The 57,671-nt window shown below is 50.1% G+C and carries 47 protein-coding genes, 6 tRNA genes, 1 rRNA gene and 1 pseudogene (2 of these 55 cut by a window edge); 37 read left to right on the top strand and 18 right to left on the bottom strand.

Features of this window, described 5'->3' with window-relative positions:
• From tuf to rpoC, 10 genes are all read left to right on the top strand, one after another.
• Nucleotides 1–699, top strand: partial view of an elongation factor Tu gene (tuf, locus tag ACIS_RS04325; RefSeq protein ID WP_012880528.1) — the 3' portion only. Its footprint begins 483 nt before the window's first position; 699 of the gene's 1,182 nt are visible here — the last part of the coding sequence; the start codon falls outside the window, past its left edge; the stop codon is at nucleotides 697–699.
• Between the two features lie 14 nt (nucleotides 700–713).
• Nucleotides 714–787: transfer RNA gene (locus ACIS_RS04320), tRNA-Trp, on the top strand.
• A 23-nt stretch (nucleotides 788–810) separates the two neighbouring features.
• Nucleotides 811–1,011 (top strand): preprotein translocase subunit SecE, encoded by a 201-nt coding sequence (gene secE, locus ACIS_RS04315; protein WP_041651601.1) that lies wholly within the window; start codon nucleotides 811–813, stop codon nucleotides 1,009–1,011.
• The gene (nusG, locus tag ACIS_RS04310; RefSeq protein ID WP_012880959.1) at nucleotides 1,001–1,561 is read left to right on the top strand and encodes a transcription termination/antitermination protein NusG; all 561 of its coding nucleotides are present in this window, start codon (nucleotides 1,001–1,003) and stop codon (nucleotides 1,559–1,561) included. The genes secE and nusG overlap by 11 nt, the downstream gene beginning before the upstream one ends.
• Nucleotides 1,562–1,564: 3 nt before the next feature.
• A complete protein-coding gene (gene rplK, locus ACIS_RS04305) occupies nucleotides 1,565–2,008 on the top strand; it encodes a 50S ribosomal protein L11 (RefSeq protein ID WP_012880958.1) in 444 nt (147 codons plus the stop codon).
• 20 nt (nucleotides 2,009–2,028) lie between these two features.
• Nucleotides 2,029–2,679 carry a 50S ribosomal protein L1 gene (gene rplA, locus ACIS_RS04300; protein ID WP_012880957.1) on the top strand — a complete coding sequence of 217 codons (651 nt, stop codon included), beginning with the start codon at nucleotides 2,029–2,031 and terminating at the stop codon, nucleotides 2,677–2,679.
• Between the two features lie 34 nt (nucleotides 2,680–2,713).
• The gene (rplJ, locus tag ACIS_RS04295; RefSeq protein WP_012880956.1) at nucleotides 2,714–3,196 is read left to right on the top strand and encodes a 50S ribosomal protein L10; all 483 of its coding nucleotides are present in this window, start codon (nucleotides 2,714–2,716) and stop codon (nucleotides 3,194–3,196) included.
• Nucleotides 3,197–3,336: 140 nt separating this feature from the next.
• Nucleotides 3,337–3,741, top strand: coding sequence for a 50S ribosomal protein L7/L12 (gene rplL, locus ACIS_RS04290; RefSeq protein WP_012880955.1), 405 nt, complete (start codon nucleotides 3,337–3,339; stop codon nucleotides 3,739–3,741).
• 37 nt (nucleotides 3,742–3,778) lie between these two features.
• Nucleotides 3,779–7,927, top strand: a complete 4,149-nt coding sequence (gene rpoB / locus ACIS_RS04285) for a DNA-directed RNA polymerase subunit beta (protein WP_012880954.1) — start codon at nucleotides 3,779–3,781, stop codon at nucleotides 7,925–7,927.
• Nucleotides 7,928–7,938: 11 nt separating this feature from the next.
• Entirely contained in the window at nucleotides 7,939–12,183 is a 4,245-nt protein-coding gene (rpoC, locus tag ACIS_RS04280; protein WP_012880953.1) for a DNA-directed RNA polymerase subunit beta', read from the top strand.
• 51 nt (nucleotides 12,184–12,234) lie between these two features.
• Here the strand turns inward: rpoC and ACIS_RS04275 are convergent, their stop codons facing one another.
• Nucleotides 12,235–12,906 carry a ribonuclease HII gene (locus tag ACIS_RS04275; protein ID WP_012880952.1) on the bottom strand — a complete coding sequence of 224 codons (672 nt, stop codon included), beginning with the start codon at nucleotides 12,904–12,906 and terminating at the stop codon, nucleotides 12,235–12,237.
• Here ACIS_RS04275 and ACIS_RS04270 point away from each other — a divergent pair, their 5' ends adjacent.
• A complete protein-coding gene (locus ACIS_RS04270) occupies nucleotides 12,907–13,146 on the top strand; it encodes a hypothetical protein (RefSeq protein ID WP_012880951.1) in 240 nt (79 codons plus the stop codon).
• A 316-nt stretch (nucleotides 13,147–13,462) separates the two neighbouring features.
• Nucleotides 13,463–16,918: a hypothetical protein gene (locus tag ACIS_RS04260; protein ID WP_012880950.1), complete on the top strand. Its 3,456-nt coding sequence runs from the start codon at nucleotides 13,463–13,465 to the stop codon at nucleotides 16,916–16,918.
• 609 nt (nucleotides 16,919–17,527) lie between these two features.
• On the opposite strand, the gene ACIS_RS04250 is transcribed toward ACIS_RS04260, so the two are convergent.
• From ACIS_RS04250 to ACIS_RS05495, 3 genes are all read right to left on the bottom strand, one after another.
• Nucleotides 17,528–17,601: transfer RNA gene (locus tag ACIS_RS04250), tRNA-Arg, on the bottom strand.
• 191 nt (nucleotides 17,602–17,792) lie between these two features.
• Nucleotides 17,793–18,935: an aminotransferase class I/II-fold pyridoxal phosphate-dependent enzyme gene (locus ACIS_RS04245; protein ID WP_012880948.1), complete on the bottom strand. Its 1,143-nt coding sequence runs from the start codon at nucleotides 18,933–18,935 to the stop codon at nucleotides 17,793–17,795.
• 155 nt (nucleotides 18,936–19,090) lie between these two features.
• Nucleotides 19,091–19,249: a hypothetical protein gene (locus ACIS_RS05495; protein ID WP_187286241.1), complete on the bottom strand. Its 159-nt coding sequence runs from the start codon at nucleotides 19,247–19,249 to the stop codon at nucleotides 19,091–19,093.
• A 130-nt stretch (nucleotides 19,250–19,379) separates the two neighbouring features.
• Here ACIS_RS05495 and ACIS_RS04235 point away from each other — a divergent pair, with 130 nt between their 5' ends.
• Complete coding sequence (locus ACIS_RS04235; RefSeq protein WP_012880946.1) at nucleotides 19,380–19,895, top strand: Na+/H+ antiporter subunit E; 516 nt, start codon at nucleotides 19,380–19,382, stop codon at nucleotides 19,893–19,895.
• An 84-nt stretch (nucleotides 19,896–19,979) separates the two neighbouring features.
• Here the strand turns inward: ACIS_RS04235 and ACIS_RS04230 are convergent, their stop codons facing one another.
• Both ACIS_RS04230 and ACIS_RS04225 read right to left on the bottom strand, forming a co-directional pair.
• A complete protein-coding gene (locus tag ACIS_RS04230) occupies nucleotides 19,980–20,756 on the bottom strand; it encodes a type III pantothenate kinase (RefSeq protein ID WP_012880945.1) in 777 nt (258 codons plus the stop codon).
• A gap of 6 nt (nucleotides 20,757–20,762) precedes the next feature.
• Entirely contained in the window at nucleotides 20,763–21,824 is a 1,062-nt protein-coding gene (locus ACIS_RS04225; RefSeq protein ID WP_041651594.1) for a quinone-dependent dihydroorotate dehydrogenase, read from the bottom strand.
• 267 nt (nucleotides 21,825–22,091) lie between these two features.
• Between ACIS_RS04225 and ACIS_RS04220 the strand changes: the two genes are divergently transcribed.
• The 4 genes from ACIS_RS04220 (at nucleotide 22,092) to pdxH (ending at nucleotide 25,798) form a co-directional block, all read left to right on the top strand.
• Nucleotides 22,092–22,679: a peptide deformylase gene (locus tag ACIS_RS04220; protein ID WP_012880943.1), complete on the top strand. Its 588-nt coding sequence runs from the start codon at nucleotides 22,092–22,094 to the stop codon at nucleotides 22,677–22,679.
• Between the two features lie 221 nt (nucleotides 22,680–22,900).
• Complete coding sequence (locus tag ACIS_RS04215) at nucleotides 22,901–23,551, top strand: alpha/beta hydrolase (protein WP_012880942.1); 651 nt, start codon at nucleotides 22,901–22,903, stop codon at nucleotides 23,549–23,551.
• A gap of 352 nt (nucleotides 23,552–23,903) precedes the next feature.
• Nucleotides 23,904–24,824, top strand: coding sequence for a patatin-like phospholipase family protein (locus ACIS_RS04210; protein ID WP_012880941.1), 921 nt, complete (start codon nucleotides 23,904–23,906; stop codon nucleotides 24,822–24,824).
• A 395-nt stretch (nucleotides 24,825–25,219) separates the two neighbouring features.
• A complete protein-coding gene (gene pdxH / locus ACIS_RS04200) occupies nucleotides 25,220–25,798 on the top strand; it encodes a pyridoxamine 5'-phosphate oxidase (protein ID WP_041651589.1) in 579 nt (192 codons plus the stop codon).
• Here pdxH and ACIS_RS04195 read toward each other — a convergent pair.
• From ACIS_RS04195 to ACIS_RS04185, 3 genes are all read right to left on the bottom strand, one after another.
• Complete coding sequence (locus ACIS_RS04195) at nucleotides 25,795–27,225, bottom strand: Mur ligase family protein (protein ID WP_041651587.1); 1,431 nt, start codon at nucleotides 27,223–27,225, stop codon at nucleotides 25,795–25,797. The two genes, pdxH and ACIS_RS04195, sit on opposite strands and share 4 nt — an antisense overlap.
• Before the next feature lie 229 nt (nucleotides 27,226–27,454).
• Nucleotides 27,455–28,642 carry a trans-sulfuration enzyme family protein gene (locus ACIS_RS04190; RefSeq protein ID WP_012880938.1) on the bottom strand — a complete coding sequence of 396 codons (1,188 nt, stop codon included), beginning with the start codon at nucleotides 28,640–28,642 and terminating at the stop codon, nucleotides 27,455–27,457.
• Nucleotides 28,639–29,016, bottom strand: a complete 378-nt coding sequence (locus tag ACIS_RS04185; RefSeq protein WP_041651272.1) for a BolA family protein — start codon at nucleotides 29,014–29,016, stop codon at nucleotides 28,639–28,641. The genes ACIS_RS04190 and ACIS_RS04185 overlap by 4 nt, the downstream gene beginning before the upstream one ends.
• Before the next feature lie 433 nt (nucleotides 29,017–29,449).
• Between ACIS_RS04185 and dnaE the strand changes: the two genes are divergently transcribed.
• The 7 genes from dnaE (at nucleotide 29,450) to ACIS_RS04150 (ending at nucleotide 38,823) form a co-directional block, all read left to right on the top strand.
• Nucleotides 29,450–32,833 carry a DNA polymerase III subunit alpha gene (gene dnaE, locus ACIS_RS04180; protein ID WP_012880936.1) on the top strand — a complete coding sequence of 1,128 codons (3,384 nt, stop codon included), beginning with the start codon at nucleotides 29,450–29,452 and terminating at the stop codon, nucleotides 32,831–32,833.
• Nucleotides 32,834–33,078: 245 nt separating this feature from the next.
• On the top strand, nucleotides 33,079–34,446 hold the full coding sequence (locus tag ACIS_RS04175) for a 3-phosphoshikimate 1-carboxyvinyltransferase (RefSeq protein WP_238523267.1): 1,368 nt from the start codon (nucleotides 33,079–33,081) through the stop codon (nucleotides 34,444–34,446).
• Nucleotides 34,447–34,653: 207 nt separating this feature from the next.
• Nucleotides 34,654–36,156 (top strand): 16S ribosomal RNA (locus ACIS_RS04170).
• An 87-nt stretch (nucleotides 36,157–36,243) separates the two neighbouring features.
• Nucleotides 36,244–36,627: a succinate dehydrogenase, cytochrome b556 subunit gene (sdhC, locus tag ACIS_RS04165; RefSeq protein WP_012880934.1), complete on the top strand. Its 384-nt coding sequence runs from the start codon at nucleotides 36,244–36,246 to the stop codon at nucleotides 36,625–36,627.
• Nucleotides 36,628–36,638: 11 nt separating this feature from the next.
• Nucleotides 36,639–36,974, top strand: coding sequence for a succinate dehydrogenase, hydrophobic membrane anchor protein (sdhD, locus tag ACIS_RS04160; RefSeq protein ID WP_041651270.1), 336 nt, complete (start codon nucleotides 36,639–36,641; stop codon nucleotides 36,972–36,974).
• A 165-nt stretch (nucleotides 36,975–37,139) separates the two neighbouring features.
• Entirely contained in the window at nucleotides 37,140–38,507 is a 1,368-nt protein-coding gene (locus ACIS_RS04155) for a hypothetical protein (protein WP_012880932.1), read from the top strand.
• Nucleotides 38,508–38,616: 109 nt separating this feature from the next.
• On the top strand, nucleotides 38,617–38,823 hold the full coding sequence (locus ACIS_RS04150) for a hypothetical protein (protein WP_012880931.1): 207 nt from the start codon (nucleotides 38,617–38,619) through the stop codon (nucleotides 38,821–38,823).
• A 90-nt stretch (nucleotides 38,824–38,913) separates the two neighbouring features.
• Here the strand turns inward: ACIS_RS04150 and thiD are convergent, their stop codons facing one another.
• The 4 genes from thiD to iscX all read right to left on the bottom strand — a co-directional run bounded on the left by thiD (nucleotide 38,914) and on the right by iscX (nucleotide 42,196).
• On the bottom strand, nucleotides 38,914–39,693 hold the full coding sequence (thiD, locus tag ACIS_RS04145) for a bifunctional hydroxymethylpyrimidine kinase/phosphomethylpyrimidine kinase (RefSeq protein ID WP_012880930.1): 780 nt from the start codon (nucleotides 39,691–39,693) through the stop codon (nucleotides 38,914–38,916).
• 7 nt (nucleotides 39,694–39,700) lie between these two features.
• Nucleotides 39,701–40,366 carry an HdaA/DnaA family protein gene (locus tag ACIS_RS04140; RefSeq protein WP_012880929.1) on the bottom strand — a complete coding sequence of 222 codons (666 nt, stop codon included), beginning with the start codon at nucleotides 40,364–40,366 and terminating at the stop codon, nucleotides 39,701–39,703.
• Entirely contained in the window at nucleotides 40,367–41,497 is a 1,131-nt protein-coding gene (locus ACIS_RS04135; protein ID WP_012880928.1) for an AI-2E family transporter, read from the bottom strand. It abuts the gene before it with no gap.
• Nucleotides 41,498–41,998: 501 nt separating this feature from the next.
• Complete coding sequence (gene iscX / locus ACIS_RS04130) at nucleotides 41,999–42,196, bottom strand: Fe-S cluster assembly protein IscX (RefSeq protein ID WP_035017825.1); 198 nt, start codon at nucleotides 42,194–42,196, stop codon at nucleotides 41,999–42,001.
• A 326-nt stretch (nucleotides 42,197–42,522) separates the two neighbouring features.
• Here iscX and rpsD point away from each other — a divergent pair, with 326 nt between their 5' ends.
• On the top strand, nucleotides 42,523–43,137 hold the full coding sequence (gene rpsD / locus ACIS_RS04125; protein ID WP_148207737.1) for a 30S ribosomal protein S4: 615 nt from the start codon (nucleotides 42,523–42,525) through the stop codon (nucleotides 43,135–43,137).
• Between the two features lie 14 nt (nucleotides 43,138–43,151).
• Nucleotides 43,152–43,237, top strand: a tRNA-Leu gene (locus tag ACIS_RS04120).
• A gap of 328 nt (nucleotides 43,238–43,565) precedes the next feature.
• Here ACIS_RS04120 and ACIS_RS04115 read toward each other — a convergent pair.
• The 4 genes from ACIS_RS04115 to ACIS_RS04100 all read right to left on the bottom strand — a co-directional run bounded on the left by ACIS_RS04115 (nucleotide 43,566) and on the right by ACIS_RS04100 (nucleotide 46,362).
• Entirely contained in the window at nucleotides 43,566–44,714 is a 1,149-nt protein-coding gene (locus ACIS_RS04115) for a PAS-domain containing protein (RefSeq protein WP_012880925.1), read from the bottom strand.
• 59 nt (nucleotides 44,715–44,773) lie between these two features.
• Nucleotides 44,774–45,547, bottom strand: a complete 774-nt coding sequence (locus tag ACIS_RS04110; RefSeq protein ID WP_041651267.1) for a GNAT family N-acetyltransferase — start codon at nucleotides 45,545–45,547, stop codon at nucleotides 44,774–44,776.
• A gap of 38 nt (nucleotides 45,548–45,585) precedes the next feature.
• A complete protein-coding gene (locus ACIS_RS04105) occupies nucleotides 45,586–46,038 on the bottom strand; it encodes a phosphatidylglycerophosphatase A family protein (RefSeq protein ID WP_238523266.1) in 453 nt (150 codons plus the stop codon).
• Between the two features lie 144 nt (nucleotides 46,039–46,182).
• Entirely contained in the window at nucleotides 46,183–46,362 is a 180-nt protein-coding gene (locus ACIS_RS04100; protein WP_148207720.1) for a type IV secretion system protein VirB7, read from the bottom strand.
• A 213-nt stretch (nucleotides 46,363–46,575) separates the two neighbouring features.
• Between ACIS_RS04100 and ACIS_RS04095 the strand changes: the two genes are divergently transcribed.
• The 11 genes and pseudogenes from ACIS_RS04095 to thiE all read left to right on the top strand — a co-directional run bounded on the left by ACIS_RS04095 (nucleotide 46,576) and on the right by thiE (nucleotide 57,453).
• Nucleotides 46,576–46,647, top strand: a tRNA-Lys gene (locus tag ACIS_RS04095).
• Nucleotides 46,648–46,782: 135 nt separating this feature from the next.
• A tRNA-Leu gene (locus ACIS_RS04090) sits at nucleotides 46,783–46,868 on the top strand.
• Between the two features lie 32 nt (nucleotides 46,869–46,900).
• Nucleotides 46,901–48,226, top strand: coding sequence for a trigger factor (tig, locus tag ACIS_RS04085; protein ID WP_012880921.1), 1,326 nt, complete (start codon nucleotides 46,901–46,903; stop codon nucleotides 48,224–48,226).
• Between the two features lie 55 nt (nucleotides 48,227–48,281).
• Complete coding sequence (clpP, locus tag ACIS_RS04080; protein WP_010267227.1) at nucleotides 48,282–48,878, top strand: ATP-dependent Clp endopeptidase proteolytic subunit ClpP; 597 nt, start codon at nucleotides 48,282–48,284, stop codon at nucleotides 48,876–48,878.
• A 9-nt stretch (nucleotides 48,879–48,887) separates the two neighbouring features.
• Nucleotides 48,888–50,105 (top strand): ATP-dependent Clp protease ATP-binding subunit ClpX, encoded by a 1,218-nt coding sequence (gene clpX, locus ACIS_RS04075; RefSeq protein ID WP_010267228.1) that lies wholly within the window; start codon nucleotides 48,888–48,890, stop codon nucleotides 50,103–50,105.
• 18 nt (nucleotides 50,106–50,123) lie between these two features.
• Complete coding sequence (gene lon / locus ACIS_RS04070) at nucleotides 50,124–52,550, top strand: endopeptidase La (RefSeq protein ID WP_012880919.1); 2,427 nt, start codon at nucleotides 50,124–50,126, stop codon at nucleotides 52,548–52,550.
• Between the two features lie 357 nt (nucleotides 52,551–52,907).
• Nucleotides 52,908–52,980, top strand: a tRNA-Ile gene (locus tag ACIS_RS04065).
• Between the two features lie 96 nt (nucleotides 52,981–53,076).
• Nucleotides 53,077–53,983, top strand: a pseudogene (gene fmt, locus ACIS_RS04060) (methionyl-tRNA formyltransferase).
• Between the two features lie 173 nt (nucleotides 53,984–54,156).
• The gene (trhO, locus tag ACIS_RS04055; protein WP_012880917.1) at nucleotides 54,157–54,975 is read left to right on the top strand and encodes an oxygen-dependent tRNA uridine(34) hydroxylase TrhO; all 819 of its coding nucleotides are present in this window, start codon (nucleotides 54,157–54,159) and stop codon (nucleotides 54,973–54,975) included.
• A gap of 203 nt (nucleotides 54,976–55,178) precedes the next feature.
• A complete protein-coding gene (locus tag ACIS_RS04050; protein ID WP_012880916.1) occupies nucleotides 55,179–56,018 on the top strand; it encodes a pyruvate, water dikinase regulatory protein in 840 nt (279 codons plus the stop codon).
• Between the two features lie 421 nt (nucleotides 56,019–56,439).
• A complete protein-coding gene (gene thiE / locus ACIS_RS04045) occupies nucleotides 56,440–57,453 on the top strand; it encodes a thiamine phosphate synthase (protein WP_238523265.1) in 1,014 nt (337 codons plus the stop codon).
• A 115-nt stretch (nucleotides 57,454–57,568) separates the two neighbouring features.
• Here thiE and ACIS_RS04040 read toward each other — a convergent pair whose 3' ends face one another.
• A protein-coding gene (locus tag ACIS_RS04040; RefSeq protein WP_012880914.1) for an HlyC/CorC family transporter crosses the window boundary here: on the bottom strand, nucleotides 57,569–57,671 show its final stretch. 1,154 nt of this gene lie beyond the right edge of the window; 103 of the gene's 1,257 nt are visible here — the last part of the coding sequence; the start codon falls outside the window, past its right edge; it ends in the stop codon at nucleotides 57,569–57,571.

The following is a 57,671-nucleotide window of genomic DNA, read 5'->3' as shown; positions in this document are numbered from 1 at the left end:
GACGGTGACAGTGTTGACGTAGTTAGGGGGTCTGCGGTCAAGGCATTGGAGGAAGGTTCTGATGGTCCGTGGAGTGAGAAGATCATGGAGCTAGTTGGGGCACTGGAGAAGATAGAGCTCCCGGTTAGAGAGAAGGACAAGCCATTTTTGATGTCTGTTGAAGACGTATTCTCAATTCCCGGTCGTGGCACAGTAGTTACGGGTAGGATTGAGAGAGGAGTAATAAAGGTAGGAGACAAAGTGGACATTGTGGGTCTGAGGGATCTGCAGAGCACGGTGTGCACTGGGGTTGAGATGTTCCATAAGGCCTTAGAGACTGGTGAAGCTGGGGACAACGCTGGCATACTGCTAAGGGGCATCAAGAAGGAAGATGTGGAGCGGGGTCAGGTATTGAGTGCACCTGGTCAGATGTGCTCATACAAAGCATTCAAAGCGGAGGTATACGTTCTGAAGAAGGAGGAAGGGGGGAGGCACACTCCATTCTTCTCGAACTACCAGCCTCAGTTTTACGTACGTACTACCGACGTTACTGGAAGCATAAAGTTACCCAGTGGGGTTGAGATGGTAATGCCTGGTGATAATCTCAGCATCGAGGTCACTCTGGACAAACCTGTTGCTCTTGATAAGGGGCTGAGGTTTGCAGTTCGGGAAGGTGGAAGAACCGTCGGCTCCGGTATCATAACTGAGATTTTGGAGTAATGCGATGTGTAACTGGGAGTGTAGCTCAACGGTAGAGCATCAGTCTCCAAAACTGAGGATATGGGTTCGATTCCTGTCGCTCCTGCCATAGATTTGTGAGTGTTTTTGGCTATGATAGGCAGCTTTACTAGGTTTTTGTGTGATGTCAGGCAGGAAGTGTTGCAGGTCTCCTGGGCTTCCAAGAGGGAGGTGCTTGTGTTCTTGCTGATAGTTTTGATGACCGTGGTTGTTTCATCCATTCTGTTTAGTTGCGTGGATTTTGTATTCTTGAGGCTTGTTAAAATAGTGCTAGGAGTTGTGTATGCAGCATGATGATAGTGGGCACGAGTGGTACATAGTTCAGGTGTCTTCTGGGAGCGAGGAAAAGGTTGCCCAGATGATTCTTGAGAGGTCGCAGCAGCTTGGTATGTCTGGTGTTTTTAGTGAGGTCTTTATCCCGTACGAGGAGGTTACCAGGATAAAGTACAACAAGAAGGTCGCGATGCGCAGGAAGCTGTCCCCGGGATACGTGTTTTTGCACATGAAGCTCAGTGATGATGCTATAAATTTTGTGCGCAGGGTCCCCAAGGTGTCAAATTTCCTCTTAGACGATGCGGGCGTGCCTAAGGTCATACCGTCATCCGAGATGGAGACGATGCGTAGCAGTATGTGCCAGGCTGTTTCTAGTGGCACTAGCTCGGAAGTCTGCAGTTTCGAGGTGGGTGATGAGGTAGTAATAAATGATGGATTGTTCCAGGACTTTAATGGCAGGGTAGAGTACGTCAATGAGGACAAAAAAGTCGCGGGGATAAGCGTAATGATATTTGGCAGGCTTACCAAGATCGAATTCAAATTGAGCAGTATACAAAAGGTGGAGGAATAGCTTATGAGCAGCGCTGCGTTGCTTTCAAGAATAAATTTGGTAATTGAAGCGGGAAAGGCCACGCCTGGTCCCAAAATCGCTTCCGTGCTCGGTCCGCGCGGTATTCCTATGCCAAAGTTTTGCAAAGAGTTTAATGATGCCACGAGTGCGCAGGGGGTTCCTTACGAGATAGGGGATCTGGTGACTGCCAGGATAAGTGTCTACGCTGACAATAGTTATGGTTTTTCTGTTAGTGATTCGCCTGTGTCGTTTCTGTTGAGGAAAGCTGCTGGGGTTGTTAAGGGGTCTTCCAGCCCAGGTAAGGAAAGCTGTGCGAGTGTTAAGATGTCTGAGGTTGTTAAGATCGCTGAGCGGAAGATGGCTGATATGAACGCTGATAGCGTTGAGTGTGCGGTTAAGATGGTAGTCGGAACCGCGAAATCCATGGGCATTGTTGTTGAGGAGTGATTTGGGAGGGTTACGTCTGTATGTCTGGTGATGGTAGTTCCTACAGTGCCGAGGAGGGGATCCGTGAGCTTTTGCAGTCGGCTAAGGCAAAGTTCCGTGAATCTGTTGATGTTGCTATCAAGTTAAGCGTTGCTGACTCCAAATCTGGAGAATCAGTCCGTGGAGCGGTTGTTCTGCCAAAAGGCCTGGGTCGGGAGGTTAGAGTAGCGGTCTTTGCCAAAGGTGAGCATGCTAAACATGCCTCAGATGCGGGGGCGGATGTTGTAGGAGATGAAGAACTGATTGAGGAGATAAAGAAAGGGCGCAAGCTAGACGTGGACTGGTGTATCGCCACTCCCGATTTTATGCCGCAGATTTCTGCGATCGCGAAGATTCTGGGCCCTAGGGGCTTGATGCCCAATCCCAAGTTCGGTACCGTCACACTTGAACTTGCAAAGATGGTTGGCGTAATAAAGTCCGGGCAGGTGAAGTTTAAATCTGATAGGTACGGAATTGTGCACGTGAAGATTGGGGATGTAAGCTTTACTCCGGAAGATCTGCTGGAAAATTTTAACGCCGTGGTTGTTGCCGTGCAAAACCTGAAACCAGCCACTATTAAGGGGTCTTACGTTAGGGGAGTGTTCGTGAATTCTACCATGGGCAGATCTTTCAGAATAGCCGGCATCGGGTAGGCGGTTTTGTGCGTGAATTAAGTTGAGGTTTAGGGTGAAGCGCGTCAATAAGGAAAGGCATCTAGGTAAGATAGAGGGTGTGTTTACGCAGTTTGGGAGTTTTGTGCTTGCGAATTTCCGCTCCATGACTGCTGGAGATTTTGCCGCTCTTAGGAAGGAGCTGAAGGCTGGGGGATGTGGCATTACTGTTGTGAAGAATAGCATTGCCAAGATTGCGTTAAAGCAGGTTGGAAAGGCGGACGGGCTAGAAGATAAGTTGCGCGAGGCCGTGTTTATAGCTTACTCCGAGGACATAGTCACGGTGTCTAAAATTGTGAACAAGTTTGTCAGGGCGACTGCCGGTAAGATTACCTTCGTGTGTGCGTATGATGGCGGGCAGGTGCTACCTGCGGACAGAGTGATATTTTTTGCTAGCTTACCGTCGTTACGGGAGTTGCAAGTCAGGATAATGGGTCTTATAGGCTATGGGGTTCCTATGAGGTTGGCTAATTGCCTCAGAGCTATCGGTGGGACGTAGCAGTGAGGGTCATTCGTGGTATTTGGCGCTGTCGTATTGTTAAGCGCGGTTGTGCCGACTCCGTTGGTTGGAGGTGGGGTTTTCTGTGTGCCCATTTTCCTTCCTGAGGCTGTCGGGGGTATATTTGTGGGGGTTTTGTTATGAGTAGTGTTGATTTGGATTCTTTAGTTGAGCAGATTTGTGGCCTTGACTTGTGTAGCGCTGCCGCTCTGGTGGAGAAAATAGAGGATAAGCTTGGGTTTCCCAAGGGTGGATTGCTTACCGCCATGCCTGCTGCTGGGGGTGCAGCTCAAGGTGCGGAGGATTCCGGCGGTGCGGAGCAAACAGAGTTTGTTGTGATGTTTGATGGGTATGCACCGGAGAAGAAGATTGCTGTCATAAAAGCTGTGAGGGAGTGCACCACCCTGGGCCTGAAGGAAGCAAAGGACTTTGTTGAGCAAGAGGGCTCAAGAGAGCTGGTTGAGGGCAAGAAGTACAAAAAGGCCGAGGCTGACGAGGTGAAGAAGAAGCTTGAGGATGCTGGGGCAACAGTAAGCGTAAAGTGACCTTGGGTTTGTATTTGGTGGTTTTTTGAGGGAATTAATGTCTTCTGCGGGTGGTTCTTCTGGTCCCGGGTATGTGCTGAATGATTTTGACGCTGTTCCTAGGCTCTCTTACGCGAAATCCATAGACATTCGCGACTCTTTGACGGATCTCATAAGGATACAGAGAGATTCTTATGACGCGTTCATAGGCATAGACAGGGGTGGTAGCAGCGGTATACAGAGCATCTTTCAGGCCATGTTCCCCATACGCGATCTCCTGGGCAGAGCAGTACTCGAGTTTGTGGGTTACAACATAGGTGAGCCGCAGTATGATGAGTACGAGTGTATCAAGCGTGGGATTACCTTCTCCGTTCCCATACGGATTACTCTGCGCTTTGTTGTGTGGAAAGTGCAGGAGGTATCCTTCAAGGAAGTCAAATATGTAGTTGATGAAGGAACCTCGGAGCGCAGCGTCAAATACATGAAGGAGCAGGAGGTCTCCATTGGTGATTTGCCGATGATGACTTCTTATGGGACTTTCATAATAAACGGCATAGAGCGGGTTATAGTTTCACAGATGCACCGTTCCCCTGGGGTCTTTTTTGACAGCGACAAGGGTAAAACTTATAGTTCAGGTAAACTCATATATTCCGCGCGCGTTATACCTTATAGGGGCTCTTGGCTCGATTTCGAATTTGATATCAAAGACATAATTTATTTTCGCATAGACAAGAAGAGAAAGCTTCCCGTTTCCTACCTGTTGAAAGCCTTGGGAATGTCAAATAATGACATCCTTGATTCCTTTTATGACAAGGTGCTTTATGTGAGGTGCGACAAGGGGTGGAGGGTGCCGTTCATTGTTGACCGCTTCAAAGGCGTGCGTCTTTCCTACGATCTCATGGATGTTGACGGCAACGTGCTTGTGAAAGCCAATACCAGGATTACTTTGAGAATTGCGAAGAAGCTGCACGCTGACGGGCTTAGGGAGTATTTGGTTCCGTTCTCTGGCATTGCTGGGATGTTTGTTGCGACTGATCTCGTGGATCCTGGTAGTGGTGCCGTTATCATACACGCTGGTGAAACCATAACACCTGAGCACATTGTGAAACTGGAGCTGTTCGACATCAGCGAAATTGCGTTTTTGAATATCGATTTTCTTACAGTTGGTCCGTACGTGTTGAACACGCTGTTCCTGGACAAAAATATGACACAGGAAGATGCGCTGTTCGAAATTTACAGGGTGCTCCGCTCTGGAGAGTCCCCCAATCTTGATGCGGTAAGGTCCTTTTTCAAGGGACTGTTTTTCGAATCGGAAAGGTACGACCTGTCGGTTGTTGGTAGGATCAAGCTAAACAGTCACCTGGGTCTTGATGTTGACGAGAACCTAACCGTGCTTACCAAGGAAGATATAGTGCAGGTGGTGAAGAAGCTGGTTCTGCTGCGTGATGGTGAGGGTGTTGTTGACGACATAGATCATCTTGGCAACAGGAGAGTTAGGTCTGTTGGAGAGTTCATTGAAAATCAGTTCAGGATAGGGATTTTGCGGTTAGAGCGCATGATTATGGACTACATGTCATCGGTGAATTTTGACAATGCAATGCCCTGTGATTTCGTCAACCCCAAGGTGCTAGCTACCGTACTTAAAGACTTTTTCAGCTCCTCGCAGCTGTCTCAGTTTATGGATCAGACGAATCCTCTGTCTGAAGTCACACACAAGCGTAGGCTGTCTGCCCTGGGTCCCGGTGGTTTGACAAGGGAAAGGGCGGGCTTTGAGGTGCGTGACGTGCATCCCACACATTATGGAAGGATATGCCCGATAGAAACTCCAGAAGGTCAGAATATTGGCCTGATAAGCAGCCTTGCGATATATGCCAAAATTAACAAGTATGGGTTTATCGAGAGCCCTTACCGCAAGGTTGAAAATCGAGTGGTGACAGATAAGGTGGAATACCTGTTGGCAATGCAGGAGGGCGACTATTACATAGCTGATGCTGGGGCGGCCATAGACAAAAACAACCGTTTTGTGGATGATATGCTCTACTGTAGACATGGCGGTAACTTCGTGATGGTGAAAAGCGAGGATGTTGACTATGTCGACGTTTCTCCCAAGCAAATAGTGTCTGTAGCGGCCTCCCTCATTCCGTTTTTGGAGAATAACGACGCGAACCGTGCTCTAATGGGTTCGAATATGCAGCGTCAAGCTGTGCCCCTGTTGAAGTCTGAGGCCCCCTTGGTCGGCACTGGAATGGAGTCCGTGGTTGCTGCTGGGTCTGGTGCGGTGGTGCTGGCGAAGCGAGATGGTATCGTGCACCGCGTAGATGGGTCCTATATAGTGATCCGGGCTTTTGACTCCAGCAAGGACGAGTGTCTGGGCGTAGATATCTACAGGCTTAGGAAGTTTCAGCGCTCCAATCACAACACTTGTATTAATCAGCGGCCTGTGGTTAGGCTCGGGGACTATGTAAAGGCCAATGATGTAATTGCGGATGGTTCGGCGATTGATAGAGGGGAACTGGCACTTGGAAAGAATGTACTTGTGGCCTTTATGTCCTGGCAGGGTTACAACTTTGAAGATTCTATAGTGATTTCGAGTGACGTTGTTAAGCGGGACGTGTTTACCTCCATACACATAGAAGAGTTTGAGTGTGTTGTAAGGGATACTCCTCTGGGCCCCGAAAAGATAATGCGATCTGTGCCTGATGTGAATGAAGAGAGTCTTAGTCACCTGGACGATGTTGGGATTGTAAATATCGGTGCTGAGGTCTCTGCAAGTAGCATCCTAGTGGGTAAGGTTACACCTAGGCCTCCGGTGTCTCTTCCTCCTGAGACAAAGCTGCTCGTTACCATTTTTGGTGAGAAGGTCTTCGATTGCGTCGACTCCTCACTTTATCTGCCGCCTGACGTTGAAGGGACCGTGATAGACGTTCATGTGTTCGTAAGGCGTGGGGTGGAAGAGAACGATAGGTCGCTGCTAATCAAGCAAAGCGAAATAAGTAGCTTTGTGAAGGAAAGGGACTATGAAATCGACGTTGTGAGCGAGTACTTCCACGATGAGCTTAAAAAACTTCTTCGCAATGCGGGGGTAAAGGTCAAGGGGCACAGCGACCTTGATAGCTTTTTTGCTGAGGCATCTGACGACGCCCTATGGAACACCGGGCTTGCTGATGTGAAAGTTGCGGATAAAGTTAAGGATATGAGAGAAAGATTTGACTCCATTGTCGGCGAGGCGCATCGCAAGTTTGAGCAGAAAGTGGATAAGCTGAACTACGGCTACGATTTACCGCAGGGTGTGTTGACAATAGTCAAGGTGTTTGTGGCGGTTAAGCACAATTTGCAGCCCGGGGATAAGATGGCCGGTAGGCACGGGAATAAGGGTGTGATATCGAGAATCGTTCCCGCGGAAGATATGCCGCACTTAGAGGATGGAACTCCGGTGGACATTATCCTGAATTCTCTGGGTGTACCTTCCCGTATGAATATTGGGCAGATTCTGGAAACCCATCTAGGTTGGGCTGCTGTAAATCTGGGTAAGAAGATAGGCAGGATACTCGATGGAGGTGGGCCGTCCATGATTGCTGACCTGAGGGATTTTCTGGATAAGATTTACGATGGGCAGAAGTTAAAGGACGACGTAGCGTCAATGTCAGATGAGGCACTGCTGGTGTTTGCCAATAGGCTGAGAAAGGGGGTGCCCATGGCTGCTCCGGTGTTTGAGGGCCCGAAGGATGCGCAGATTTCCAAGTTGTTGGAGCTTGCCGAGGTTGATCCGTCTGGGCAGGTGGATCTTTACGACGGGCGTCTGGGTAAGAAGTTTGATCGCAAGATCACCGTTGGGTACATATACATGCTGAAGTTACACCACCTGGTTGATGACAAAATACACGCCAGATCTGTGGGCCCATATGGCTTGGTGACCCAGCAACCTCTGGGTGGTAAATCCCACTTTGGAGGGCAGAGGTTTGGTGAGATGGAATGTTGGGCATTGCAGGCCTATGGTGCAGCATATACCTTGCAAGAAATGCTTACAGTGAAATCTGATGACATTGTGGGTCGGGTAAAAATTTATGAGTCCATAATAAAGGGTGATAGCAACTTTGAGTGTGGCATTCCGGAGTCATTCAACGTTATGGTTAAGGAACTGCGCTCCCTGTGTCTCAATGTTGTGCTGAAGCAAGATAAAGAGTTTACTAGTGGCGAAGTGGAGTAGGGATTTATATTATGAAGATGCTGGATTTGTACGGCTATACCAGTATAGCGCAGTCGTTTGATAAGATTTGCATATCTATCGCTAGTCCTGAGAGCATCAGGGCGATGTCTTACGGCGAGATTAAGGATATCTCCACTACCAACTATCGCACATTTAAGGTTGAAAAAGGCGGTCTTTTCTGCCCGAAAATCTTTGGTCCTGTGAACGATGACGAGTGTCTTTGTGGGAAATACAGGAAGAAGCGGTACAGAGGCATAGTGTGCGAGAAGTGTGGGGTTGAGGTCACTTCTTCCAAGGTGAGACGGGAAAGAATGGGGCATATAGAGCTCGTTTCCCCTGTTGCGCACGTGTGGTTCTTGAAGTCCTTGCCTTCCCGTATAGGGGCGTTGCTTGACATGCCCATGAAGTCTATTGAAAGCATCCTCTACAGCGGCGACTTTGTGGTTATTGATCCTATGACTACCCCGTTTTCCAGGGGGGAAGTCATAAGTGAGAGCGTTTACAACCAAGCCCGAGATGCATACGGAGATGAGGGTTTTGTTGCCTTGACTGGAGCTGAGGCCATAAGAGAATTGCTGGTAAGGCTGGATCTCGGTGCAATCAGGTCTGGATTGAGGAGCGAGCTTGAGTCCACCTCCTCTGAAATGAAAAGAAAAAAGGTGGTCAAAAGATTGCGAATTATTGAGAACTTTATCGCTTCAGGCAATAGACCTGAGTGGATGATACTGACCGTGATTCCCGTGTTGCCGCCGGATCTGAGACCCTTGGTTTCTTTGGAAAATGGCAGACCTGCGGTTTCTGATCTGAATCACCACTACAGGACGATTATAAACCGTAATAACAGGTTGGAGAAACTGCTCAGGCTCAACCCACCCGCGATTATGATCCGCAATGAAAAGCGAATGCTGCAAGAGGCTGTGGATGGGCTTTTCGATAGCAGTAGGCGTAGCTACGTTTCAAGTAGAGCTGGAAGCATGGGCTACAAAAAGTCCCTGAGCGACATGCTCAAGGGTAAGCAGGGGCGGTTCAGGCAGAATTTGCTAGGTAAGAGGGTAGACTACTCCGGGAGATCTGTAATCGTTGTTGGGCCTGGGCTGAAACTACACCAATGTGGTCTGCCCAAGAAGATGGCTCTGGAGCTTTTCAAGCCGTTTATTTGCTCTAAGCTCAAGATGTACGGGGTGGCGCCAACCGTGAAGCTTGCGAACAAGATGATTCAGAGCGAGAAGCCGGAGGTTTGGGATGTCTTGGATGAGGTAATAAAAGAGCATCCGATATTGCTAAACAGAGCCCCCACCCTGCACAGGCTGGGTCTGCAAGCGTTTGATCCGGTGCTCATAGAAGGTAAGGCCATACAGCTACATCCGCTCGTGTGTAGTGCTTTTAATGCGGACTTCGACGGAGACCAAATGGCGGTGCATGTTCCTCTATCCCTCGAGGCACAGCTTGAAGCCAGGGTGTTGATGATGTCGACAAACAACATTCTTAGCCCCTCAAACGGTAGGCCGATCATTGTTCCATCCAAGGATATTGTTCTGGGAATATATTACCTGACGCTGCAAAAGGCGCACGCGCCCGACCAGGAGGTTATGGCCTTTGGAGAGTTCAGTCACGTGGAGTATGCCCTGCATGAGGGGATAGTGCACACATCTTCCAAGATAAAATACAAGATGCAGCGCTCTAGTGATGACGGTACCGTCGTGAGCGAGGTTGTTGAGACGACTCCGGGTAGGCTGATTCTGTGGCAGATTTTTCCCAAGCACAAGGATCTGACTTTCGATCTTGTGAACCAGGTGCTTACTGTGAAGGAGATTACGTCTATAGTTGACTTAGTGTATAGAAGTTGCGGGCAGAAGGAGACGGTAGAATTTTCTGATAAACTGATGTGTCTGGGCTTTCAGTGCGCATCGCAGTCTGGTATCTCCTTTGGTTGCAAGGACATGGTTATTCCTGATACCAAAGCGGCGCACGTGGAAAATGCGAGCGAAAAGATCAAGGAGTTTTCCATCCAATATCAGGATGGATTAATTACTCGGAGTGAGCGCTACAACAAGGTTGTGGACGAATGGTCCAAATGTACGGACCTAATTGCCAGAGACATGATGAAGGCGATATCTTTATCTGACGCAGAGGGAAAGTTGAATTCCATCTACATGATGGCGAACTCTGGTGCCAGGGGTTCTGCATCTCAGATGAAGCAGCTAGCCGGCATGCGTGGGCTCATGGCCAAGCCTTCTGGTGAGATCATCGAAACTCCGATTATCTCAAATTTCCGTGAGGGATTGAGTGTGTTTGAGTATTTTAACTCCACCCATGGAGCGCGTAAGGGGCTTGCTGATACTGCGTTGAAAACTGCAAACTCGGGGTATCTTACCCGTAGGCTTGTGGATGTAGCGCAAGACTGTACAGTTGTTGAGTATGACTGCAAAACCAAAGGTGGGGTTGTTGCCAGGGCGGTGATAGAAGGCGGCGCTGTTGTGGCAACGCTTGACAGCGTGGTGCTGGGTAGGGTTGCTGCTGTTGACACTTATAACCCCGTGACCGGGGAGTTGCTGTTTAGTGCTGGTGAGCTAATAGACGAGGGGAAGGTTGAGAAGATAAAAGCGGCTGGATTGGATGCGGTGAGGGTGCGGTCCCCGCTGACTTGTGAGTCCAAGAAGGGGATTTGCTCGCTGTGCTATGGTAGGGATCTTGCTGTTGGGGATTTGGTGTCTATAGGTGAGGCTGTTGGTGTAATAGCTGCACAATCTGTAGGTGAGCCTGGTACTCAGCTGACCATGCGTACATTCCACGTTGGCGGCACCGCTATGAGGGGTGTGGAGGTGTCCAACCTAATAGCTGTGTTGGATGCCAAGGTAAAGTTGGTGAATAGCAACGTGGTCACCGACAAGTATGGAGATCAAATAGTGATGAGTCGGTCATGTGAGGTGGTGCTCCTTGATAGCGTTGGCAACGAGAAGATGCGGCATAGTGTGCCTTACGGTGCAAAGCTTTACGTTTCGGATGAACAGCCGGTTAAGATGATGGACAAAATGGCCGAGTGGGATCCTTACACTATACCTATCATTACAGAAAAGACGGGGACCATAAAGTATGTTGACCTTATCTACGGTGTGTCTATAAACGAAGTTTTGGATGAGTCCACCGGCATATCGAACAGGGTCGTTATAGACTGGAAATTACATCTCCAGGGGGCAAATTTGAGGCCGAGGCTGGTGCTTCTGGATGAGGATGGCAACATTGCAACTTTGTCTAATGATCTGGAGGCGAACTACTTTGTGCCTATAGGTGCTGTGCTAAACGTTCAGGATGGACAGAAGGTGCATGCGGGAGATGTGATTACCAGAATACCCAGAGAGTCTATTAAGACTAGAGACATTACTGGTGGGCTACCCAGGGTTATTGAGCTGTTTGAAGCGCGTCGCCCCAAGGAACACGCTATTGTGAGTGACGTTGATGGCTATGTAGAATTTGGCAAGGATTATTATCGCTCCAAGCGCCGCATATTCATACGACCTGTAGATAAAAGCCTTCCTGCAGTGGAATATTTGGTGCCCAAGGGTAAGCACACAATAGTGAACGAGGGTGACTTTGTGCACAAGGGTGATCTGCTTATGGATGGGGATCCAGACCAGCATGATATACTCAGAGTTTTAGGAGCGGAAGCCCTGGCCAGCTATATGATTTCTGAAATACAGCAGGTATACAGACTGCAGGGTGTTAGGATAGACAACAAGCACATTGAGGTTATCCTCAGGCAGATGTTGCAGAAAGTGGAAATCACCGATCCGGGTGATACTATGTACCTGGTTGGTGAACATGCCGGCCGTGAAGAAGTGATGCGGTTAAATCGGAAGCTGGAAGAAGCTGGAAAGAGGACCGTTGCATATGTGCCGATTCTTCAGGGTATTACCAAAGCAAGTCTTGACACCAACTCTTTCATTTCCGCAGCTTCGTTCCAGGAAACCACTAAAGTCTTGACCGAAGCGGCGTTTTCCGGAAAGGAAGATTCTCTATACGGACTGAAAGAGAATGTAATAGTTGGTAGGCTAATACCCGCGGGTACGGGGTTCATTATGAACAAAGTGAAGAAGTTGGCGATGCTTGATCAGAGTGACTATGCAACCTACTATAACAGCGAACTTCGGGAGATCATGGGCGATCTAGGTAATGAGTTGATTGCGGAGAGTGAATCCTCTTCGTGTCGCGGTGGCGAGGGCCATTTGGGGAATGGCGGCGGAGTTTTAGACTACTGATACTTAGGTGTGCAGTCTGGATATCACGTGTTGGCCGCCGCTGCCCGCTGGTTACCCGGTGCCACAGGTGGTGGGGTAGTGCAGCTGCAGTTGTACAGGTAGTCCCTCCTCGCATTCTGTTGATAGCTGCTTTACCGGGGCGAACGTGCTCCTGTGATGAGTAGTTTTGCCGTGCAGCTTTATCGATATCATGTGTGCTTTCGTGCCGTACCCGCAGTTTTGGTTCCAGCCGTATTCCGGGTGCTGCTCATGTAGCCTCTTCATAAATCTGTCTCGTGTTACCTTTGCGACTATCGATGCCGCGGCTATTGAGGTGCTGATACTATCACCCCCGACGATGGTTTTGATTGCCCAAGGTAAGTTTGGGGTCCTGCTACCGTCGACTAACACAAGGTCCGCTTTCACACCCAGGTTTTGCAACGCCCTTTTCATCGATATGTGTGATGCAACAAGTATGTTGTGTTTCTCTATTTCACAGACACGAGCGAAGCCCACCCCGTATTTTGCGTGTGATACGATCTTACAAAATAGCTCATCCCGTTTCTTAGGAGAGAGCATTTTTGAATCTTTAATGTCCCCTATGTAGCCATGTTCCCGCTCTGGTAGATACACTGCCGCCGCGACCACTGGGCCTGCTATTGCCCCGTACCCTACCTCGTCAACTCCCACGATAACTGAGATTGTATCAGACTTGAGCTGATCTTCTATCGCAAAGCTGGGCATGTGATTAGTAAAACCGGTCGCGCAACAGATATAGCGGGTCTGTTGCAATATTACAAGTACAGACTCGCTGGGAACCGGTGCATAGATTTCAACTTCACGATGGGGATGCAACACAATGTGCTGCAAACCAATGGGATAGATCCAAATATCATGCAACGTGTATGTAAGACAGATATACGCACTAAGGGTGGTAGAAGCGTGACGCAGGAAGTTAGATTTGACGTAAAGCATAGTGTGTAGACACACATTTTTGTCCTGCGGTGGGGTAGTAAATACTTGTGCAGTGCGAATGTTTTTCTTGATCTCCCATGCAAAGGTTGCTACGCTCCAAGCTTATTATGTTAAATTAGGTATACTGTACGCGCAACTTGATTTACAGTATGCGTACTACAACGTGCGGCAGTTGGCACTTTCTATATTTTGAGTATGTCATTGTGGCGAAATTCTCCCCAGTGGTTTTTATGATATTATGGAATATCGCTGATATAGCACGAATACGCGTCTGATATACTGGGACAATTTGCGCCCAGTATTGTGAAAAACTTTAGAGGTAGGTATGAATGTTACGGGAGCTAAAAGCTCTAGCAAGGGCCTGAGTGCAATGGGATTGGCCGTGCGTGATTTAGGGGTGATGTGTAACGATGGCAGTACCGAGGACATTTGCTTCAGGGCTGTTGTGAAATATCTTGCTGAAGATAAAAATTTCAGGCGCAGTGCCGCCAGGCTCAGTGAGGCGTTGAAAGATTATAGAAGGTGCCATAGCGTGATCGGTGCAAAAATAAACGAAGCAATAAGCGCTAGGCCGGATGTATCAGAATGTGTGGCCCGTGTTCCCGGTCAGGTAAATTTATTCACGGCAAACAGACGAGAAGTGCGTAGGGTACTGAAATTCTTTCACAAAGCATACCACATGAAGTATGCAGAAAACGGTGGTACTCGTGAGGGAGTAATTGCTGAGCTCATGGCATCTTGCCCGAAACTGCGTTATGACGGGTTGCGACAAGAAAGCGCAGACGGTGAATTGCAGCCCAGTGAAGCAGATTCTGAGAAAAGCATAACTGAGATTCTAAAAAGATTTTCGGGGGCGAGGACAGCAGACGCAGACCAACTATGCAGGGAAATACTTTTGTGCTTTTCAACAGAAAGGCTTGCGACCGGTAGTAGTCGTGAACAGAGAGCGGGAGTTAACAGGGTGTGCATTTGTTACGATGTTCCTCAGAACACTGGGCTCACTATTGTTGGCAAGGAATTGTTGGTTCTAGGTGATATTTCCGGTACCGTCACTGCTGTAGGGCACAGTTCGCTGCCGAATCTACCACGCCTTTTTGTGCATGGAGTCTCTCGCGGAGGGAAAGTTGAGGGTTTTGGTAGCGTGATTGTTACCGGAAGCAATAGGGGTTGTATACGCGTACACGGGCAAATAGGTGGTAGCGAGGCCACGCTTGGGGGAAGTAACCTAGGGAAAATTTATATGGTGCAGCAAGAGGGTGCTGTCAGGTTGAGTAATGGTGCATGCGGTAGTGAGGGGTCGACTGGAACTGCGCAATCAGAGGTTGCCGGCCGTACGTGGACAAGCGGAAAGTTCTCTCTAAACGTTATGGGAAACAATTCCGGTACTATACGCATAGCAGGGAATTCTACACACAAATCTGATGCTCTGATTCAGGGTGCGAACACGGGGAGGATATTTTGCGACAATACTAATCTGAAAGTGCGTGGATATTCGACCATGTGGATTAGGCAACAAAAATCTGGGCCCAAGCCCAGCATGACGAGGTCATCTAGCATATTTAGTAGCATTTCCTCTTGGATTTCGAGGCTATTCTCAAGGCGGACTTCTACCAATGTTGTACAAGAGCCTGCTGATAGCCCATCGGGCAACAACCGTTCTTATGTTCATGCAGTGCACTGCGATATTGAAATTGCGGCGAACCAACTGTCTGGCCTACTAGTATGTGGAGAGGGAAATACGATTGAGCTGACGGGCGCCGGACGCACATCTGACACCACCTACGACGTAAAAAATTGCAAAATGTTCTTGCGTAGCAGCAAAATACGCCAGGGCACCGGTGGTGCGGAAGTAAGGTATGTGCGCGAAAGTAACATACGGCTTGAAAGAGGAGAAATATCCCTTCCAAACTCAGAGATTTCGCTCAGTGTAGTAGATCTAAGAGAGACATCAAGCCTTACTGCGCACAAAATGCGTTCCTGCAATGTGGTACTTAAAGATTTTAGCAACGTGTGCATTGATGGTGAAATGCACTTGTGCAGAGTCCTTATGTTAAGAGATCGGGATACGCGTGGTACTAAGTGTGTGCACCGGGGTAGACTGGACACATTCAGGCTTGATGTGCCAGTAATACGTGGCGGCCTGATATATGTAGAGCAGGGTGATGTATTCGCCCATTGCGTGCAAAATACCCATTTGGTTGTGGGGGAGTGCGGTAATGTGAGTGTTGCGTATTTTAAGAAGGGCTACGTCTGTGTGGGTGAGCGTCTTCACCTGCAGCGCGATACAGGCCCTCCTGACAAACGGGTAAGATTTGCAAGCACGGTTAGTTGCGTATACGAAATACCAGTTGTTGGGGGTGCTCGTAAGTTTGTATACGACACCCCGCTGAAAAGAGACAGAAGTGAGAAGGGTGACGCGTGTGTGGCACGCTTTGGGTACGTGGAAGATACCGAAGTTTTTGCCGGATACGTTCCGCACCAGGATGTGTTGCTGAGTGCTAGGGAGATGAAGAGATGCGCTTTTTGCATCAGGCAGAAGGGAAGGATAGGTGCTGGTATTCTTGAAGAATGTAGTGGTGAAGTTATAGGTGATGGGGTAGAACTGGAGGCATGCATGGTGCTCAATAGCACGGTAAAGCTTACCGGAGATTCCAGACTTGTGGTACCAGAGAGCATTAGAGGCAGCCTGATTGGGGTTGGTACTGCATCTACAGTACTCTGGTTGTGTGATGGGAATGTTACCAATAAAGCTGTTGTAGGTGCCTCTAGGTACGGACTTGTATTAGGGGAATTTGCTGCTCGCTGTACGGCCAGCAAGTGGGTACCAAAAAGCAGCAGGGGCCTCGTAATTGGGAGTGACACCGTGCGCACTGCTGATGAGGAAAGCTTGGTTGGTAGGTCAGATGTTGTGCGCTTTTATGGCATGCAGCAGAGGCTTACAAGTTACAGGCCCGCGCAGTCAGATTTTCTCATAGAACACGCACAAATTGAGTCCAAAAGGAATTATTTCAGAGATAGCGCTGCCAACGTTATGGATATGGCACGGTGCGCGCATGAGGATATGTTGTGTGCCGCCAGTAAGCAGTGTCGAGAGTTGTCGGAGTCTGACTGCGGGGTACTGCGTGCACCACTGGATCACGAAGGTAAATTTGCAGATATGGGAGGAGTTGCTGTATGTCAAGAAAAGCGGGAAAGCGCGACTAGTGCCTCATCAAGGGATAGAGACACCAATTTTGCTGGTAAGAGCAAGGTGTGTGGTGAGCCGCAGCGTGGCACTTCCCGAATCACTAAGGGGCCATGCGATGTACGCCTGAGCCACATGGCAGGCGGGGAATATGAGACTATCGAGGATGTTAGGCGCCTTAGGGAATGTTACGAGGCTGAATTAGCGCAGAAGGCTCGGCAATCACGCACAGTAAATGCTTCTGGTACCAACACTTCAGACTGCAGGAGCCCACTTTCGCGATGCCCGGAAGCTGATGCACGAACACCATCCAGAGCGCACCTAACACTACCGATAGGCGAAAGGGCTGGTATGGGTGATGGCAATGTAAACCCTAGCCGCAGAAAGAGGTTAGTAGCGTCGCGTGCCGCAGGCACGGAAAAAGCTCCGCCAGTGCGCGGAGCCTCGGTTTTACCTGTTGTTAGTACGGATTCTACAGGTGGTGTAAGGAATATTGGAAGTGTGGAAATACATAATGGGGGAAATGAGGGCAATAATATTGGTCTATTGGATATCACCAGCGTGTCAGAGGTAGACAACAGTAAGCTCATTGCGTAAAACGGGCCTAAGCTGATCGCGCATGACTGTGGAGCAGTAACTGGCCACGGCCCTGCTGCTAGCCGCTAAAGCAAGCGACCCAACACAGGCTGGTTTATTACGGGGGAGGTTTATCCTGGGTTGCGGGGCTGTCCTACCAGAAGTTCAGAAACTTGCTGACTACTGCATGGTATGTGGAGTATGCGAAGTGGGACACGAACACGGCAAGACATGTGTAACCAAGATTTACTCGCAGGTATCCGCAGGATACGTTGATGAGTGAGCCCACGATGTGTGTCCAAGATAACAATGCTAGGGGTGCCAAGCATGCCAACTGTAAATAGCCACTAGGCCGGGCATATTCTGACTTGTGATATCTCATCCGTGCGAAAATTACAAGCCTGCCCATGCACCAGTTTACGACGCCCCCAAACAATGCTCCCAAGGTTGTTACCAATATTGACGTTAGCGGATTGTAGCCTCCAAAACAGCACATGATGTCAAACACCGTTGCCCTACTTGCTGGGAGGACCATAGCCCCAACCACGCTGTCTGTAAACAACAGGAGATACGCCTCCAACGTATGAGCGAGACCCATGGCCACCTTACAGCACGTACGGATACAGAAAGTGGGACCGGTGCGATTCGAACGCACGACCCTCAGATTAGGAATCTAATGCTCTATCCTACTGAGCTACGGCCCCAAAAACGCAAACCCCCACAACACTGACACTCTACACAATCTTCCGCTTCAGGACAACTAACATTTCTATGGTATGCCCGCGAAATTGTGATGCTACGGTATGTAAGAGCCTAGTAAATGCGCATTGTACGCTAATTAATTATTAAAGCAATTGCAACGTGGAAAACTGTATGCACGGTTTCGTATACCCAACTACGATGAAGTAAGAGGAGAGGCAAAAGTGGCGAGAATGCACTCTTGCCTTAATGCCTCACACAGCCTGTATATGTCTTGTGGTGTGTGTGCCGCGGTGAATGCGAATCTTAGTCTGGGAGTGGGCACAGTAGGTGGGCGTATGGCTGCCACCAAAAATCCCCTTTGTGCCAAGATTTGCGCCGCGTGCACCGCGCTGTGTGAGTCTCGCATGATGATAGGTACAATGTGGCTTGCGGGTTCTGGTAGTTCCATAGCTTTACAAAACTTCCTTGCAAGTGTAATTGGAATTTCGCGGTTCTCGTGGACCATGTCTATAGCGGCGCTCGCTGCGGCGACTATTGCTGGGGGGAGAGCGGTTGTATATACGAAGCTTCTCGCGGCGTTTTGAAGGTAGTCTATAACCACATTCGAAGAGCAGACATACCCTCCCAGCGCTCCTGCGGCTTTGGATAGGGTGCCTATGTAAATATCGGGCTGCAGCGTGCTTGTCATGCCAAAGCTGTGTGCTACATCCACTGCAAGCCATGCACCGTGCTCCCTTGCCACTTTTACCAGTGCATCTACTGGTGCCAAGTCCCCATCCATGCCGTATACCCCCTCCACAAGCATCAAGCAATGTCTATGCTTTTTGCGGTATTTTCTCAGCAGCTCTTCACAGTGAGCGAGGTCGTTGTGTATGAACCTGTAAATCTTAGCTCCGGATAGCTTTGCCCCATCAACTGCAGAAGCATGTATCAATCTATCGGCGAGTATCATATCGTGCCGGCCAACGATTGCAGATATGCTCCCTACATTCGCTAGGTACCCACTACTGAATACCAATGCAGCCTCTGTGCGGTAGATTCTAGCGATTTTTTCTTCTATCTCCTTATACAATGGATGGTTGCCCGTAATCAATCTCGATGCTTGTGCTCCCACCCCATAAAGCTCTATGGCCTCAATGGCAGCTCTTTTTACTGAGCTGTGATTGGCTAGAGCCATGTAGTCATTGCAGGAAAAGGAAATAAGCTGCATCCCATTCGCGGTTGTTACCCGCCCACTGGTGGCTTGCCTAGTGGTGGTGGCCACCTTCCTATGTAAACCCTTTGACTCGATAGACTCACACCTGGCCTTTAGTACGCTTTCCAGTGTTGTGTGCACTCCGCATACCTGTAAAAAAGAGTTGTTTTCTTGACTATTCTACGACATGGTGAGCGTTCACGCAGCGATTATAACTGTGCAGTGCGTACCCTACCCGTTTACGCGACGCCCAAAATGCATTACGCTATCTGCGGGGGGACCTGTTGGTGGGTTCCTTACCCGTGCCCCGTATCCTCTAGAATGTCTTGGCTTACGCCTTTGGCCTCGGACTCATTTTTTTGGATATCAATTACCGCGACCCTGCCGCGGGAACCGAAGTTGGCTAGGTTTTTCATGAAAACAGCACACGAAAACGCGGCGGCACTCGCCACCATCACAAACCAAATGTGTCTACGCATACACCTGTTAGCAGTAACCCGATTCAACACAATAGCTCATTACAGCATAAATGCTAGGATTATTAGAATTTAGTGTTAGTATTTTGCCGTGGTATTTCTGGTTCATATGAGCATTCTTGGGTTGTTGTTGATTCAAATGATGCTTTGGGTGGTATTTTCCGGGTATTTTGACGTATTTTTCCTGTCCGCAGGTGTTGTGAGCTCGCTGCTGTCGGTGTTCGTATGCCACGTGATAGGTGTTAGGGGGGAGTCTGGTTACATCAGATATGCGTTGTCCCGTGGGGATGCGGTGAAGTTTGTGAGGATTATTTTTCTGTATTTACCATGGATATTTGGCCAGGCAGTGCTGTCCGCGTGGTTTGTGGTCAAGAGAGTGTGCGCACTGAACGTACGCGACACGAACACACCCGTGATGGTACTTGTGGACACTACGCAGGATAGCGGGCTGGGTGCGTTTATGCTAGCTAGCTCAATCACTCTCACCCCGGGTACGGTTGGTATGAACGTAACGCGGGATTATAAGGTTGAAGTCCTAGCTTTGGAGCAGAGCCTGGTTCCCGGCATTTCCGAGATAGACAGCCGCGTCAGTGCTGTGTTGGGAGATAGCGTACAACCTAAGTGATAATCGCGACCTTGGGTTGGCAGGGCCCAAAGTTGGGAATCAGAAAAGTTTTGTGAGAGCTCACTAGTGTGGCCAAGCGCAACCTCAGTCTCTTGCCTTTTCGTAGATTTGCACGATTCCCTTTATTGTAAGCAACCTGTCGATATGGTCGATATAATTGCAGTTTCCGAAAAGGTTCACTCCCCCTCCAGTTGCCACAACATATGGAATCCTAGCCCCCCCTTCGCGGATTATTTGTTTTGTTATGCCTTCAACCATGGTTCTGTACCCCCAGTACAAGCCGGCCTCCAGCGACGGGGCTGTGGAACCGCATACTATTTTTTCTGGTTCTCGCACAAGTGTTTGGGGTAGCAATGCAGTGCACTCCCTCATGCTGTGAATCAGGCAGGACACGCCCGGAGCCATGACTTGCCCATACAGGGCACCATCTTTGTCCAGAAGGTTAAACACGGTGACTGTGCCCATGTCAATCACCAAGAGATCCCTTGCGGGCCACAGAATTTTTGCAGCTACCAAATCTGCAACTCTATCTGCCCCTATAGTTGGTTGTGTCAGGAGAATTCTGAGTCCGAACAAGTCTGCATGGGAATTCGTGACGAACACCGGAGAAATGCCGAAAAAACACTCAAACAGCTCTTCTATATGCCCGTTCACAACCGGCACCACGCTGGAGATCGCAGCTCCGCGAACTCCTGCAAGAAGATCCACGGATCCGTGCGATGCCAGTACGCTGAGACATGCAAAATACTCAGCTGCTGTTCTGTTTTTGCAGGTAGATATTCTCCACTGGTCTACGACTGTGCCGTTTTCATACAGTGCAATCTTGGTGCTGGTGTTGCCAACATCAACCGCAACCATCATACAACTTTACCGCACATCCACGCCCACGGCCTGCTCTACATTTGAAAACCCCTCTTGTGTCAGAAGCTCGGCCAGCTCCATATTGATTTTCTTCACGACCCCAAAACCCTCGTACACTAAGGCAGTATACAGCTGCACCAACGATGCACCGGCTTTTATTTTTTGTAAAGCTTGCGCGCCGTTGCTCACCCCTCCGCACCCTATCAGTACTACTTTATCCTTGAGCAAAGAATACATTTCAGAGAGCACCGTTGTTGATAGGTCAAACAATGGCCTACCGCTGAGGCCACCCCGCGTGATTGACGTATTCCTATTTTTTCCCAGTAGGCTGAGATCTGTAGTAGTATTGCTCACTATGAGGCCGCTGATCTTGTGTTTCACAATCTCCTCGGCTATGTCATGCTTGAGCTCATCGCTAATGTCTGGGGCTATCTTCAGGAATATTGGAACAGACTCCGCCTGGTCAACGGAACGCCGCGCATCTCTTACAGAAGAAAGGATCTCAGACAAAGGGGCCCTATTCTGCAGGTCACGCAGCCCCGCAGTGTTGGGGGACGAAACGTTAATAGTGATATAGCTGGAAAGCCCGTATACACTCCTGACCATCTCGGCATACTCAGCAGGAGGATCAGTACAAGTTTTGTTTATCCCCAAGTTGGCACCAAACACCAGGTTGTTTAGCTCTTTTCTGTCAATTTTCTTAATGAAACGCTGTATGCCCTTGTTGTTAAATCCTAGGCAGTTTACCACAGCTTTTTGGTCCACTATTCTGAAAAGGCGTGGCCTTTTGTTCCCAGACTGCGGTTTTTTTGTCACAGTACCGGCTTCCACGAACCCGAATCCCATGCCCATTAGGGGCTTTATAACCTCAGCGTTCTTGTCGAACCCGGCAGCCAAACCTATGGGTGTCCTAAACCTCAAATGGCACAGCTGAATGCTCAGGCACTCGGGCATCTGCCCCCGCACCTCTGGGAATAACCCATGCTTGAGCCCAAAAATCACCAGCCCATGGGCAACTTCAGGGGGTATCCAAAAACGTGGACTGTAACTAGACCTGAAGAAAGACACTACCGCACCCAAACCATCTACCGGGAATGATACCACGCCAGGCGAGAAATGCCAAAGCTCCCGTGAAGTGTAGTTTTACCACTATTTGCTATAACTGCAACAACCATCAATACATACTAAGTAACGGTATGGTACACTGGCAGTTGTGTACGCGGCGGGAGTCTGCACGCAGTGGCCGTTTGCGATTGGAAAGAGGCGCATTGTCCCATACGCGCCAGAGCAAGGTGCTGCTCTGATTTTTGGTAGTCTCTGTGTTATAGGAAGTAGATGCGGGTTTTGTCTGTGGACAACACGCGGGAACTGAAGGTCCTGCAGACTAAATCTTCCCCGGTGGAGAAGGTAGACGATGAGATTTTTGAGCTCGTCGATCGTATGGCAAAAGTGATAAACACGAGCGGCACCGTGGGCTTTTCCGCTATCCAGCTTGGCGTTTCCAAGAGGGTTTTTGCAATCAATGTGGCCAGTGGGCTGTTTGATGCGGCGCAGGATATCAAAGTGCTATCTGGCTATCACTCGCTCAGTGGGAATAACCTGGTTTGCGTGAACCCCAGGATAGTGAGCTTTTCGGGCGAAACGGTGGTTTTGTTTGAGGGGTGCCTTTCTGCCAGCTCCTACGGCTTAATCGGAATAAGCAGGCCCAAGCATCTCGACCTAAAATACACGGATCTCATGGGCAATGAGTGCGTGATAAGGGCATACAACTGGCTTGCCAGGTGCATACAGCACGAGCTAGACCACCTAAATGGGGTGTTGCTTGCCAATCTAGTTGACAACATTAGAAATCCAGAAGCAAATAGCGTCTCCGAGGAAGATCTCAATACTGTTCACATACTTTTGGTGGATCGGAAATCCTGAGTTTTGCGCGGGTATTTCTAACCTGCAGCCTTCCCTGGCACACAATCATGGTCGCTGCTCGTTTTTTAGTGACGCATTAGCGCGCGTCTGCGGGTAGAGGCGTACGTGGACGAATCTACTTTCACCATAAAAACGCGATGGAACTACAATATTGGCCTGGTACACGTCGGCGCTGCCTGGTACAATGCTGCACCTATCTGTTTGTACGTGCGGAGGAATGCGTGGTTATATCAATAAACGGCCCTAGTTTCTTTTCTGGAGACTCAGTAAAAAATTTAGTGGTAATGCTTCATGGCAGGGGAGCAAATGGTGACAACATGATTTCTCTCGCTCCGCAGATGTCAAAAGAGCTTCCTGCCACTCAATTTTTGGCTCCTCACGCACACATGAGCTACGGCGGCGGCTATACTTGGTTTTCAGATAGTGTACGAGACATGGAGGAAAGCACCGCGTTTGTTGAGATTATGCAGGCGGTTGAGATTGTAAATGAGTTCATAGATGTGCAGCAGGACAGGTTCTCAATAGGTGATAGCGAGCTGTCTTTGGTGGGGTTTTCCCAGGGGGCGATGCTTGCAATATATGTTGGTTTGTGTAGAGCACAAAAGTGTGCCTCGATTGTGGCCTATTCCGGAGCCATACCGTTCCCTCATGCTCTGGCGACCAAAATCCGGTCAAAACCCGGCGTTTGTGTTGTCCACGGCACGGATGACCATGTAATTCCAATTCACTACTTTGATGAGTGCGTGAGTTTTTTGCGCAGCCAGGGCGTCCCGACTGTTGAACACAAGCTGCAAGATCTTGATCATTCGATAAACAGTGATGGTGCAAGGATTGGCACGAAATTCATCAAGGACAATTTTGCTACATCTTAGATATCACCCCTCTTGCGGGCTGTTTATAGCGGATCCGGTTATGGTATGCACAGCTGAAGTGCGGTGGCATGTTCTTTGCCAAATCGACAGATGCGCACAGTTGTCATGTGGGTGCTCGGTTGCTGTATTATTACATGGCCCGCGCCGCTTTACGGGTGCAACGTCCACCAATGCACTGCGGCTTGTTGGGTTATGCTATGGGAAGAGATGACACCCGCATAGACTGTTCTTTAAACGTCTACCTGTTTTGCACAAGTTGGTTGCAACATCCCCAGAAGGGGCCTAATGTGCTTCGTAACCCCCGTGTTTTGGCCAATAATTTTACCAACGCTCAAAACACGTTGAGGTTAACATGGCGAAATATGTTCTTTCTGTCGATGGCGGCGGCATACGGGGGATTGTTGCCGCTAAAATACTTTGTGAGGTAGAGAAAAGGCTTGGTAAACCTGCAGGCGAAATTTTTGATTTATTCGTGGGCAGCTCTGTCGGGTCAATCATAGCTGTTGCTCTTGCACTCAAAAACAATCAGGGGAGGGCCAAGTACACGGCTTCTGATTTACTAGGGTTTTTTCTAAAATTTGGCCCACGAATATTTTCCTTTTCACTAATGAGGCAGGTACTATCTGTAGCCGCAGGCACAAGGTTTTCCCCAGCGAACTTGGAAAACACGCTCAATGGCTTTTTTGCCAACCTAAAAATGGGGAACGTTGTTGCAAACGTTATGGTGCCGAGCTACGATCTATGCACAGGGCATACCTTCATGATGCGTAATTGGGAGTCGAAATTTCGAGACCTAAAGCTCGTTGACGTCCTACTTGCGGCATCGGCCGCCCCCACGATTTTTCCCCCCAGGAGTGTTGTAATCCAGGGCAAAAAATGCAGAATGATAGACAGCGGGCTTGTCGCAAACAACCCGTCTATCTGTGGGTATGCCGCATCCAGTGTGCTTTATCCAGACGAGGAGGTGCATTTCCTCTCTGTAGGGTCGGGTGAACGGTCCAGGCCCGTATTGCGCATACGCGATAGCCTGGCGTTTTGGGCGCTCAACGTGGCTAACGTATTTCTCGATGCCGGCATGGACGCTGTGGACTACCAAATGACCAGAATGGCCGGCAACTACCGATATACTAGGATAACCGGGCTCCTAAACAGGGCAACCTACAACTTTACCGATGCTTCACACAGGAATATGCAAGCGTTGCAAAGTGATGCAGACGATATCGTGGCGCGAAATTCAGAGCACATAGACAAGTTTGTTGATGCAATCAACTAAAAAGTGAGCATAACTGCCGGATTTTAACGCCCAAGTTGTGCACGGGCGCCCAATAGGTAACCGGGGTTTTAGCGGGGCAACCTACAACTTTACCGATATTTCGTGCAGGAACATACAAGGGATGAGAAGTAGACGCGAGGCAACCTACAACTTTGCCGATAGGATGTGTGCACATACCGGGGTTTGAGCGGGGTAGACTACAACTTTGCCGATACTTCGTGCAGGAACATACAAGGGATGAGAAGTAGACGCGGGGTATACCACAACTTTGCCGATAAGTGCATGCACACCGTTTGGTGCCTCGTAGCCGGACTTGATAGATTTTTTCGAAGGTGTATCATGGCCAATGGTACCTTTCCAATGGTGCTCGAGTGAAGGAAGCGGGTGGTGGCCCCATGGACATATTTGGTCTATGGTATTCTGAAATGCTACAAGCGGCCGCCGAAGGCCACGTGCATGAGCCGTCTGCAATGGTACTCGCCACTTGTGACGCCCAAAACAGGCCGTCGGCCCGGGTTGTACTACTCAAAAAGTACGGTGAAGCGGGTTTTGAGTTTGTTACAAATTTTGATAGTAGAAAGGGTAGGGAAATTGCCAATAATCCACAAGTTGCGCTGGTATTTGACTGGAGGTACATCGGCAAGCAGGTGCGCGTAGAGGGGGTGGCAACACTTGTGGATACGCATGAGTCTGATACATATCACGCATCGCGGTCCCGCGAGAGTAAGATTAGTGCGTGGTGTTCGAAGCAATCTACAATTTTGGAGAGTAGGGAGCTGCTACTAGAACAATTTGAACGTGAGCAACAAAGGTTTGAAGGCCAGGAGATTCCGAGGCCAGAGCACTGGGGAGGAATTAGGGTTATCCCACGTGTAGTAGAGTTTTGGGAGGACGGTGCATACAGGCTGCACTCCAGAAAGCGGTATAGCCTGGGAGATGATGGCACATGGAGCTCTGTTAACCTATATCCCTAATCGGCATATGCCCCCTGCATAGCGCGCAAACAGCTCCTAACCACGTCCCCATCGTTAAATTCTATCGACTCGCCCGCAATTTGCTGGGTGGTTTCATGCCCCTTGCCGGCTATCAGGAGCATGTGATCGTTACGGACTGCAAAATTGACTGCATAGTGGATTGCATCGCTCCTATTCGGAATTTCAATCGCCCGCTCGCAATGCGACAGAATCTCTTTTCGTATTGCCTCCGGATTTTCATTTCGTGGATTGTCATCCGTCACGATAATCACGTCGGCATACTTGCCGGCCACCATGCCCATGGCCCCGCGCTTCTCCCGATCTCGGTCGCCTCCGCATCCGAATACTAACACTATCTTTTGAGGGAACCCATGCCACTTTAGTGAAGTTAAGGCATGCTCCAGAGCCGCGGGTGTGTGCGCGTAATCCACAATTACGCGGCCACCTATCAGCTCCATGCGCCCCCTCGGGGAGACCAACTTATCGATGGGTATGTCGCTACACCTGGCCCCCGAAGCGGTTACTATGGCCAGTGCGCAGAGCAAGTTTGGTATCTGAAATTTTCCCAAAACTGGGAATGCTCCATCGTATACCACTTTGCCACATATTTCCACCGCCACGTTGTGCCCCAACGTGCTGCTTTTCAGGCGCGTTAACCTCACGTCACCCACGTTTATACCGTAGGTGATTGTGTTGCGGCTCCCTACCAACCTTCTCAGTTCGGCATACCGCCCCGAATCTGCGTTCAGCACCGCACACCCCTCATGTGACAGCACCTCCGAGAATAATTTTCGTTTTGCGGCCCAGTATTTCTCCATGCCGCCGTGGTAATCTGAATGGTCGCGGGAGAGGTTCGTAAATGCCGCGACACTGACTTTAACTCCGTACAGACGCTTTTGCGCCATGCCGTGACTTGAGGCTTCTATGCACAGGTACTTGACGTGAGAGTTGTATAGCTCACTCAACGTTTTGTGTAGCTCCATTGCGTCAGGCGTTGTAAGTAAAGTACTGCCATATGGGGTCACAATACCGCCTACTGCGGTACCTAGGGTACCAATGCTAGCTCCTGTGTTCCCGGTTAGGTGCCAAATTTGCCTACAGAAATCTGCCACAGAAGTCTTTCCGTTTGTACCCGTTACTGCTGCGACGAACTCAGGCTGCCTACCGCGGTAAAATGCAGAAGCCAACTTATAATAAAAATCATGCTGCTTTGGGAAAATTATTATCTGCGCGTTGTCCACACGTGGTAACGCTTCAGCGCTGCCAGCTACTATAAACCTCGCACCGGCCTTGACCGCGTCCGACACGAACTTTTTTGCAACTTCTGACAGACACACAAAGACGAAACCAGGCTTCACGTTTCTTGAATCAGCTGTGATTCCAGAAACTTGGTTGACCAGTTTCCTGACAATGCCGTCAATGTACATAAGGTTTATAATGGCGATTTCCGGGGGGGAGTAAAACATACAACGCAGTACATCACAAGCATATTTTTATGTCTATTCCGGCATGCTGATGGCCGTTTAAAGATATTTCCCACAATCTGGAGAGTAAACTGCACGTTCCACGTGCAGTGACGGTACAACGCCACAACGGGAGCGTGTAGTTTTCATCTCTCCATGATGCGCAGCTAGAGTATAATCACAGCTCGGCCGGTTACGGAAGCCTAGATAAGACACTTCCCACAGATGATATAATTTCTTCTTGATCTTCCAAGCCGCAGTAAACCCTTAGCCCATCTATGCCGAGCTGCGGCGCGTCAATCAATGACCCATTAAAAACCAGCGGAATTACTAAACTTCTGCACCCGCCCCACGATAACCCGATTTTGAAGGTCTCACTCCCCTCCAGCGCGCGGTCTACTTCCTCAACCGAATAGTTTCTGTCAAATACTACATTGACCAAGCCCAGGCCATATTTCCCGCGGCAATGCCTTTCCCAAACTTCGCGGTGAGGATATGACTGCGACCCAGGGTAAACCACCCTAGATACTTTTTTGTGTGCCTGCAATCTGGCAACCAGAGCGATTGCGGTGCTTTGCACTTGCTGCATGCGTACCCGCATGGTTTTCATCCCACGTTGCACCAGATAACAGTCGTCAGACGATACGTATATGCCATAATTCCGGTGGTCTACATACAGCCTTTCGAAAATCTCCTCGTCCCTCGCTACCAAGGCGCCCATCATCACGTCCGAATGCCCGCCAAAGTATTTCGTTAGGGAATACATGACAACATCTGCCCCATACTCAAAAGGATTGAAAACCGTGGGAATGCAGGAGTTATCACACAACACTACTATGCCGCGCTTTTTTGCGAATTCGATTATGGGTGACACATCTTCCATGACCAACCCGTAGGAACTCAGGGTCTCGATCAATATCAAAGATGTTTTTTCGTTTGCCAGCTTTGGCACATCCTCAGCAGACTCATACACTGAGACACTCCTCCCCAGCCTGGGATAGGACCCCTTTATGAACCTGTGCAGTTTGAAGTATGCCTTTTTGGGGACCAGCACGTGCGACCCCACATCGGAGAACGTTACGCAGGCCATGGCTAGGCACAAAAGGCCCGACGGAAACAGCAGTGCGTACCTTCCACCATCCACAGCGCGCACGTCATCAGCGAGAGATGTGCACGATGGAGTTGCTATGTTCCCATAGCTTGCGTCCACGCCGACTATCTTACCCGATGCATTGCAGTATCCACCGTACGCCCTTATGACTTCTCGAACACTAGAAAAAGGCACGGTAGAACGCCTATACACCGGGTAAGTAGTTACCACCCCACAACCCTTCGCCTCTGACGAGTCCACAGCCAGCTGTTCTTCAACAGGTTTTTTCATCGCTGTGTGCCCCCCTCCGCCTGCTCATCGCTAGTTGCCAGAAAGAAGGAGACAGAATGCACCATTTTCACCTCGTCCGCCAGAACCTCATGCAACAGCCGCCACCTGCGCAACTTACTCATACCCGCGAAGCAATCTGAAATTACCGTGACCCTTATGTGAGACACCGCGTAACCCTGACTTCCCACATGCCCGGCGTGATGCTGCGATTCGTCAGTTACCTCAACATACGCCCCAGCCATACGCGCGAGTATTTTCTCCCGCACCAAATCGACAACTCCCCCACGACCACCCGCAAGCGGTGTGCGCGGAACACTGGAACCAGTGCCCAAGCTCACGGTTTGCCCCGTATTTTGAGCTAAACCAGGCTTCATACCGAGGTGCTGCATTACAAACCGGAGCGATTGTGGGCGATGCAGTGTTAATTGTCAACACAAATCACGCCCCATTGCCGCATTTAGCCGCATATCATAGGGGTGCGAACTATGCGTTCTGGCAAAATCTGTGCGATTAGTGAACCACACGTTAACACGCGACATGATATTGTGCACCAGCCTTATGCCCCAAAGGAACAAATACGGAAACTGTTATGACTCCCCAGTAATAACTACAATGTGGTGTGCAAAATGTAGCTGCATGCCGGACACAACCGAATTTGAGCCCGGACCTAAACACCGTAGCGTAGAGCGCAAGTTACCCACGCTAGAAATGTTGCTGGCAGGCGCAAGTTTATGCCCTCAGGTCTTTTCACGGCAGGTCTTGCCTGTATAATGTTTCACTTAGTTCGGATGTTCAGGGGCCTGGTGCATGATTGATGAACTGTTCGTTCATCTTAGAACGCACAGCGATTACTCCCTTCTAGAGGGGATGATTAAAATAGATTCGCTTGTGGCAATGTGCGTGGATCAAAACATGCCGGCAGTCGCCTTGACTGACTCCGGCAATTTGTTTGGATCGCTGGAATTTTCTGACTGTGCTGCAAGTTTTGGCGTACAACCCATAGTTGGGTGCAACATCATGGTGCACGACGCAGGCGAAGACCTAGGAAACATTCTGATGCTGACAAAAAGCCGTGAGGGCTTCGCGAATTTGATTAGCCTAGTGAGCAATGGATTCAGGGAAAATCAATCAGGAAAAGCCAATCGGGTAAATGTTAGTGACCTGCTGCGGCAAGGTTCAGGGCTGCTTCTGCTAACCGGGGGGCACGATGATATTTTAGCCCGCGCCCTGCTGAGGAAAAGCGCCGGGTTGGGAGCCATAAATGCAGTTTTGGAAGCCTTTGGTAGCGATGTATACGTAGAACTGCAGCGCCACGGACTGGAATCGCAAAAAGAGGTAGAAGGGCTGCTGATCAGCTTTGCATACGAGCGCAACGTTCCTCTGGTTGCCACAAACGATGTGTTTTTTGCACGTAGGGATGATTTTCAAGCGCATGATGTCCTCTCGTGCATTTCGGATGGGACTTACATAGTGCAGGAAGGTCGACGCAGGCTCACCGAAGAACACTATTTTAAGACGTCTAAGGAAATGTTTGAACTGTTTGCCGACATTCCAGAAGCTGTGCGCAATACTCCGATGATTGCCCGGAGATGCTCGTTTATTGCGGAAATTAGAAAGCCATCATTACCGCACTTTCCATGCTCAGATGGCAGAACTGAGGCTGAAGAATTAACGGAATGCGCGAAAACGGGGCTGGAAGCGCGATTGCGGACCAAAAACATTGATGAAGATAGAAGGGCGAAATACCATGACCGGCTGCAATACGAACTCGGAGTAGTCATATCCATGGACTACTCCGGGTACTTTCTGATTGTGGCTGATTTTATCTGCTGGAGTAAAAAGAACGATATAATGGTCGGCCCGGGAAGGGGATCCGGCGCAGGATCGTTAATAGCCTGGTCCCTCGGGATTACTGACCTAGATCCTATAGAGTTTGGGCTAATTTTTGAGCGGTTCCTGAACCCGGAAAGGGTCTCCATGCCAGATTTTGACATAGACTTCTGCCAGGAAAAACGAGACAGGGTGATAGAGTATGTTAGGGAAAAATACGGGTACGTAGCGCATATTATCACCTTCGGTAAACTACAAGCCAGGGCCGTGCTCCGTGATGTCGGCAGGGTTATGCAAATACCCTATGCGCAGATTGACAAAATATGCAAGATGATCCCCCTCGATCCCGTAAGCCCGGTGACCCTTTCTGAGGCTATAGAGATGGACCAGAACTTGAAGCGGGAGCAGGAGAGTGACCATACAGTTGCCAAACTTCTGGAGATATCGCTGAAACTAGAAGGGCTATACAGGCACGCCTCGGTACATGCTGCGGGAATTGTAATTTGCGATAAGCCACTCGAGGATTTTGTTCCCCTGTACTATGATCAGTCGTGCTCGTTGCCAATCACTCAATACAACATGAAGTACGTGGAGAAAGCTGGACTGGTGAAATTCGACTTTCTGGGGTTGCGCACCCTCACCGTGCTGGATCAGGTGCGCTCCCTCATACAAGACAGGGGAATCAGCATAGAGCTTTCTGAGCTGCCCCTTGATGATAGCAAGACGTATGAGATGTTGTCAACAGGAAATTCTGTAGGTGTGTTTCAGCTCGAAAGTGCGGGGATGAGAGAGGCTATAAGCAAGCTTCGCCCTGATGGGATCCAAGACATAATTGCTCTGATATCGCTATATCGTCCCGGCCCCATGAACAACATTGCCATATACATAGCCCGTAAACACGGGCTGGAGAGCCCCGATTATATACATCCAATGCTGGAGGGAGTGCTGAAGGAAACATTCGGAGTGATTATATATCAGGAGCAGGTTATGGAAATAGCCAGGATTCTGGCGGGCTATAGCCTCGGGAGTGCTGACCTATTAAGACGGGCAATGGGTAAAAAAATTAAGGAAGAGATGGACAAACAACGCCAGAATTTTGTAAATGGCGCGGTGAAGAATGGTATAGATCGCGGCAAGGCCAGCTACATATTCGATTTGGTCGCGAAGTTTGCTGGATACGGGTTTAATAAGTCACACGCTGCTGCATACGCGCTCATCAGCTTTCAAACCGCATACCTGAAGGCAAACTATACCAAAGAGTTCTTCACTGCCTCAATGAACCTCGATATTGGCGATAAAGACAAGTTAGAGCTTCTATGCCAACAAGCAAAGGCATGCGGTGTCCGCGTGCTGCCGCCCGACGTGAACTCCTCGGGTGTGTTGTTTACAATCTCAGGTGATGCGATCAAATATGGGCTGGGTGCACTGAAAAATGTGGGACAAACTGCTGCTCGGGAAGTTGTGCCAGAGGCCGGCAAGCAGTACAGCGACATATGGGATTTCGCGCGTAACATGCGGGCAAAATGGGCATGTAAGCGGGTTATGGAAAGCTTGATAAAATCTGGTGCGCTGGACAGCATACACCCGAATAGGAGGCAGTTGTTTGAATCTTTGGGGACGATACTAGATGTGATTGATGATACTAGAAACAGCGCGGAATCAAAACAATTCAACCTATTCGGGATCACGGAGGGGCACAAACTCTTGGAGGTGGAAGACTGGTCCGAGGAAGAAAAGATTGCGCACGAGTTTTCCACCTTAGGTTTCTATTTGCGGTACCATCCCCTGGCCAAGTACGAAGGAGTTTTGCGGGGCTTGGGTATAAGGTTTGTGAGTGAGTGCCAAAATTCTGTGGAGTCAGGGATTAAAAAGTCTGCTGGTACAATCTCCAGCGTGAGAATCAGATCTGCGAACAAGGAGAGGTTTGCAGTTGTGAGGATCTCCGATCCTTACGGGGTCAACGACGTTGCATTTTACAACAGTAGGGTTATAGAAGCCGGTAGGGACCTGTTTCACAGCGGGGTTTCGGTGATGATAGACATGGACTATAACTCAGTAAAATCGCGGCTGATCGGTAAAAATATATACAGCTTTGGTGACGGGCTTTCCTCGATGACCCAAAAAATGAAAAATATAGTCATTCACTTCGGCCAGGGTTGCTACGAACCAAACATGCTTGGGAGGATCTTGCGTAGGGATCGGGGTAAAACAGAGGTATTTGTCGAAATGCCTTCCAAGGGTAACTTAGTGCTGATAAAGCTGCCAGGTGTGTTTCAAATTACTGCCGAAACCTACATGAAAATTTTAGGGCTGAGCTGGGTGCAGAATATTAGCGTCAATCATCAGGGGTTTTACCAGTAAACAAAACGGGTATGGTGCCATAATTTTTCCGGTCTGGTGCACCCCTAATTGTGGTTGATGCCCATTGCTCCTTTAACCGTGCATCTGTTACAACCGTTACGCCGCGAAGGCTGGGTTTGGCCGTGCTATGGCGCACATGGCCACGCCCACTAAAAACTAAATTGTAGACACCGCGAAGCGCTTTGCATCATTTAGGCGAAATGGTGTAGAATCCACCCTTTGCTTGTGTCTTAGATGTGTCCAACATGGAAGGGCATGAATACAGGTTGGCGTCTGATGAGTTTACTTGTGCCTACAGTGCGGAGCTCGGGTGTGCCGTAATTAGGGTTCCCGGGTGCGCAGAGGCGTCATGCATCTCGCTACTTCTGGCCGCACAGGCCGTAGGTGTTTCAAGGATTTTTGGTGTGCGAAAGTGCAGGCAGGTCCTTGATGTTGTGGGGGTGCTGGACGCCTTGGGAATAAGTGTGGCTCGCGAAAATGGATGCTACGTTGTTGAAGGGGTAGGTGTTGGAGGCTTGGCCGAGCCCTACCGCGAAATTTGTGTTGGATATTCCCCGCTTGTTGCGTGTATGACCATCGGCATGTTGGCCGTGCACCCGTTTTCTACGTTTCTGTTCGGGGGGTACAATCATCGAATTTCTCCCGACATTGCCGTGTGCGGGGATGATGATGTTAGCATGGTGATGGAAATGCTTACGTCTATGGGTGCAAGGTTTATATATAATGGTGCGGCGTTTCCTGCGCTGGTAATTGGCACGGACGAATGTGTACCGGCCGCACCTGACGCAGTAATTCCTTCCGACGCGGTGAAGTCTGCAATGTTGCTGTCATGCATAGGCGTAGCTGGGAAAAGTAGCATACGCGCCAAAAGTACCTTGGGCGGGTACACGGAGCTGCTCCTGAAACAGTTGGGCGCTAGGATTTGTGTGGAGAGAACCGGCTGCAGCACAGATACAGTAATAGTAAATGGGCAACAAGAGTTAGTTGCGGGAGAAATTTATGTTCCTGCCCCCACATCTGGGGTGTTATACGCCGTGGCGGCCGCAGTGATGATGCGTGGCATACCCGTCTTGGTTCCCGGAATCTTAGTGGATGATGTAGTAAGGGGTGTGCTCAATGTGTTTATCAGAATGGGCGCCTATGTGGCCTTGGTCCCCAATAGGGGCCTGTGTGATGCGAAAATCAGGGTAGGGGTGCTGCGCGGGGTAAAAATCGAGCGCGCAGAATTGCGCAATATAGCCATGAATCTGCCCGCAATATGTGCTGTGTGTGCATGCGCTGTGGGGACCACAACGATTACCGGGCTATCTACGCTGGGTAATGACGCGCGCGATGAGCTAGACATGGCCGCCACGGGGTTGGCAAAGTGCGGTGTGAAACTCAGTATGGGGGATGACTCTCTTACAATCCGCGGATGCGGCAATGCAGTTGTTGCGGGTTGTGAACGTGATGGTGCGGCGGTCTCGCGCATAGCTGCCCACATTTCTGCATCTATCGGCGGGCATGCAAGCCGCGGACTGATGAAATATGTGAAGGCATTAAGCAATTTTATGGGGGAGAGAGGGCCTCGTGGTGTCTTCGTGCAGGATACTAGCGACGAAAAAAGTTCTTAAAAATTGTTGACACAGTCTGGGCTATGGTAGATACTCCTACCCGGGGCTGAGGTGGCCCTGTTGCTTGATTAGTTGGAAGGGAAACTTTAGAGTAGAAATAGAGGCGGCGGTGCGTATAGCTAAATATTTTATTTAGTGCACTTAAGCTTATTTTGTTTTTGGTTTTTGCATGAGTCCAGATCATAATTTGCTTTTGTGATTTTAATCAAACTTGAGAGTTTGATCCTGGCTCAGAACGAACGCTGGCGGCAAGCTTAACACATGCAAGTCGAACGGACCATACGCGCAGCTTGCTGCGTGTATGGTTAGTGGCAGACGGGTGAGTAATGCATAGGAATCTACCTAGTAGTATAGGATAGCCACTAGAAATGGTGGGTAATACTGTATAATCCCTGCGGGGGAAAGATTTATCGCTATTAGATGAGCCTATGTCAGATTAGCTAGTTGGTGGGGTAATGGCCTACCAAGGCGGTGATCTGTAGCTGGTCTGAGAGGATGATCAGCCACACTGGAACTGAGACACGGTCCAGACTCCTACGGGAGGCAGCAGTGGGGAATATTGGACAATGGGCGCAAGCCTGATCCAGCTATGCCGCGTGAGTGAGGAAGGCCTTAGGGTTGTAAAACTCTTTCAGTAGGGAAGATAATGACGGTACCTACAGAAGAAGTCCCGGCAAACTCCGTGCCAGCAGCCGCGGTAATACGGAGGGGGCAAGCGTTGTTCGGAATTATTGGGCGTAAAGGGCATGTAGGCGGTTTGGTAAGTTAAAGGTGAAATACCAGGGCTTAACCCTGGGGCTGCTTTTAATACTGCAGGACTAGAGTCCGGAAGAGGATAGCGGAATTCCTAGTGTAGAGGTGAAATTCGTAGATATTAGGAGGAACACCAGTGGCGAAGGCGGCTGTCTGGTCCGGTACTGACGCTGAGGTGCGAAAGCGTGGGGAGCAAACAGGATTAGATACCCTGGTAGTCCACGCTGTAAACGATGAGTGCTGAATGTGGGGGCTTTTGCCTCTGTGTTGTAGCTAACGCGTTAAGCACTCCGCCTGGGGACTACGGTCGCAAGACTAAAACTCAAAGGAATTGACGGGGACCCGCACAAGCGGTGGAGCATGTGGTTTAATTCGATGCAACGCGAAAAACCTTACCACTTCTTGACATGGAGGCTAGATCTTCCTTAACGGGAAGGCGCAGTTCGGCTGGGCCTCGCACAGGTGCTGCATGGCTGTCGTCAGCTCGTGTCGTGAGATGTTGGGTTAAGTCCCGCAACGAGCGTAACCCTCATCCTTAGTTACCAGCGGGTAATGCCGGGCACTTTAAGGAAACTGCCAGTGATAAACTGGAGGAAGGTGGGGATGATGTCAAGTCAGCACGGCCCTTATGGGGTGGGCTACACACGTGCTACAATGGCGACTACAATAGGTTGCAACGTCGCAAGGCTGAGCTAATCCGTAAAAGTCGTCTCAGTTCGGATTGTCCTCTGTAACTCGAGGGCATGAAGTCGGAATCGCTAGTAATCGTGGATCAGCATGCCACGGTGAATACGTTCTCGGGTCTTGTACACACTGCCCGTCACGCCATGGGAATTGGCTTAACTCGAAGCTGGTGCGCCAACCGTAAGGAGGCAGCCATTTAAGGTTGGGTCGGTGACTGGGGTGAAGTCGTAACAAGGTAGCTGTAGGTGAACCTGCGGCTGGATTACCTCCTTTAGGCTTTTTGTCTGCTGTTCCGTCTTATGGCAGAGCACAGGCAAGCGTGCCGCCGTCTCTATTTCTGTTTTTGGTTTCGGAGGCCGCGTGGTGTTGAGATCTAGGCCCTTGTCTCCACATCTGCAGATCTACAGGTTGCCTGTTGCCGCCTGGCTTTCCATAACGCATAGGGCTTCTGGCCTCCTTCTCTTCTTTGGGCTGTTGGTGCTGTCGTGGCTCTTCGTCTTGCTGCGTTGTGCACCAGACTGCGTCATGCCCTTCCTGGCTAATCCTTGGGGCTTCTTCCTTGTGAAGCTGCTGTCGTTTTCTTGCTGCGTGGCCTTTTGTTACCACTACTTCAATGGGGTGCGGCACCTTCTGTGGGACTGTGGCGTCGGTCTCGACAAAACTGTCGTCACGGCCAGCAACACCTTTGTGCTGCTGCTCACGGCCGCGTTCTCGGTTGTTACGTTCTTTTTTGTTTGGTTGTAGCTCTGGCTCTTATGGGTGGAAGGTCGGTATATTTTTGGTGGATGCAAAGAATAGCCGGGCTGGTTATGCTACCCGTGCCGTTTCTGTTTGTGTTTTTCTACCGCTCTTACGGTTTTGAATCTGTTTATGCCGCTGACTATGGCTTTTGTGCCAGCATATCCGGTATCGCGCTTCTTGTTGCTGCGTTTTATCATGGGGTGCTGGGTGTGCAGGTAGTTCTGGAGGATTACGTTCAGTCTGAAGTTGCGCGTGCCTTTATGGTCACGTTTTTCAGGCTGTTTTCCGCGGTGACTATAGGCGCAGTGGTTTTGGCATTGTTTTTTGGGCACGGTGTAGGGGGAAGCTAGCATACCCGTGCGTGATTGCTGTGTTGCTTCCCTCTCGGTGGCTTGTCTGGGGTTGGTTGAGGTTGGTTGTCTGGGGTGGCGTGTCCCTATAATGAAGTTTATTAATTTTTAGAGAATTTTCTCTAGAATGTTCCCCCTGCGTAGGGGATTGTTAGGGCAGGGGTTATGCTCGAGGACCTTAGAAATTTGTGGAAATCGGCGGCACGTGGCGCCGGTGATGTTGGGACAAGCGTCAAAGAGTCCAGCGTGCCAGGGAGCGCCTGGAATGCGCTCAAGGTCACTTTTGGTCTCAATCTTAAGAATATTGCCAGGTTGGACCCCCAGGGAAATGGTGAGCAGCAGAAGGTGCGTGTCCCCGTGCTTATGTCACAGCTTATGGATCGCAGCCAGCCATGCGAATTCCTACCTCCCTCATGCTTCAGCGGGAAGGGCAGTAAGATGAGGCTTGAGAAGGGGCAGCTTGTAATCAGGGGTGTGTCATTTCCGCTGGATCCGATAAAGGCGGATGGTCGGGGGTTGGATAGAGCCGTCACCCACGATGGTAAGCTCCTGTACGCAATTAATACCAATCACCAAAAGAAGGCATTACTGGCTCTGGGCCTGGATTTGGAGCAATACAAAAACAAGCGGTTGGTGATAGCGTGCGAAGGGGACAGTGTGGTTCCCCCCTCTGAGAAGGACACCGAGGCTAAGGTCATGAGGGCCATCTACAATGCTGAGGTGACGGCCGAGACCAGGCGCATTATGAACGAAAGAAATGGCGCGACTTCATGGCTTCTCACCATCACAATGGCAGTGCCCTTCAACACATGTGCGGCGGTACTGAATTTTGCTTGCATGATCCCGCAAGGGGCGCTTGAGGCTTGTGCGCGTCTCCTAGGTGCAGGTGCCGCCAGCATGGAACGCGAGGCACAGCACCGTATTATATCCAAGCATAGGGGTACCGTTACCGGCCTGTCCTCTCCCGCGGGGTATATGCTTGCGGGATTTGCCCTCAGATGCATGGAGAAAATTGCGCTGCTTGGCGAGGGCGCGATCGGGAGTATAAGAAAGGTTTCCGTGAGCGCTGCCAAGGCTATCCCGATTCTGGTAAACTCGGCTTATAACCTTGACGCTTCCCAGCTGCAGGTCGGGAAGCAGCTTCTCGTCGATTCTGGGAATGCTGTGCTGGATTGCTTTATCGATGGCATTAAGGATATGAAAGGGCTGGGCTTTTACCTGGATCCCAAGGGAGAGAAGTCCCAAAGTGCGTCGGCGCGCGATGGCGTACCTGCTATAAGCACGGAAGTTGGAGAAAGTCAGCAGGATAATTCTCCCGAAGCAAAGGGTAGGGGGCAACAGAAGGGTGCCGCGTCCGCGCGTGGAGCAAATGATGATGGCTGTATTGTCCTGAGCGAGGCTGATATGCTAAAGGTTGTAGGTGCGGGCGCGGACCTCATGAGTAGCGGGACTACTGTTAGCTATGGCACGAGTAAGGGACTGCGGGATATCTTCGTGTCTGCCAGGAACCGTGGTCACGGCGCAATGAAGTAGCAACGAAGCGCTGTCGGCTGGCCTGTATGCGGGTAGATGCGGATAGCAGCGTGCACTCGGTCAGTGGTGTAGCTTCTGCGTGGTGCAATCCCTACAAGTTTTGAGACCTGTGAAGCTATGGTGTGTCGTCATCCGTGCCGGTGAGGTGGTCACGTTGTTGTCTGCAAAGGGTTATCACCTTGTGTGGGGCGGGCGCGGCGCGGACCTCATGAGTAGCGGGACTACTGTTAGCTATGGCACAAGTAAGGGACTGCGCGATATCTTCGTATCTGCCAGGAACCGTGGTCACGGCGCAATGAGTAGCAACGAAGCGTGAGTTATCACCTTGTGTGGGGCGGGTGCGGATCTCATGAATAGCGGTTGTAGCTTCCCTGCGGAATTCCTACAAGTTTTGAGACACGTGAGGCTATGGTATGTTGGCATCCAGGAATAGCGCGTAGTTGTGGAATACGGGATTGCATCCGTGCCCGATTTTGGGTGCACGCATCGCGCTTGCTAGGTAGCCAATAGCCGATTCCACACTCTCCTCCATCGACAGGCCGCATGCAATGAAGCTCGCTATAGCGGACGATAACGTACACCCAGTGCCATGAACTTTTCCAGGACATCTGGTGTTCTTAAAGCAGAATACACCGTTTTCTGTGAGCAGTATGTCCTCCACGTACTCTCCGTCGGAGTGCCCACCCTTTACCAAAACACTGCCGACTCCCAAAGATTTAATAGCCTCTCCTGCCCTGATCGCGTCCCGCTTCGTGAGTATCGCCATTCCGGACATATGCTCAGCCTCTGGAATGTTTGGCGTCACTAAAGATACCTTCTTTAAAAGGCTACCGGAGTGCTTCATGAACTCCGTAGCCTCGACCAACTCGTACCCGGATGTTGCGACCATCACTGGATCGAGCACCACGGGTATTCCGACGGGAATCAAACGTGCCACAGTTTCCATAAGACTAGGTGGCAGCATTCCTATCTTAATTGAGTCTATTTTTATGTCCGACAAGACAGCAACAATCTGCTTCTCAACGGCTTCTGGCGCCAAATCCCAGGTTCCGTAAACTCCCGTTGTATTCTGCGCAGTTATGGATGTTATGCAAGCAGCAGCGTAACACCCCAGCATAGTAACGGTTTTTATGTCCGCCTGTATCCCTGCTCCCCCTCCGGAATCAGAGCCAGCTATGCTCAGCACCTTCCCTTTATACAGGACTGCTCCTCCTAATTACCGACCTCACAAATGGGATGGTAACACCCCTAGCATTGGTTGGCAATTCAGTATCTATAAGGTTTACCACATCGCTAAGTTTTTTGAATGACCGCTCAACGTTGTTGAGTATGTAGTTTACAGTACGAATGTCTATGTGCATCTGCCGGTCGGTGAATAATTTGACCAGCATTATCCGCAATAATTCCTCGTCCGGATCGGCAAGGCTTGCACTCATGGCGGATACTATCCGAGACTCCAAGTCTTTCAGTTGGTAATTTAGCATATGTGGTGGCAGTGAGGATGTCATCAAAAGGGGCTTTCCAGCTTCGCGCGCGAAGTTGTAACAATGTAGCACCCACGATTCATCGCTTAAGTTGTCGATATCCTCAATGATAACAGCACTGCTCTCCCTTATGGCACCTATGGCCTCACCTATCACCTGGTCGTAGCATATGAAGTTTGCCTTTCTAAGCTTTTTCCACATGTGCGCGAGGTGAGTTTTTCCCGAACCCGATTTTCCGTAAAGCACGAAACAACCCCAATCATCACTGTTCATCAACAAGTTGTAGGTGTGCCTATTGTGGTCCAGGAGTATATAGTCAGAGCATTGATAGGAGTGTACTTCCTGTGTATCAAACAGCTTTAGTTGCCTGTACATTCACTTACCAAGGTAGAAATCGCTGCGTTTGTACTTCTCCACAGCAAACTGTGCCAGAACACTCACAATTGCGGTTACCGGAATAGAGACTAATGCCCCCAAAAGACCAGCATGCGCGCTGAATACTACCATCCCAATCACCACCCACCCGGGATTCAGATCCAATTTTTTGCTAAGCAGGACCGGAGTGATTATGTTCGATTCTACTACGTTCCCAACCACAAATACCAATATCACCGCCGCGGTTCCCGCCCAACTAAAACCCTGAAGTAGAGCAAGACAGGCGCCGAATGCTGCGCACAGAACCGGCCCCACATATGGGATGAAAGTCATAATGCCGGATATGACGCCAAGTACCAAAGAGTATTCTAGCCCTACTACCGCAAAACATATGCAGTAGTATATTAGCATAATCAGGCACACGGTAGTCTGGCCCCTTATGTATGCGGATACTATGCTGTCAATCCTCGACATGCAATGGGAAAAGCCTTCTAGATAATGCCTGGGGACCATGAGAAGGGCGTTTTTTACCACGATTGGCCAACTTCCCAAAATGTAGAATAACAGCAGAAGGGTGATGAAGACCCTTGCGGCGATTGTTCCAATCCCAACCCCGGACTGTACCACCCTAACGGCTACCTTTATGAAATTTTTGTATAGGCTGTCAAACAGCTTTATAAACTCCACATGCTCGCTGCTGAACAAATTGTTAGGAGACAATGCCGCAGGATTCATCGTACCTATGACGCCATCGTAACGCAGCATATCATAAGCCTGCAGGGCGGTTTTTATGCTCTCAACACCCGCAAAAGGCAGCTTGTCGACCAGTAATTTTGCCATCGCTAGTGTTTGAGAATACGCCACCGGCACCAGAAGCACCAGAAGAGTTGCAAACACAGCAACCGAGGAGAATATTATTGCGAAAGACGAAACAGGCCTGGGGAGACCTATGGACTCCAGCCTATTTACCAGGGGGTTCAGTAAATACGCCAGCACGGCCGCAACACAACACAACGGCAACACAGGCCGCATGACAAACACGAGGACAGCAGCGCAACCCGCCCCTAACAGGCAGTTTAAGTACTTCACCCCTTCACCCTTAGCAACTTTGTGGGACAGTACGGGCAGCAACCCGCGGGTATTGTATAGTATTCACGGTTTCGGTTCAATATTTATAAGCGCGCCATATGCACCGACCCAGGTTAGGTATGCCGGAACAACGCATGCCGCTACCAAGCATGTTTCTGCCGGTTATGGAGCCAAAGCTGTGCGGTGCGCGATTTGTGAGAAGACACGCAACGGCCGGCCTTTGCGTACCAGCGAGCTTTCACATTTGCCGTAAACCGAATACGCGTGACAAACAGCACCCCACCGATTTGCCAACCCTCGCTCTTCTTTTTTATTGTTGGCCGGGTGTTAATTCCAAGGGCTGGTCCGCACGGTTCCTCCGCGCGCTCCCGCCACGGGGTTGTGGGCGAGGAACAATCGCTTATTTGCAAGTTCTGCCCACGTAGCTGGCCCCGATTTCAAAACTGGTACCGCGACCCGCATCCTGCAAATGTTCTTAATGGGGGCGACGGCACGACTGACGAATATGCCCTATGATTGGAACGGGCAGGGGAGCTCTGAGCATCACTCATCCCTTTCCGCGCTCCAAGCCATTTGTATTGCTTCTAAGATTTTTTCGTTGCACCCGTCGGTGTTATCGTCAAATTCTGGCAGGCCAACTACCATGGACTTTAATTCGGTAAATCTGAGGGCGAAAATGTCCTGGTTTGGGTAGGCATCTTCCAGCGAGCAAGCTATATCTTCCACATCGACCCACTTCACGGATTGTACTCCCACAAAACGTACGTTGTGAGATGTTATCGTAACTGGTATTGCAGTCAAAGACAAACTATCCATTATGGTAATTTGGCTCCGTCAGTGTGGTTGGAAAGCCCACCAACCAAACATGCTCCAGCCCCGTACACGCGCGGCGGCGCTATATCAGTACAAACGCCACGACGGCCTTTTAGGTGGCCTAAGATTGGATACGAAATTGGTTGACACACTTGCTTAAAATGATCATACTTCCTCCCCGTATGGCGTTAGTTCGCCTCGTGGGGCTGTGGGTGAATGCCGGCGCTCCCTTCGGTTGTTTTTGTGTGGGTTGTATAGTGGCAGTTGTAGAGAGAAAGTACAGGGCAAGTCGTAGATTGGGGGTGAACCTTTGGGGGAGGTCTAAAGATCCCTTTAATACGAGGAATTATCCCCCTGGCCAGCATGGGAGCATGGGGTATAAGAAGCTCTCTAGTTTCGGTAAACAGTTCGCAGCGCACCAGAAGTTTAAGTGTTACTACGCAATGTCGAGCAGACAGCTGAGAAATACGTTCCTCAGGGCCTACAACAGGAAGGGTGATACTGGTGATAACTTGGTTGGGGCGTTGGAATCCAGGCTTGCTGTGGTTGTGTACAGCGCGGGTTTTGTACCTACCATATTTTCTGCCAGGCAGTTAGTTTCCCACAAGCACGTTACTGTAAATGGAAAAGTGGTGAATATACCCAGCTTTTCAGTCAAACCCGGTGATGTTGTGCAGATAAGAGAGCGGGCGTCTGAACTTCCCATGGTGCTTGCTGCCATACAGTCCCAAGAAAGGCGTGTTCCAGATCATCTGGAAGTTGACACGGAGCAGCGCTCTGCCCGTTATCTCAGGGTACCCAAATATTGTGAGGTTCCTTATCCTGCTAATATGGAAGTGAATTTGGTTGTTGAGTTCTATTCCGGATAATGGCCGTTCCCTTTGTCCATGTGGCGGAATGGTAGACGCTGCGGACTTAAAATCCGCTGACCTTGCGGTCGTGGGAGTTCAAGTCTCCCCATGGGCACCACGCGTTTAACCTGTGCCGCGGAGCTCGCCGCAATGTGAGTCGTCATTGAGTAAGCTTGTGTCCCTCGCTTCGGGGGTGGGCCGCTGGTTTGTGGGGTGCCTAGGTCTTTTTCTGCTGTCGATTAGAGTATATTTTTCTCCTAATTGTTTGCGGTTTTTGACTCGAAAGCTTCAAATCCGTCAGTACATCTGCCCCTCTGCTAGAGCGGGGCGCGATGTCTTAGTTCGTAACACAGATTGGTTAACCGATTAGTCTGGGCCTTTCGCAGGCCATAAGGATTCCGGCAACGGGAAACCGAGGTGCGCACAACCCGCCCCAAAATGGGATGCTAATCCTTTACGCGACTGTAAAGAAACAAAAGCTCCTGTTTATGATTGGGAACCACAGATACTTCCAGCACTGTACCATCCTGCAGCACCAAAGTATCGTGGTACGGCTCTGTCAGCTTACCGAAGAGCTCGTACTGCTGCTTTTTTAGTAGCTCAAAAGACCCGTCATCCACAAATCCCTTTTCGTGCATCATTTGTATCACCTCTGAGTAGGTCGCACCGCTCCTCATCCATGACTGGTCTAGTTGCCAGAACTTGCTGAAATGGCTGTTAAAGAACAACAATCTCCCGTCACTACCATATAGTGCCGCAGCACACGGCAAGCTACCAAGAATGCTCTTCTGTGCTTTCGAATGGCCTTTTATTTCTTGTGTGAGCTGCCAACTTTGTGTAATGTCCTGCCCATACCCGACAGAGCCCCCATCCGCAGTTTTCATTTCTGTCAGCAAATAAAGCCTTCTCTCGTTGTCGACGATCATGAACGCTTTCTCCTGAAATTCAGTCTCGCTACCCGCAACCCTGGAACTAAGCTGCCTGACCAGTGTATCGCCCTGATTGTTTTGCATCAGCTTTAGGTAGAAAGGATTATGCATCTCCACTTCGGCGCTCTTATTGCGCTTCCAAACCGGGTAAGGTAGCGCGTCGATTATGCTGCTACAGTTATTAAGCTCCCGCGCCAACTTCGTGTTTTTGTGGTTAAGGCTTGCAACGAGCGACCTCCCCCCAGTCACATTCTGAATCCACAGCAGCACGCCAACTACCCTGTCCTGGTCATCAACTATGCTTTGGCCATAACACGAACAGTAAATCTCCGCGTCCTTCCCTTTCAGATCCATGGTGAAGGACTTGTTGATCCTACGGGCTTCAGCGAAGTTTTTCCTCAGCTGATCAGATTCTTCAAAAAAGTTTGCTAGTTCGTTGAAAGAGCAGAATACGCTGTTCAGCAGCATCTGCAGATTGGGGGAGAAGCGTTCCACGCGCTTTTTCTCGTCCCAAAGGTAAAACCCGTCTCCCAAGGAAAGTAGTAGACTGGTCAGCAAGTTGTTATTGTGGCGAAAATCGCTTATGCTTAAACTGGTATAAAAACAAAAAACCACCAGAATCGCCAGGACGAAGACCAAGACATAGGCGGCAGCATACGTAAACATCAACCAACTTTCTCTTATACTCCTCCACCCAGCACTAGCCTACCTTTCACAGCAGTGCCTTATGCCATAAGGGAGGCATATAGCGACAAATTTCCAGTCATCCTGAACCCCAACCTGCTATACACGCCCACGGACTGCTCAACGCACTGAGCCACGGCGTACCTGCACCTGTGCAGCTCCCTGGCCATCTCTAGTCTCTGCAGCACCATGTCACTAGCTATGCCCATATTCCTATACTCCGGTAGCACCCCGTCGCTATATAGGCCCACTACCTGATTACGGACGTACATTCCACACAGCCCCACCGTAGCACCGTGTAGCTTGGCAAGGAAGAACCTGAGGTCCGGAGGCTGATGCTTAACCATCCCCTTCAACAGTATTGCCAGATCGTTCACATTGCAATAGAAAATTTTCGATGCCATACAATCGAGTTCAGCCAATGCAGAGTCCGTGTTCACGGCTTCTAGTACAAGACTTAAGCCATGGTTCTTGATATAGGCGTGCATTGGTATCTTCATGAATGCCTTCTTCACCACATTTGGCGCGGCAAATCCTAATTTGTCCACCGCCCTACCAAGCCCCTTTGTGTGGGAGTCCACAACCCATGTTGTGTCGATTTTTTCTTTTTCAAGATAATCCAGGGCGTTTTTTGCAGATTGCTCACACTCCTCGTATGTGCCATCTGTGGGGAATACGTAATTGAACAGGGAATCAGGGCGACTGTTTATTGTGAGTATCAAGTTGCCTATTGTGCGGACTGTCCCCCCTGACATGTTAACTGCGTATAGCATGTACTCCCTGAGGTTGTCTGTGGCTAAAGAAGAAAAATGCATGTTTTGAGTTCTGCCCCCTTCCCTGAATAGCAACCTAGCTACATGACACTTGCACTTACCACCGCGAGGCACGCAACAGATGCGAATACAGCAGCGGCTACGTCATCCAGCATAACACCCATAGCCCCCCCTACTCGAGCGTCTACTATGCATATCGGCCACGGCTTTGCGATGTCAAAAATTCTAAAGCACACAAACCCGGAACACAGAAAAACTACCCTATGTAGTGAATCGTTGGGTAAGTGTATGAATGGCGCACCGTGCCGTGCCAGTACACAGGGTATCGTGAATACGAGTGTCTGTCCGCAGACCTCATCAACGACGACCTCGGCCGGATCGTGCTTTTCTGGATTATCCTTAAGGTAGCGGGCTACAGCCCATAAGCCCAGGACGAACACCGCGACCACCAGGAAAGCGCCGCCATCTGCGCTGGAAGCCACCACGGGGAAGAACAGAAGCGCCGCGGCACTCCCCACGGTACCAGGGGCCACGGGTGACCTACCGCACATACACCATGTGGAAACCACCCGCGCACACGCAGATAACAACTGGGGAGGACTACTCGCCATGCCCGGATGCCAAACACCCGGGCTCCAAACAGACACGAAGCGCTGGCGACCAACGGCCGAGAGGCGTCACCCAAGCCACCACTGATTCACCGGATGACGCTCACACGTTTGTTGGCCATTACCAGCCCTGACGCATGGGCTCTTAATCTTACGCTCTTCCTTGGAAAACAGTATGCACCCCTGCAGCCCGAATGCAGCGACAAGAAGCAAGAGCACCACCCTAGAAAATCTCATAAAAACCACCACAAAAACCCACCAAGGGCGAGGGGCCATGCACACTAGGCCGCGCGCCACACAAGCCACAAATAAACGGTCCGCATTATAAACCAATGAACCTTGCCGTCAAGTCTGCAGTGACGCGATCTTGCTATTGACATGCCGTGAGTATGGTAGTATCAAGGACCGCTGGGGCGGTGTGGTGCGAGGATGTCCGTGGTGGCTTGCGTTCCTCTGCTTTAGGGTTCCGTAGCTCAGCGGTAGAGCACCTGACTCTTAATCAGTGTGTCGCGTGTTCGAATCACGCCGGAACCACTCAGCGCTTTTGCTGGAGCATCCCGTGTAGGAGTTTTTTAAGGGATGGTGCTGGGGCTTGGTAACTGGGTTGTCGCTGCAGTCATGCATTTGGTGAGGTTGGCCCGAATGCGGTGGTGAGCCCGGTCTGCTCGTGCGGATATGGCGGAATTGGTAGACGCGCTAGGTTTAGGTCCTAGTGGGCCAGGCCTGTGGGGGTTCGAGTCCCTCTATCCGCACCATGTGGCTCCCTTGGTTGTGGTGGAGTGTTTTTATGCAGCGGTTCTACGTTGTAAAAGAGGTTTTGAATGATGGGCTGAAGCGCGGGTACGAATTCACCGTCGAAAATGGGTACCTGGAGCAGAAAGTGGATGATAGGCTGCGTGAGATTGCAGCGAATGTCAGGATGGATGGTTTCAGAAAAGGGAAGGTTTCCTTAGATCTTGTGCGGCGCAGTTGCGGTGAGGACGTCGTCAAGGAGGTGCTTTCTGGGGTGATTGACGATGCTTCGTCGCAGTTCATGAAGGAAGGTGGATTTGGGGATGTTATCACCTCGGAGGTTAGGGTTACTTCTCACCCTAAGGTGTGCTCTACAGAAGGAAAAGGCGGGGATCTGGTATACGAACTGCAGTTCGAGTTGATGCCGGAGGTTCCGTCCGTCAATCCAGAAGACATTGCACTCAAGGAAATGGAGGCAGAGGTCGGGCAGGAGGACGTTGATAAGTTTATTGGCGAACTCAAAGCTCGGTACCCTAGTTTTGTCGTGTCAGATAGCCCAAAACGGCGCGCAGCCGCTGGAGACAAGGTTGTAATCGACTATAACAGTTCGTTCAAGGGCAAGGCACTGAGGGGCGGAAGCGCGAAGGGCTTTGTGGCAGTGCTCGGCGGAGGCCATCTGCCCAAAGAGTTCGAAGACAAAATAACCGGGATGAAGGTTGGGGACGTCAAGGAGTTCAAGCTTGGGTTTCCGAGCGACTATAGAGTGAGGCTCTTTGCCGGCAAAGAAGTTGAGATGTCAGTGAAACTTGTGAGCATCATGGTCCCCAAGGATATTGGCGATCATGAAGAGCTGGCGAAGAGCTGCGGATTTGGTTGCGCCGAAGACATGATCAACTTTGCTACTGAAAGCCTAAAGGGCCGTTTTGCCTTTATGAGCGATGCCCTAATGCGTAAGGAGTTGTTTGACCATATGGAAACAATCTACCAAGGCCAAGTTCCGGAATCTGTGGTGTCTCAAGAGTCCGCAAGAATTAGGCGTGAACTTGCCCAGAGCGAGCTTGAAGCCATGGGGGAAGATGGCATCTTGAAAGAAGCTGAGCGGCGCGTGAGGCTGGGTATGCTGTTGATGAAGGTTTCTCAAGATAACAACATCGCCGTGGAGGCACGTGACATTTCGGCGTTTGTTCAGTCTAACTATCTGAACTATGGGGCAAGTTTGGAGAGTGTGCTCAAGCTTTTGAGGTCTAATCAGGGAGTTAGAGATCACATAAGGGGGAAAGTGCTTGAGGACAAGGTGGTCAGATATATGGTTGCCAAGGCCAAGAAAGAAAGGCAGAATGTGCCCGCCGGAGATCTAAAGTCGCTTTTCGAGAGTATCTAGAGTTTTGCTGGGAGCTGTTGGTCCTGGTGCTTTGTGGGAGTTTGAGAGGGAAATTATGAACTTAGTACCGATGGTGGTTGAGCAGACCAGCAGGGGAGAGCGCGCGTATGATATATACTCCAGGTTGTTGAAGGAGAGGATAATATTCATAACCGGCACCGTGGAAGACAATATGGCCAGCCTCATTGTAGCGCAGCTCGTGTTTCTCGAGGCTGAAAATCCCGAGAAGGACATATCTCTATACATAAACTCTCCCGGGGGAGTGGTCACCGCGGGCCTGTCTATATACGACACCATGCAGTATATAAAGCCTAAGGTATCCACATTGTGCTTGGGCCAGGCGGCGTCTATGGGCGCGCTGCTGTTGGCAGGTGGGGAGCCTGGTATGCGATATGCACTTCCAAATTCTAGGATAATGGTGCACCAGCCTTCTGGTGGCTTCCGCGGCCAAGCTACTGACATAGAAATACATGCCAGGGAGATATTGGAGATCAAACGCAGGCTGAACGAGATATACGTCAAGCATACTGGAAAATCCCTTGAGGAAATAGAAAGCAGCATGGAGCGCGATAACTTCATGGTTGCGGAAAAGGCCAAAGATTTTGGTATAGTCGACAAGGTGATAGACAAGCGGGGAGGGGAGCAGATATAGGAAAGATGGATGTCAGAGGCTAGAAAAGGCGCCTATAGCTGCTCGTTTTGTGGAAAGCTTCACAGCGAGGTGAGGAAGCTCATAGCTGGGCCTAGAGTTTACATCTGTAACGAGTGTGTAGAGCTCTGCAGCGGGATATTGCAGGAAGAAGGCAGGCCCGCGAGGCAGGGTGGGTTTGACCTAAAGCCTCCGGAGATAAAGCAGGTGTTGGACGAGTACGTCATAGGGCAGGAGCACTCCAAGAAGGTGCTGTCGGTTGCCGTCTACAACCACTACAAGCGTCTGCGAAATTCTGGAGTCATCAGCGAGGTTGAGATATCAAAATCCAACGTGTTGCTGATAGGCCCAACTGGCTCAGGGAAGACCTTGCTCGCACGTACGCTGGCGAGAGTGTTGCAGGTCCCATTTGCCATGGCGGATGCCACAACGCTGACCGAGGCCGGGTACGTTGGTGAGGATGTAGAAAATATTCTGCTTAAGCTATTGCAAGCTGCCAACTTTAACGTGGAGGCGGCACAGCGGGGCATTATATACATTGACGAGGTCGATAAAATCTCACGGAAGTCGGAGAATGCCTCAATAACCCGCGATGTTTCTGGGGAAGGAGTCCAGCAGGCGTTGCTGAAAGTGATCGAGGGCACCGTCTCTTCCGTTCCACCTCAGGGCGGCAGAAAGCACCCCCACCAGGAGTTTATACAGATAAACACTGATAACATCCTGTTCATTTTCGGTGGAGCGTTTGACGGCCTTGAGAAAATTATTGAGGCGAGGAATCGCGGCAGCTGTATGGGCTTTGAAGCAAATGTTCAAAAGATCGCCGATAAACGCAAGGACATTTTGTGCTATACTGAACCTGAGGACCTCGTAAAGTTTGGATTGATACCAGAGTTTGTCGGGAGGATACCGGTTGTCACCTCCCTGGGCAGGCTGGACGAGGAAACCCTTTATCGCATATTAGTGGAACCAAAGAACTCTTTGGTTAAGCAGTATACTAAGCTATTTGAAATGGACAACCTTGAGCTGAAATTCGACAACGCAGCTCTCTTAGCTGTTGCAAAGAAGGCTGTTGCTCGGAATACTGGAGCCAGAGGATTACGGGCCATTATGGAATCTTTGTTACTCGACTTCATGTTTAACCCTTTAGGCTGCGAGGGCGGTAAGGTTGTTGTCGACGCTGCCATGGTTGAGGATGTTATGATGAGCAGAAACTGTTTTGAGAGTGGCTAGGTAAGGTGGGGGTTCTTTATGGAAGAGAGTAAGGTTTTGTCGCTGCCTGTTTTGATGCTGCGGGACACTGTAGTCTTCCCCAGGGTCGTCATGCCCCTTTCCGTAGGTCGGGGTAAATCTGTAAGTGCCTTGGAGCATGCTGCCAAGAATGATAGTTGCTGTAAAATTCTACTCCTAACGCAAGTGGATGGCTCCATAGACAACCCGAGTAATGATGATCTGTACAGGGTTGGCACAGTCGCAGATGTGGTGCAATTGCTAAGGCTTCCTGATGGAGTGTTGAAGGTTCTGATTAAGGGCGAAAACAGAGCCAAGGTTCTGAATTTCATCGATGGTGATGATTTTTTGAGCGCGGAGGTTGAGGTTGTTGAGGATGATGAGAGCATAACCATAGACAACAAGATAGAAGCGCTGAAGCGTTCTGTGCTGAAGGAGTTCGATATATGGCACAAGCTCAGCAAAAAAACCCAGTCTGAGGTTGTTGCCTCCGCATATGAAATAAAAAAACTAGGGCACCTGTCCGATATTGTTGCATCCCACCTCACCATCAGCGTTGAAGATAAGCAGAAGGTGATGGAGGAGTTTTGCGTCGTCAAGCGCCTAGATATGGTTTTTGGCCTCGTGAAGCTAGAGATTAGCGTGCTCAATGCCCAAAAGAAGATTGATGATAGGGTAAGGTCGCAAGTTGAATCTACCCACAAGGTGTATTACCTAAACGAACAGCTCAAGGCCATACAGCGCGAACTGGAAGAAAGCGACGGTGCTTGCTGTGATAGCGACTCCGCGAGTGAGTTTGAGAAGAAGATAAACACCGTGTCTCTTTCTGAAGAGGCCAGGGAACGCGCCTTAAGCGACCTTAAGCGCTATAAAAAGATGAACTTGATGTCGCCTGAGGCTAACATCATTTCCAGCTATCTCAAGTGGCTGCTAGATCTCCCCTGGGGCAAGTTTAAGAATACCAGGATAGACATGGAGAATTCACTGAAAATTCTCAATGGGAACCACTATGGCATGGACAAAGTAAAGGAGCGGGTTTTGGAGTTTTTGGCTGTCCTCAAAAGGGTGAAAAAGCCAAAAGGCCCGATTATATGCTTTGTTGGGCCTCCAGGTGTGGGGAAGACTTCACTTGCAAAATCTATAGCAGAAGCCACTGGACGCGAGTTTGTCCGCGTATCCCTAGGTGGTATCCATGATGAGTCCGAAATACGTGGGCACCGCAGGACGTACGTTGGGGCAATGCCTGGGAAGATCATCAAACAGTTAAAGCAAGCGAAAACATGCAACCCTTTGTTTTTGCTAGATGAGATTGACAAGGTAGGATCTGATTATAGGGGTGATCCAACCGCCGCGCTGCTTGAAGTGCTCGATCCGGACCACAATAAGCACTTTGTGGATAACTATCTGGAGGTCGAGTTTGACCTTTCTAATGTGATGTTCGTTGCAACTGCAAACAGCCTTAATATGCAAAAGCCGCTGCTGGATCGCATGGAGGCTATACAGCTATCTGGTTACACCGAGGAAGAGAAGCTGCATATAGCTAAGTCACACCTGATTCCCAGCCTGCGCAAGGAACACGGTTTGCGCGACAAGGAGTGGGAAATCTCCGATGGGGCGATTTATGATCTCATGAGGTTCTACACCAGAGAGAGCGGAGTCAGGAACCTGAAGCGGGAGCTGGCTTCTCTTATGAGGAAGGGAATAAAGGAGATTTTAACTGATAAAACTAAGACCGTAACCAGCCTGTCTATAACCTCTGACAACATCGGCAAGTATGCGGGAGTGCGTAAGTATGATTTCGGCATTATAGAGAAGGACAGCCTGGTTGGTGTGGTCACAGGCCTTGCATACACCGACACCGGTGGGGACCTGCTTACTATAGAGTCTGTAACCATGCCGGGTAAGGGGGGCGTGAAGTATACCGGAAAGCTTGGCGAGGTTATGCAGGAATCTGTAAAAGCGGCCTATAGCTACGTTCGATCCAGGTGCGTAGGGTTTGGTATAAAGTCTAGGGATTTTCAAGTCAATGACATACACATCCACGTTCCCGAGGGGGCTACCCCCAAAGATGGGCCATCTGCCGGCATTGCGATGTGCACTTCTATAGTCTCACTCATGACGGGTATCCCCGTGAAGAATACCGTAGCTATGACCGGCGAGGTTACACTGAGGGGTAGGGTGTTGCCCATAGGTGGCTTGAAGGAAAAGTTGCTGGCCGCGCTGCGTGGTGGGATTACAACTGCTATAATTCCTAGCCAGAATAAGAAAGACATTATCGAGCTTCCGGAAAGCGTCACTCGGTGCATGGAAATAGTGCTGGTCTCTAGCGTTGATGAGGTGATACAGGGCGCCCTCATGGGCAAGATTGTCCCGTTGAGCGAGGATGAGGTGTTTGTAGACAAGGTCCCCAGCGTTGATGAAGGGGGGGACTGCACCCTGTTCAACTAGGAGGCGGTTGTGACGCACACGGCCGCGTTGCCGTGCTGTTGGCGCTGGGTTGCGGTGTGCGCCACACGTTGCATATGTTTTTGTGGTGTTGGTGGGTGGTGCCCAGGCTCTCCACGCGCTTAGTGTGGGATAATTATGTGACGCGGAGTGTACACGGTTTCCGTGCGGATCTTTGTGTTGTGGGTCCGGGGATGCCGGAGCCTTGTTCGTGTAGGTTTACGGTGTTGGCTTTATAGCCTGTGCGCTCGGCTGGCGTGTGTGCATGTGGTTGAGGGTGCTTGACCGGTGGTTTTTGGTCCACTAGAACCGGAATACTCGTTGTAATTTGCGTGCGGTGTCGTACAATGGGCTAGTGATGGGGCTGTAGCTCAGGGGTTAGAGCAGCTCGCTCATAACGAGTTGGCCGCAGGTTCAAATCCTGCCAGCCCCACACTCTCATCAGGCTTGCCGGCTTCTGTTGCGTGTACGTCTCCTCTGGGAGCTATGGCCCAAGATTGCGTGTCCGGCCTTTAGTTGTGGAGGTGTTGTGAAAGTAATTTTCATGGGATCTTCAGAGTTCTCTGTGCCGACTCTCGAATTTCTAATAGGCTCTCAGCATGAGGTTTTAGCTGTTTATACCAAGGCCCCAAAACCTGCGGGCAGAGGGCATCTGTTGACGAAAACACCAGTGCATGCCTATGCAGATGCGCATAATGTTCCCGTTAGGTCACCAGCGTCGCTTAGTTCTGATAGCGAACGGGACATAATTGAAAAGTACATGCCTGACGCCATAATTGTGGCCTCCTACGGAATGATCTTGCCGCGGTGGATGCTTGAAGTTCCCCGCTTTGGGTGCATAAATGTCCATCCCTCCCTGCTGCCTAGGTGGAGAGGCGCAGCGCCGATGCAACACGCAATATTGTCCGGAGACGCGGTGACCGGGGTTACCATAATGCAGTTAAATGAGCGACTGGACGCCGGAAATATCTTTTTGCAGGAAAGCACGCCCATAGGTAGCCGGGAGAACATCGTCGCGCTGAGCGAGAGGCTATCAACCATGGGTGGTAGAATGCTCCTTAAAGTGTTAGATAATTTAGATACCATGAGGTCCGTAAGCCAGGATGATGCCGGGGCCACCTATGCCGCGAAACCCTCAGAGTTCTGTGTGAATTTCAACGATGCCGCGGATTATATATGTCGGCAGGTTAGGGCATTTTACCCGAGGATGTTTTTCTTTTTAGACGGTAAGCGAGTTAAACTTTTGGAAGCCGATAACTACGAGCTTGCCGGGGCGCAGATCGGTGATGTAGTAAATGACGAGCTACACATACAATGTGGGAACGGCACCGTCCTCGCGCCGAAGATTGTGCAACCAGAAATCAAAAAAGCCCTGCGACATACGCAGCTTCCTACGCGGGTTTCGAGGTTGTGTGTCCAATGTGTTGCAACGGTAATCAGTCTGTTCGCATCAGTAGTGTAACCATCACAAATGGTTATGCTGCGTGAAAAGCATGGCCTGGCACGTACCGATTCTTGATCAGTGTGGTATAAAGCTTGGAAGGGGCGGAATTGACAATTTTGCCTTTCTGCAATAGCATGGGCTATTGAACTAGTGTTATTCCGGGCTATGGGTTACGTTATTGCGGCCTTTTACCGCTTTGTCCACCTGCACAATTACTATGACATGAAGCCTGTGATTTTGGAGTTTTGCTTGTCACGCGGCATTAAAGGAACTGTGATTCTGGCCGAGCAGGGCATCAATGCGACTATAGCCGGAAGCCGCCAATCCATAGGGGAGTTTTTTTCTTTTTTAGACTCGGATGACCGGCTGCGTGGCATGAAATATCACGAGAGCCACTCCGATAGAGAGCCATTTGCCAAGATGAAAGTTCGGCTGAAGCGTGAGGTGGTGCGCCTGGGCATCGACGGGTTTGACTGCTCGCTTAGGGGAGAGTACATTGACCCCCGCGACTGGGACGAGTTTGTGTCTTCTCCTGATGTGCATGTGATTGACACGAGAAACGACTATGAAGTCAGGCTAGGTAGGTTCAAAGGCGCGATAGACCCCGGCACTTCTTCGTTTAGAGAGTTCCCTGAGTGGGCAAGGAACTGGGCGCTGGATAAGGAGAGGGATGCCTGCGTTGCCATGTACTGCACTGGGGGCATAAGGTGCGAGAAGTCTACTGCCTTTATGCGTAGTTTGGGCTTTCGGAACGTTTACCATCTCAGAGGTGGCATACTGAATTACCTGGAAACTATGCGCGGCGATGATAGCCTGTGGGAGGGAGAGTGCTTCGTTTTTGATGATAGAATAGCTGTCGATCGAAACGTGTCTCCCAGCGAGGATATAAAATGCATTAAGTGTGCGGGTGAGGTGGATGCCAGCGATCTCCGCTCTGTGTCCAAGGGGAACATCATGTGTTGGGACTGCAGGCTACAGGCATGAGGAGGTGCGCTACGCCTTCTCGTGTCGGTGGCCATACGGTGAGTTTTTCCACTAATCTTCAGTCCTTTCCCCGCGGTCTGTCTGCCTTCCGTCCCGGTTGGCTGCGTTAGGATTTTCTGCTGCCACGATGGGCCCTTTCCGCATCTGCTATTGCTGGCGGTCATGGTTTGTGTTACCCTGGCGCAGTGCTCTCTCACTCTGCTATGCGTAATAAGGCTGTTTTAGACTTGCATCTTGTCTCTGATTCCACGTGTGAGACCGTAATTGCTGTGGCAAGGTCTGCGGTGGAGCACTTTAAGTCTTTAGAGGTCAACGAGTTTGTATGGTCGCTGGTTGGCAGCAAGCGTCAGGTGGATAAGGTTATGCTGAACATCAACCCCGAAAGGCATAACCTCATAATGTACACCGTGGTTGATGATGACCTCAGGAAGTACTTGAAAGAAAAGGCGACGGCGCAGAGCGTCCGATGTATACCGGTTCTCGCGCACGTTATAAGGGAGATTTCCTGCTACCTCCAGGTGACAAAAGACCCTAACGCACATCCACACAAGCTCGGTGATGAGTATTTTAATCGCATTGATGCCATAAACTATACTATTTCCCACGATGATGGCCAGAATTTGTGGGATATAGACCAGGCCGATATCATCATAGTGGGCGTGTCGAGAACTTCCAAATCTCCCACCAGTATATACCTCGCATACCGCGGATACAGGGTTGTGAACATTCCTCTGGTGTGTTCCGTTCAGCTACCGGTAGACCCGGCCACAATTGCGGACAAGCTCGTTGTTGGGCTCACTATTGACGCTGATAGGTTGATACAGATTCGACGTAACAGGTTAATCTCGATGAAGCACCAGGAAAATTGTAACTACGTGAGTTACGAGCAGGTTGTGGAGGAGATTAGCGAGATGAAAAAAATATGCGCGAAAAACAGATGGCCCACAATAGACGTGACGCAAAAATCTGTTGAGGAGATTGCAGCCACGATCATACAATTTTTCAACAGGAAGAATAACCGAACTGGGGATGCCCTCTACTAACCACGATGCGTGCTTTTGCCTGCTGGGGTGGGGCTCATAACCTAGTGTGGCGGCGTGTGCTACGGAATACTGCGAACTTAGTAAGGCTTAATTGGTGTAAAATGCATCTGATGCGCGGAGACAATATGGCCAGCTATGCGGTTGCGGAGGGAAAATATGGGTGCTTTCGGCTCCGGGTGGCGTGTAAGTAATCTTGTATAACGACATTCTTCGGGGAATAATGGGCAAAACCTCAAGCGAACCTTTATCGGTGGAAATGCATCTGATGCGCGGAGACAATATGGCCAGCTGCGCGGTTGCGGAGGGAAAATATGAGTGCTTTTCGGCTCCGGGTGGTGTGCAGTAATCTTGTATAACGACATCCTTCGGGGAATAATGGGCAAAACCTCAAGCGAACCTTTATCGGTATGAAATGCATCTGATGCGCGGAGACAATATGGCCAGCTGTGCGGTTGCGGAAGCCGTGCGTGATGCCCATTTGCAGGGTGAAGGGGACGTTTACGCCGTCAATGCGGAATGCGCTGACGGCACCTATGCGGATTATTACTTTGATGGGAATGAGGAAATAAAACTCCTGTACAAATGCCCCGGGCCCACCGACTGTGATACCTTTGCCCGCTCCTACAGGCACGTGGCCGATCATGTGCTAAACACGACAAAGTGCAAGGATATGAAAGACGCGAGGCTTGATTGTATTGTGCTGGCCAGGATGCTAGCGAGCGCAGTCGTCTCTGGTGGCTCAGTTGCAGATTGGAATCCGTACAACATCAATGGTGAATACTTTCCTAGGATTGCAAGTGGGTTTGATTGTCGGGATACTATGTATGGCTTTGATAAGCTTGAAAACATAGGTTTGTATCTCATTGTGCCTGACGATACCTGGTTTGAGCGAGCAGTGCGTTGTGGCGTGAAAACCATCCAATTGAGAGCCAAGGAGGCGCCGATAGGCGAGGTTGATAGAATGGTCCGGCGCTGTGCGCAGCTGTCTAAAGACAAAGGGGTATGCTTGATTGTGAACGACCATTGGAATATCGCCATAGAACATGGGGCACATGGTGTACACCTGGGCCAGGAAGATGTGCAAACCGCAGACCTGGAAAGTATCCTAAAATCTAAAATGAAGCTGGGCTTGAGCACGCACTGCTATCATGAACTGGCACGCGCATGCTTTATTCGCCCTTCCTACGTCGCTCTTGGGCCGGTGTTTCATACTACCTCGAAGGATATGAGGTTTAAGCCTCAGGGGTTACAACTACTAAAGCAGTGGGTGCAGTGCGCTAAGCTTCCTGTGGTAGGCATTGGGGGGATAGATGCGTCTAATATAGGGTCCGTCGTCAACTGCGGTGTATCAGGTGTGGCCGTGATTTCAGCCGTCACCAGAGCTGAAGATCCAGAAGCTGCCATGCTGAACCTTCAGCGGGCCTTTGATGTATAGAGGTTTTTTGGGCACACGACGTATACCTAGGCCAGGAAGATGTGCAAACTGCAGATCTGGAAAGTATCCTAAAATCCAATGCTTGGGCAGTGGATGCAATGTTCAAAGCCTCCTGTTAGGTCTCCTCCGAACCATCACTCAGTATGCTTATGCCAATTAACGATATTATGTTCCCGTTTTTTTTCAGAATTTTGAATGAGAATCCGTGTAACTGAAAA

The sequence above is a fragment of the Anaplasma centrale str. Israel genome (assembly GCF_000024505.1).
In the GTDB taxonomy this organism is placed as follows: domain Bacteria; phylum Pseudomonadota; class Alphaproteobacteria; order Rickettsiales; family Anaplasmataceae; genus Anaplasma; species Anaplasma centrale.
The sequence above is the reverse complement of the archived record's forward strand: the minus strand, read 5'-3'. Positions and strand labels throughout refer to the sequence as shown.

Excerpts from the sequence above, each read along its gene's own strand:
- secE (WP_041651601.1), top strand. The coding sequence starts at position 811 with ATGATAGGCAGCTTTACTAGGTTTTTGTGTGATGTCAGGCAGGAAGTG.
- nusG (WP_012880959.1), top strand. The coding sequence starts at position 1,001 with ATGCAGCATGATGATAGTGGGCACGAGTGGTACATAGTTCAGGTGTCT.
- rplK (WP_012880958.1), top strand. The coding sequence starts at position 1,565 with ATGAGCAGCGCTGCGTTGCTTTCAAGAATAAATTTGGTAATTGAAGCG.
- rplA (WP_012880957.1), top strand. The coding sequence starts at position 2,029 with ATGTCTGGTGATGGTAGTTCCTACAGTGCCGAGGAGGGGATCCGTGAG.
- rplL (WP_012880955.1), top strand. The coding sequence starts at position 3,337 with ATGAGTAGTGTTGATTTGGATTCTTTAGTTGAGCAGATTTGTGGCCTT.
- rpoB (WP_012880954.1), top strand. The coding sequence starts at position 3,779 with ATGTCTTCTGCGGGTGGTTCTTCTGGTCCCGGGTATGTGCTGAATGAT.
- rpoC (WP_012880953.1), top strand. The coding sequence starts at position 7,939 with ATGAAGATGCTGGATTTGTACGGCTATACCAGTATAGCGCAGTCGTTT.
- ACIS_RS04275 (WP_012880952.1), bottom strand. The coding sequence starts at position 12,906 with ATGCCCAGCTTTGCGATAGAAGATCAGCTCAAGTCTGATACAATCTCA.
- ACIS_RS04260 (WP_012880950.1), top strand. The coding sequence starts at position 13,463 with ATGAATGTTACGGGAGCTAAAAGCTCTAGCAAGGGCCTGAGTGCAATG.
- ACIS_RS05495 (WP_187286241.1), bottom strand. The coding sequence starts at position 19,249 with ATGGTGGCGAGTGCCGCCGCGTTTTCGTGTGCTGTTTTCATGAAAAAC.
- ACIS_RS04235 (WP_012880946.1), top strand. The coding sequence starts at position 19,380 with ATGAGCATTCTTGGGTTGTTGTTGATTCAAATGATGCTTTGGGTGGTA.
- ACIS_RS04230 (WP_012880945.1), bottom strand. The coding sequence starts at position 20,756 with ATGATGGTTGCGGTTGATGTTGGCAACACCAGCACCAAGATTGCACTG.
- ACIS_RS04220 (WP_012880943.1), top strand. The coding sequence starts at position 22,092 with ATGCGGGTTTTGTCTGTGGACAACACGCGGGAACTGAAGGTCCTGCAG.
- ACIS_RS04210 (WP_012880941.1), top strand. The coding sequence starts at position 23,904 with ATGGCGAAATATGTTCTTTCTGTCGATGGCGGCGGCATACGGGGGATT.
- pdxH (WP_041651589.1), top strand. The coding sequence starts at position 25,220 with ATGGACATATTTGGTCTATGGTATTCTGAAATGCTACAAGCGGCCGCC.
- ACIS_RS04195 (WP_041651587.1), bottom strand. The coding sequence starts at position 27,225 with ATGTACATTGACGGCATTGTCAGGAAACTGGTCAACCAAGTTTCTGGA.
- ACIS_RS04190 (WP_012880938.1), bottom strand. The coding sequence starts at position 28,642 with ATGAAAAAACCTGTTGAAGAACAGCTGGCTGTGGACTCGTCAGAGGCG.
- ACIS_RS04185 (WP_041651272.1), bottom strand. The coding sequence starts at position 29,016 with ATGAAGCCTGGTTTAGCTCAAAATACGGGGCAAACCGTGAGCTTGGGC.
- dnaE (WP_012880936.1), top strand. The coding sequence starts at position 29,450 with ATGATTGATGAACTGTTCGTTCATCTTAGAACGCACAGCGATTACTCC.
- ACIS_RS04175 (WP_238523267.1), top strand. The coding sequence starts at position 33,079 with ATGGAAGGGCATGAATACAGGTTGGCGTCTGATGAGTTTACTTGTGCC.
- sdhD (WP_041651270.1), top strand. The coding sequence starts at position 36,639 with ATGGGTGGAAGGTCGGTATATTTTTGGTGGATGCAAAGAATAGCCGGG.
- ACIS_RS04155 (WP_012880932.1), top strand. The coding sequence starts at position 37,140 with ATGCTCGAGGACCTTAGAAATTTGTGGAAATCGGCGGCACGTGGCGCC.
- ACIS_RS04140 (WP_012880929.1), bottom strand. The coding sequence starts at position 40,366 with ATGTACAGGCAACTAAAGCTGTTTGATACACAGGAAGTACACTCCTAT.
- ACIS_RS04115 (WP_012880925.1), bottom strand. The coding sequence starts at position 44,714 with ATGTTTACGTATGCTGCCGCCTATGTCTTGGTCTTCGTCCTGGCGATT.
- ACIS_RS04110 (WP_041651267.1), bottom strand. The coding sequence starts at position 45,547 with ATGCATTTTTCTTCTTTAGCCACAGACAACCTCAGGGAGTACATGCTA.
- tig (WP_012880921.1), top strand. The coding sequence starts at position 46,901 with ATGCAGCGGTTCTACGTTGTAAAAGAGGTTTTGAATGATGGGCTGAAG.
- clpP (WP_010267227.1), top strand. The coding sequence starts at position 48,282 with ATGAACTTAGTACCGATGGTGGTTGAGCAGACCAGCAGGGGAGAGCGC.
- clpX (WP_010267228.1), top strand. The coding sequence starts at position 48,888 with ATGTCAGAGGCTAGAAAAGGCGCCTATAGCTGCTCGTTTTGTGGAAAG.
- lon (WP_012880919.1), top strand. The coding sequence starts at position 50,124 with ATGGAAGAGAGTAAGGTTTTGTCGCTGCCTGTTTTGATGCTGCGGGAC.
- trhO (WP_012880917.1), top strand. The coding sequence starts at position 54,157 with ATGGGTTACGTTATTGCGGCCTTTTACCGCTTTGTCCACCTGCACAAT.
- ACIS_RS04050 (WP_012880916.1), top strand. The coding sequence starts at position 55,179 with ATGCGTAATAAGGCTGTTTTAGACTTGCATCTTGTCTCTGATTCCACG.
- thiE (WP_238523265.1), top strand. The coding sequence starts at position 56,440 with ATGCGCGGAGACAATATGGCCAGCTGTGCGGTTGCGGAAGCCGTGCGT.